We start from the raw sequence: 56,232 nt of genomic DNA on the forward strand, positions 1-56,232 counted from the left end.
CCAGCGCCTGCTGCTCGCCGGGCTACAAGCGACCACCGCGGCAAGCCCGGGGTAAGCCTGCCGCTCCGTCTGAAACCGCCATCGCCGGCAAGCCGGCTCCTACCGGTGTGGGGCGTGCGGGTTTTTTGTAGGCGCTGGCTTGCCAGCGATAAGGCCCTCAAGCCTGTCGCTCCATCCGAAATCGCTATCGCCGGCAAGCCGGCTCCTACAGGTGCGCGGCGTGCGGTTTTTTGTAGGCGCTGGCTTGCCAACGATAAGGCCTGCAAGCCTGCCGCTCCATCCGAAACCGCTATCGCCGGCAAGCCGGCTCCTACAGGTGCGGGGCGTGCGGGTTTCTTGTAGGAGCTGGCTTGCCAGCGATAAGGCCCGCAAACCCGCCGCTCCATCTGAAACCGCCATCGCCGGCAAGCCGGTTCCTACAGGCTTGATACAGGGCATCGATTACTCGATGAAGGTGACCACGCCGCCAGCCAGGGATTTGACCCGGGCCAGGGATTCCACGCGGTAACCCTGGGCGTCCAGTTCGGCGCGGCCGCCCTGGAACGACTTCTCGATCACGATGCCCAGGCCCGCCACGGTGGCGCCAGCTTGCTTGATGATCGAGATCAGCGCCTGGGACGCCTTGCCATTGGCCAGGAAGTCGTCGATGACCAACACCCGGTCGCTGCTGGTCAGGTGCCGTGGGGAAATGGCCACGGTGCTTTCCACTTGCTTGGTGAAGGAGTACACGCTGGCCGATAGCAGGTTCTCGGTCAGGGTCAGGGACTGGTGCTTGCGGGCGAAGATCACCGGCACGCCCAGGTTCAGGCCGGTCATGATCGCCGGCGCAATGCCCGAGGCTTCGATGGTGACGATCTTGGTAACCCCGGAATCCTTGAACAGCGTGGCGAATTCGTCGCCGATCAGCTTCATCAACTGCGGGTCGATCTGATGGTTCAGAAAGGCATCGACCTTCAGGACTTGATCGGAAAGCACGATGCCTTCTTCGCGAATTTTCTTGTGCAGTGCTTCCACGGAACATCCTCAAGTAGCTATGGCCTCCTGTAGAAGCGGGCTTGCCCACGATGCGTTTGGCGGCCTTGGCGCCTCATCGCGGGTTTGCCCGCTCCCACAGGGGTGATTGTTTAAAAAGTAGTCAATTCTAGCGTTTTAACATGGCGCGTATATCTGCCAGCGCGGTGTTGCCGCGAACGGCTTTGACCTCGGTCGGCGTGTCGTCGGTGCCTTCCCACGCCAAATCGTCGGGCGGCAACTCATCGAGAAAGCGGCTGGGCGCGCAGTCGATGATTTCCCCGTACTGCTTGCGCTTGGCCGCAAAGGTAAAGGCCAGGGTCTGACGCGCACGGGTAATACCCACGTAAGCCAGGCGCCGTTCTTCCTCGATGGTGTCGGCTTCGATGCTGGAGCGGTGCGGGAGGATTTCCTCTTCCATGCCCATGATGAACACATAGGGGAACTCCAGGCCCTTGGACGCATGCAAGGTCATCATCTGCACGCCTTCGGCACCGTCTTCCTCTTCCTGCTGGCGCTCCAGCATGTCGCGCAGCACCAGCTTGCCGATCGCGTCTTCGACGGTCATCTCGCCGTCTTCGTCTTTTTCCAGGGTGTTCTTCAGCGCTTCGATCAGGAACCAGACGTTGCCCATGCGGTAATCCGCGGCCTTGTCGCTGGAGCTATTGGTGCGCAGCCAGTTTTCATAGTCGATGTCCATGACCATGCTGCGCAGGGCGCTGATCGGGTCTTCTCCGGCGCACTGCTCGCGCACCTTGTCCATAAAGCGCTTGAAGCGCGCCAGGCGATCGGTGAAGCGCGTATCGAGGTGTTCGCCCAGGCCGATTTCGTCGGTGGCGGCGTACATCGAAATCTTGCGCTCGGTGGCGTAGTTGCCGAGTTTTTCCAGGGTCGTGGAGCCGATTTCCCGGCGCGGCACGTTGATCACCCGGAGGAAGGCGTTGTCGTCGTCCGGGTTCACGATCAGGCGGAAGTAGGCCATCAGGTCTTTCACTTCCTGACGTCCGAAGAAGCTGTTGCCCCCCGACAGGCGATAGGGAATCTGATGATGCTGCAGCTTCAGCTCGATCAGCTTGGCCTGGTAGTTGCCGCGATAGAGGATCGCGAAATCGCTGTAGGGGCGGTCGGTGCGCAAGTGCAGGCTGAGGATTTCCATGGCCACGCGCTCGGCTTCGGCGTCTTCGTTGCGGCAGCGGATTACCCGGATCTCGTCACCGTGGCCCATCTCGCTCCACAGTTGTTTTTCGAATTCGTGGGGGTTGTTGGAAATCAGCACGTTGGCGCAGCGCAGGATGCGGCTGGTAGAGCGGTAGTTCTGCTCCAGCATCACCACTTTCAGGGACGGGTAGTCGACCTTGAGCAGCATCAGGTTTTCCGGCCGGGCACCGCGCCAGGCGTAGATCGACTGGTCGTCGTCGCCCACCACGGTGAACTGGTTGCGCTTGCCGATCAGCAACTTCACCAGCAGGTACTGGCTGGCGTTGGTGTCCTGGTATTCGTCCACCAGCAGGTAGCGCACCTTGTTCTGCCACTTTTCCAGGATGTCGGCGTGGTCCTGGAACAGCTTCACCGGCAGCAGGATCAGGTCGTCGAAGTCCACCGCGTTGAACGCCTTGAGCGTGCGCTGGTAGTGGGTGTAGACGATGGCGGCGGTCTGTTCCTTGGGGTTGCGCGCGGCTTCCAGGGCTTCGGCGGGCAGGATCAGGTCGTTTTTCCAGGCGCCGATCATGTTCTTGATCTCGTCGACGCCATCGTCGCCTGCATACTCCTTCTGCATGATGTCGGTCATCAAGGCCTTGACGTCGGTCTCGTCGAAGATCGAGAAGCCCGGCTTGTAGCCCAGCCGCACATGCTCCTTGCGGATGATGTTCAGGCCCAGATTGTGGAAGGTGCACACGGTCAGGCCACGGCCTTCTCCACCCTTGAGCAGGGTGCCGACCCGTTCCTTCATCTCCCGCGCGGCCTTGTTGGTAAACGTCATAGCGACGATGTACTGGGCGCGGATACCGCAGTTCTGGATCAGGTGGGCAATCTTGCGGGTAATCACGCTGGTCTTGCCGGAGCCAGCACCGGCGAGCACCAAAAGAGGGCCGCCGACATAGTTCACGGCTTCTTGCTGCCGGGGATTGAGTCGGGACATGACGGTCAGGGGAGTCGGTTACGAAATGGGCGGGCATTTTAACAGGCTGGGCGGATTCTGCTGCCTCTCTCCGACTTGTGACGCAAGACGCTATCTAAATTTGCCGGTTTTGATACTTTCCCGCAGGATGCGCGCTGAATATGCGTCTAATGTTCGAGTTAGAGCGTCGGAAGAAACTGCGTTTGATAATCAATATCATCTGTTATTGTTTATTCGCATCCCCACTAATGCCCACCGCCACCTTCTTTTGCAGAGTCTAGGGAGCTAGCTTGTCCAAGCCTGTCGAACCCTTGCGTTTGCTGCTACTGGCCGAAGAGCCAGCGTGGGCAGCGTTGTTGCGTGAGTGTCTCGCTCCATTGGGAGACTCGGTTGTACTGATCAGCGCCCCCACCTGGGACTCTGTCAGCCGTCTGTTCGATGACGACCGCAATGCGGTGCTGTTGAGCGTTCCCCACCTGCAACCGCAGCCGGGTCGTTGCAGCCTGCCCACCGTGTTGCTGCTGGATCAGGAGCCGCCGGCGGCCCCTGTGGGTGCGAGCGACTGGCTGGTGCGCGATGTATTGAATGTGGATACCTTGCGCCGTTGCCTGCGCCATGTGCGCGAGCGCGGCGTGCTGGAAAACACCCTGCAGCGCCTGGCCGAACAGGACCCGTTGACCGGCATCGCCAACCGCCAGGGCTTCCAGACCCTGCTGGCAGCGCGCCTGGCGGAAAACGAGGGGCGCGGCCTGGCCCTGGGTCACCTGGACCTGGATAACTTTCGCCACGCCAACGATGCCCTCGGCCACCAGGCCGGCGACCGGCTGATCCTGCAAGTGGTGTCGCGGCTCAAGAGCCAGCTCGAGGCCGGCGACCAGTTGGCGCGGCTGGGCAGCGATGAGTTCGCCTTGCTGATCGACACCCGCCGAGCCCCGCAGCGGGCCGAGTGGATGGCCGAGCGCATCACCGAAGTCATGGCCGAGCCCTACTGGGTCGATGGCGAGAGCCTGTTGATCGGTTGCAGCCTGGGCGTGGCTCACGCCCGGGCCAATGCCGGTGCGGACCCGCTGATGTGGCACGCCCACATCGCCATGCAGCAAGCCAAGAGCACCCAGGGCTGCACCTTTCATATCTTCAACGAGCGCATCAACCGCAATGCCCGCAGTCTTGCCGACCTGGAAAGCGAGCTGCGCCGGGCCCTGCGGCGTGATGAGCTGGAGCTGCATTACCAGCCGCGCCTGAACCTGCACGACGGGCAGATCGTCGGCCTCGAGGCCCTGGTGCGCTGGCGCCATGGCGAGCGGGGGCTGTTGCCGCCCAGCGAGTTCGTGCCCCTAGCCGAGCAGAGCGGGTTGATCGTGCCCTTGGGCTACTGGGTGATATCGCGTGCCCTGCGGGATATGCAGGCCCTGCGTGAGCGCGGCCTGCCGCCCCTGCACATGGCGGTCAACCTGTCGTTTCGCCAGTTCCAGGACAGCCAGCTGCTCTCCACCCTGAGCCGGCTGATTGCCGAGCGTGGGGTCGAGGCGCAGTGGCTGGAATTCGAACTGACCGAGACCGCCGTGATGCGTCGCAGCGACCTGGTGAAACAGACCATGGATGCGCTGGGACGCCTGGGCGTGCGCTTCTCCCTGGATGATTTCGGCACCGGCTTCTCGTCCTTCGTTCACCTCAACAGCCTGCCGATCGCCTTGCTCAAGGTCGACAAAAGCTTTGTCGGCGGCATGGAGCAACGCGAAGAGAACCGCAAACTGGTGCACGCAATGATCAACCTGGCCCACAACCTCAACCTGGAGGTGGTGGCCGAGGGCGTGGAAACCCCTGAGCAACTGGCGCTGCTGCGCGGCTTTGGGTGTGACCAGGCCCAGGGCTACCTGATCAGCAAACCCTTGCCCCTCGCCGAACTGGTGGATTACCTGACCTTCGGCGCCCAGCAGCAAACCGTTTTGGGTGCGGTCTAGGCCGACAGGTCAGCCACGCCTTGAGCGTTGGCCCGGAGGGACTCGGGCTGGCGTTTGACCATGCGCTTCATCCGCCACTCGAAGGCCAGCGTCAGGCTGATGGCGGCACACGCCAACCCCAGCGCCAACCCCCACCACACCCCCGTCGGTCCCCAACCCAGGGTGAACGCCATCAGCCACGCTGCAGGCGCCCCGATCAGCCAATAGCAACCCAGCCCCACCAGGAACGTGGTCTTGGCGTCTTTGAGCCCGCGAATCGCGCCCATGGCGATGGTCTGGGTGCCGTCGAACAGTTCGAACCAAGCCGCCACCGCCAGCAGGCTCACCGCCAGGTTGATCACGTCGCGGAACGCCGGGTCGTCATGGTCGAGAAACAGCCCGATCAACTGCTGGGGCAACAGCCAGAACACCAGGGCGAAGCCGAGCATGGCCACGGCACCGAAGGCGATCCCCACACGCCCGGCCAGGCGCGCCGACAGTAATTGTCCGGCGCCGTAGTGCTGGCCGATGCGCATGGTGATGGCGTAGGAAATGCCGGCGGGCACCATAAACGCCACCGAGACGATCTGCAGGGCGATCTGGTGCGCGGCCAACTGGGTGCTGCCCATGGTGCCCATGCACAGGGCGGCGAAGGCGAACAGCCCGACTTCCACCGCGTAGGTGCCGCCAATCGGCAGGCCCAGGCGCCACAGTTCCTTCAAGTACTGCCGGTTGAGTCGCAGCAGCCCCTGGCGCAGCGGGTAGGCGGCGTAGGCCGGGTGCCGGTGGATGTGCCAGGCCAGGGCCAGGGCCATGCAGTTGGCCACGATGGCGGTGACCAGGCCGATGCCCATCAGCCCCAGTTTCGGTAGGCCGAACATGCCGGTGATCAAGGCGTAGTTGAGCAGGAAGTTGGCCACGGTGCCCGCCAGGCTGATGACCATCACCGGCGTGGCGCGGCCAATGGCGCTGGTGAAACCGCGCAAGGCCATAAAGCTCAGGTAGCCGGGCAGGGCGAAGGGCAGGATCAGCAGGAACTCGCCCGCGGCGTCGACGTTGTCGGGCGTTTGGCCGAACAGCAGCAAGACCGGCTTGAGGTTCCACAGTAACAACCCGGCCACCAGGGCCATCAGCCACGCCAGCCAGAGCCCGGCCTGGGTCAGGCGGGCCGCGCCCGGGATGTCCCCGGCGCCTTGGCGGATGGCAACCAGGGTGCCGACCGCGGCGATCACGCCGATGCAGAAAATCGATACGAAGGAGTAGCTGGCCGCCCCCAGGCCGCCGCCGGCCAGGGCTTGCGGACTGAGCCGGGCCATCATCAGGGTGTCGGTGAGGACCATCAGCATGTGCGCCAACTGCGAGGCGATCAACGGCCCGGCCAGCCGCAGGATGGCCCCGAGTTCAATACGTGCTGGATGCTGCTTGGTCATCAGGCTTGGTAGCTCGAAGAGGGGGGAGAGCGCTGATTTTCGGCGCTCTGGGGTGGATGCACAAAGGGATAAAAACGATTGCTCGCATGATTAAAACTCATGCAAAGCGCTTTCTGGTAGGTTAGCCCTCTCGCGTTATCGGAGTGCCGTGATGTCCCGCCGTCTTCCCCCGCTCTACGCCTTGCGTGCCTTTGAAGCCGCGTCCCGACACAGCTCGTTCACCCGGGCGGCCGAGGAGTTGTCGATCACCCAGAGCGCGGTCAGCCGGCATATCCGCACCCTGGAGGAGCACTTCGCCTGCCGGCTGTTCCTGCGCAGCGGGCGCAACCTGCAACTCACCGAGGCCGCGCGCCTGCTGCTGCCGGGGATTCGTGAGGGCTTCGGCGCCCTGGAACGCGCCTGCAATACCTTGCGCGCTGAAGATGACATCTTGCGCATGAAGGCCCCTTCGACCCTGACCATGCGTTGGTTGCTGGCGCGCCTGAGCCGCTTCCGCCACTTGCAGCCTGGCAATGAGGTGCAGTTGACCAGCGCCTGGATGGACGTGGACGCCGTGGACTTCAACCAAGAGCCGTTCGATTGCGCGGTGCTGCTGAGCAATGGTCATTTCCCCCCGGATTGGGAGGCCAGTTACCTGTTCCCGGAGTTACTGATCCCGGTGGGCGCACCGAATCTGCTCAACGATCAGCCCTGGGACGTGGAGCGCTTGGCCGCCACCGAGTTGTTGCACCCCACCCCCGACCGTCGCGACTGGCGCAGTTGGCTGGAGCGCATGGGTTTGTCCGAGCGGGTTTCCCTCAAAGGCGGGCAGGTGTTCGACACCCTGGAGCTGGGGATGATTGCCGCCGCGCGGGGGTACGGCGTGTCCATGGGGGATTTGCTCATGGTGGCCGAGGACGTGGCCCAGGGTCGCCTCAGCCTGCCTTGGCCCACCGCGGTGGCCAGCGGCGAGAATTATTACCTGGTTTGGCCGAAAACCCGGCCTGGAGGTGAACGTTTGCGCCGCCTCAGCGATTTTCTCCAGAACGAGGTAAAAGCCATGCAATTGCCCGTTGTAGAGCGGTTGGGCTGAATCGATGAAGCGTCCGTGTGCTCGGCGTTGCAAGATACCTGTCCAGATTGCTCAAGTATTCAAGCTTGCCGCCGAACTCTAGGGAAAGTGGAACCTCCGTTCTGGAAGGTTCGAGCCTTTCTTCCTACTAAAAAATGTTGCCGAGCCGATGACGCGATCAGGACGATCCGGTTGCTTGGCCAGGAGCCGTCATGCCTCAACCTCGTGCCCGGATCGCCTCGCAGCTGGGTCTTGCCCTTGCTGTGATACTGGCGGTCGTGATCAGCGGCAGCGCCCTGTTTGCCCTGCGCTCCCTGGATTCCGCCAACCTCGATACCCGGGAAGAACACCTGGCCAGTGAGGCCCGTTTGCTGGCCGACCAGCTCAACACCTTTCACGGCACCCTGCGCGAAAGCACCCAGCGCCTCAGCGGCCTGTTTGAAAAGCGTTTCAGCGGTGGCTTGAGCGTGCACCCGGATGAACCCGTGACTGTGGCCGGCACCCCGACCCCAGGGTTGCACTTGGGCAACGAAGTGTTGAACAACAACTTCAAGGAAGTTGACGAGTTCAAACAGATGACTGCCGGCGTGGCGACCCTGTTTGTGCGCAGCGGCGAGGACTTCATCCGGGTCAGCACTTCCCTGAGCAAGCAGGACGGCACCCGTGCCATCGGCACGTTGCTGGACCATGCCCACCCGGCTTATCAGAAACTCATGGCGGGCCAGAGTTATGTCGGCCGCGCCTTGCTGTTCGAACGGTCCTACATGACCCAGTACACACCGGTGCGCGACAGCAGCGGGCGAGTGATTGCGGTGCTGTTCGTGGGGTTCGACTATACCGACGCGCAAAACGCCCAGTTCGCCAACCTCAAGCGCTTCCGTATCGGTCACACCGGCTCCCTGGCGCTGCTGGACGAGCAAAAGAAATGGCTGGTGCCGCCCGCGGGCGTGCAGGACCTGGAACAGGCGCTGCCGACCATGCTTGAGCTGGCGCAGACGCCAGGCCAGGGCCGCTTCTGGAGCGACAAGTCCGAGGACTTCTACAGCCTTGCAGTGCCGTTCGAAGGCGGCCCGTGGTCGGTCGTGGCGAGCATGCCCAAGGCGGAAATCCGTGCCGTGACCTGGAGCGTCGGCATTCGCCTGGTCATTGGCAGCCTGTTGGCGATGTTGCTGGCAGTGGGGGCAACGGTCTGGCTGTTGCGCAGCAAGCTGGCGCCCCTGGGTGACCTGGTGCGCCAGGCCGAGGCGTTGGGCGCGGGAGACCTGAGCGTGCGCCTGAAAGTCGCCAGCCACGACGAGATCGGTCAGTTGGCCCGCAGCTTCAACCAGATGGGCGAAGCGCTGTCGACCATGGTCGAGCACATTCGCCAGGCGGCCCAGGACGTCAATGGTCGGGCCCAGGCGTTGTCCGGCTTGTCCGGCGGGGCCTACGAAGGCATGGAACAGCAGTCCGGGGAAATCACCAGCATGGCGGGCGCGGTCGAGGAGTTCAGCGCCACGTCGCTGAACATCGCCGACAACATGGGCAACACCGAGCGCCTGGCCCAGGAGAATGCGCAGCAAACCCGCATTGGCCGGACCTCCATGGAAGAGGCGTCGGCCTCCCTGGAACAGATCGCCGGGGCCCTGAACAGCACCGCGACGGTGATCAATACTCTGGGGCAACGTTCCCAGGAAATCGGCGGCATTGTTGGGGTGATTACCGCGATTGCCGACCAAACCAACCTGCTGGCCCTCAACGCCGCCATTGAAGCCGCCCGTGCCGGCGAGCAAGGTCGGGGTTTTGCGGTGGTGGCCGATGAGGTGCGCAACCTGGCCTCGCGGACCCGCGAGGCGACCGATGAAATCTCGCAGATGATCAACAGCATCCAGCAGGAAACCGGTAACGCCATCAGCACCATGGAGCAGGGCAAGCGGTTGATGCAGGAAGGCCTGTCGCGCAACGCCGACGTGGCTTCGGCGCTGGCACAGATCGACGAGCAAAGCCGTTCCGCGGGCCAGCAGTTCGCTGCCATCACCACGGCCACCCAGGAGCAGAGCAGCACCGCCACCTTGCTCAGCAGCAACCTGCAGAGCATCGCCCTGGCCAACAGCGAGCAGCGCGAAGTGGTGTCGAACCTGGCCGTCACCGCCAAAGAGCTGGAGAAGCTCGCGGCGGACCTGCGCCACGAAGTCGATCGCTTTCGCTGAGCCCCCAGTCTGACCGTCCACCCCACGCCTGCACCGAGAGGGACAGGCGTCGGCGGTGCGGCGGTCAGCGCCTCCCCGTGTCGTGCTGGTCTTGGAGTGCTGTTCTTTTAGCTTGCTGAAACGTTTCATCAGCGCTATAAAAATTGCACAACTCCAAGAAAGGCACCCGTTCATGACTCCGCTCAAACTGCTTGTCACCCTTGGCGCCCTGAGCGCTGCTTCCCATGCCATGGCCTGGGACTACGTGCTGCTGGACAGCGACAAGGCCCCGCAAAACCTGCACATCACCAGCGAACAACTGGGGGTCAAGACCGCCCAGCCGTTCTCCGTGACCCTGCGCACCCTCCACGGCGGCCGCAGGAAGGGGTGAGCATTGTCGACATCGACAATGGCGCCATGAAGCTGTCTGTGGTCCCAACCCGGGGTATGAACGTGCTCCAGGCGTCGGTTGGCGATATCCGCCTGGGCTGGGATTCGCCGGTCAAGGAAGTGGTCAACCCGGCTTTTATCGAGCTCAACGGCCGGGGCGGCCTGGGTTGGCTGGAAGGTTTCAACGAACTGGTGACCCGTTGCGGTTACGAGTGGGTCGGCCACCCGGGCATGGACAACGGCGAGCTGCTGACCCTGCATGGTCGGGCGGCGAACATTCCGGCCAGCAAGGTCACCCTGCACATCGATGAAAAGCCGCCCTATGCCATCACCCTGCGCGGCGAGCTCAAGGAGCAGGCGTTCAAGAAGGTGGACTTCTCGGTGGCCACCGAACTGGTCACCGAGCCGGGCAGCGTCAGTTTCAGCCTCAACGACACCCTGACCAACAACGGCGACTACCCCAAGGAATACCAGGCGCTTTACCACAGCAACTTCAGCACCCCGTTCCTCGAACAAGGGGCGAAGTTTGCCGCGCCGGTGAAGCAGGTCTCGCCATTCAACGACAAGGCCAAGGCTGACCTGGGAGATTGGCAGACCTACCGCGGGCCGACCCGTGACTACGACGAAACCGTCTACAACGTGGTGCCGTACGCCGATGCCAAGGGTCAGACCCTGGCCGTGCTGCACAACAAGGCGGGCAGCCTGGGCGTGTCCCTGGGTTTCAACACCCTGCAGTTGCCGGTGTTCTCCCTGTGGAAAAACACCGACACCCAAGGCCAGGGCTACGTCACGGGGCTGGAGCCGGGCACCAGCTTTTCCTACAACCGCCGTTATCAGCGGCCGCTGAACCTGGTGCCGACCATTGGTGCCAAGGAGCAGCGCCAGTTCCAGATCCGCTACAGCCTGCTGGCGGACAAAGGGGCTGTGGATAAGGCACTCAGCCAAGTCAGCCAGATCCAGGATGGTCGTCAGACTGAAGTCCGTCCTACGCCTCTGGTCGACTTGACCCAGGAGTGATCGCCGCGCTCAAGAGCCCGGGCGGTATTGCAGGGCTTCGGCCAAGTGCTGGCGGCTGATCGCCTCGGCTTGCTCCAGGTCCGCCAGGGTTCGGGCGACCTTGAGCAAGCGATGGGCAGCACGCAGCGACAGGGCCAGGCGCTCGCAGGCGCTTTCCAGCCAGTGCTCGTCAGTGCGGGATAACCGGCAGTGGCACCTGAGTTGGTGCAGGTCGAGAAAGGCATTGGCGCAGCCCTGGCGTTGCAGTTGTGTGTTCCGTGCCCGGGCCACCTGGGCGGCGGCCTCGGCACTGTCGGCGCCGGGCCGGTCAGGTGGGTTGAGCGCAGTGGCTTCCCGGGCCACGGTCAGGTGCAGGTCGATGCGATCCAGCAGGGGCCCGGAAAGCTTGTTGCGATAACGCTGGACCTGTTCCGGGGTGCAGCGACAGCGCCCGCTGGGTTCACCCAGGTAGCCGCAAGGGCAGGGGTTCATCGCGGCCACCAATTGAAAGCGTGCAGGAAACTGCACCCGATCGCGGGCGCGGGCAATGACAATCTGCCCCGATTCCATGGGCTCCCGTAAAACCTCCAGCACCTTACGATCGAACTCGGGCAACTCATCGAGAAACAGCACACCGTTGTGGGCCAGGGTGATTTCACCGGGCTGGGGTTTTGAGCCGCTGTCGCTTTTCGAAATAGATGCGAAAGCGTTAATCTAGAGCCAGCGAAACACCGTTCACAGCTGCTCCAATAGATGCGAAAAAATTTCAAAATAGCTGCGACAGGATTGAGAATGAATGGAAATAGATGCGACCGGCCTAGACAGGTCCGAAAGATCAAATCGACTTGGCGCAGTGTTTCAGGTTTTCTGCCGTTCCGAGGCGTTGGAGGCATTCCGTTTGAGTCGCTGTTGGAGCGAGATTTCCTCAAGCGCATGAGGTTCAACTACCGGGTGGAGACGGTGATCGCGCAGCCGGTGACAGTCGATTTCATCGATCCATCGGGGCGTGCTAATACCTACACACCAGATTTTCTCGTCTATTACCACCAAGGTAATGTCGTTCCTGAGCAATACATCAGACCGATGCTCGTCGAGGTGAAGCCCGCTTACGAGTGGCGAAACAATTGGCGTGCCTGGCGTGGGAAATGGAAGGCTGCACGTCGATATGCGCAGCAGGAAGGTTGGACGTTCAGCATCTATGACGAGTCCAGGATCCGGGGTCAGGCTCTGGAGAACATCGTGTTCCTCGAGCGTTTTGAGCGATATACCTTCGATCAGGAAGACATCGACATGGTGCTCAACACCATCAGAGGCATGGAAGTGGCCCCGGTCCACTACCTGCTCGCCCGTCACTTCAATGGCATCTACAGAGGGCGTGGGGTTTCATTGCTCTGGCACTTGATTGCTGTTGGCTTGGTCCAGTGCGACATCAACGAGCCGCTGAACGAATACCTTGAACTGTGGGTGGTCACGCCATGAACATTTACGAGGTTGATTCCGAGGAACATCTCCAGCCGTTCGAGCCGTCCAGAGCACGGGTACCGATCGAGGTCGGTGCAATGGTTCGTCGGGAAAAGGAAGCATTCCGCATCGTTCAGATTCTGGATTTCCAGACCGTGATTGGTCTTGAGGTCGAAACTGGCAAGTGCGCATCACTGCGAGTGCCCGATCTCAAGGCTATCGAGCCAGACAAACTTGAGGGCCTGTACGTCAACTACGATGTCTCGACGATCAGTTCTGACGACTGGGCAATCGCTCAGCAGCGTTTCTCCGCGATCAAACCTTTCATCAATGACTCGATCATCAAGCGTGACAGCGTGGAAACGCGCGCGAAGGAAGTTGGCGTCGACACTGCAACGCTTTATCGGTGGTTGGAGCGCTATCGCAACTGGCATGAGGTGCTGGCGCTGGTGCCCCGCAAAAGAGGTTGGAAAGCAGGCAGTAGCCGCTTGACGATTCAGGCCGATAAGCTCATCAGCAATGTGATTGATGAGTTCTATCTGACCCCCAATCGCAAGTCTGTCCAGTCCACCATCAAAGAGATTGAGGAGCGCGCAAAAAGTATGGGGATTGAGCCCCCTGGCGCGTCGGCTGTCCGGGCAAGGATCAAAAACATCCCGGAGAAAATTGTTTTGCGCCGGCGTGGGTATGCAGATAGGGCTCGTAACCGTCACACGCCTTCGGTAGGGCAGTTTCCTGGTGCGGACTATCCGCTGGCGATCGTGCAGATCGACCATACCCCGATTGACCTGATCATTGTGGATGATTGTCATCGCAAACCTATCGGTCGACTGTGGCTGACGCTGGCGATCGATGTGTACTCCCGGATGATTACCGGATACTACCTGGCCTTGGAGGACCCTTCGGCGATATCCGTAGGTATGTGTTTGGCGCACTCTTTCCTGCCGAAAGAGAATTGGCTTTTACTACATAGAGTAGAGGGTGACTGGCCTGTCTGGGGGTTCCCGCGCGTAGTTCATTCTGACAACGGAGCCGACTTCAAAGCTGAAGACATCCGGCGCTCATGCTCGAACTACAATATCGAGAACAATTTCCGCCCCAAGAAAAATCCGAAATATGGCGGCCATATCGAGCGACTGCTCGGTACCTTCATGAAGATGCTGCATGAGCTGCCTGGCACTACGTTCGGCAATATCACTGATCGTGATGGATACGACTCAGACAAGCATTCCGCTTTGACAATGGATGAATTCGAGCGTTGGTTGGTGATGACCATCATCCTATACCACAACGAAAACCATTCTGCGCTGTACATGAGTCCATCTCGGAAATGGCATCTCGGCTTCTTCGGTAACCGTGAGTTGGACCCTTTGGTGTGCATTCCGCCGAGACCTAACGATCCGCATACACTGCAGTTGGATTTCATGCCGCACTACGAACGGACCGTGCAGACCTATGGGGTGCAGATCGACGTCTTTTATTACTCTGATGCGCTGCGGCATTGGATCAATACCAAAGATCCAGAGACCGGGCTGGCGCGGAAATTTGTCTTCAGGCGCGATCCGAGAGATATCAGCGTGATCTGGTTCTATGACCCGGTGCTCAAGCAATATTTCCGGGTGCCTGTGGCCAACCAGGCGTTCCCTGCTGCTACTGTCTGGGAATATCGCGCAGCTAAGCAGCAGGCGGTTGAAGAGGGGCGTAAGCACATCGACGACGCCCTCATTAGCAGGATTATTATTGAACGCCGGGCGCTGGTAGACGAGGCGGTCTCAACCACTAAAAAAGACCCGGCGTGCTGCTCAGAAATATAAAGTGCACAGCAAAAACAAAACGCCTGCACAGCCCAACAAACCGTTCTCGAATCCTGTACCCGCTCCAGTCATCCCTGCTGCCGAAGGGCTGCTACTCGGTGATGTTGAATTTGATGGTGATATCCAATGACGGACTACGCACACCTGCATGAGGATTTTCGACCGGTTCTGGGCCTATCAGATCGGGAGCGCATCCTCTTCATGGGGGAGCCGCGGTGGATTGGCTATAAGTCGGCAACCAAGATCTTGCAGACGTTGGATTCGCTTCTCGATGCTCACAAACGTCCTCGGATGCCGAACCTGCTCTTGGTCGGAGATTCGAGCAACGGGAAAACAACGTTGATCCGTCAGTTCGTGAAAACCCATGGAGAGGGTTACGTGAATGAAGACAGTGAACCCGTAAGGCCGGTCATTCTGGCTGAGTCGCCTACCTCTGCGGACGAAAAAGAGTTGTATGTCGCGATCCTGGAGCAGATGTGGATGCCCTACCGGGCGACTGACACCAAGGTCAAACTCAGATACCAGGTAATTCACGCACTGCGCGAGTTGAAGGTCAGGATGTTGATCATCGATGAGATCCATTCGATGCTGACGGGCTCCGCGATCAAGCAACGCGAAGTCATGAACGCCCTCAAGCTGTTGTGCAACACGTTGATGATTCCGATCGTGGGCGTGGGCACTCCGGACGCCGTTCAGATCTTGCACCTCGATCCCCAGCATGCCAGCCGTTTCGATGTCATCAAGCTTGAGACCTGGAAACTGGACGCTGACTTTCAACGTCTGCTGAAAGCCTTCGAGCTGGTACTCCCACTCAAGAAACCTTCAAACCTGTTTCAACCAGAACTGGCCCAGCTCCTCCACTCGATCTCAGGCGGCAACACAGGCGACCTGCACAGCCTCTTGGTAGAATGTGCAACGGAAGCGATTACCTCCGGTAAGGAATGTATTGATCGACCGCTCATCGAGAGTAAGTCGTGGAAGCGTCCTACACGTGGCATCCGGCAGCTCATGGTCTGAATCCTAGATGGCCGTTGACTCCGCAGCTACTGCCTGACGAGCTGTTCTCATCATGGTTGGTGAGAACGGCATTGGCCCACGCTTGCACACCAGAGACACTCACCGATAACGCTTGGCCAAAATCTCGAATCTGGTGCATTGACCTGGATAGGGGCTTGGGTGAATCGCGTCTTGCGGTTTTGGCGCAGCTCACCGGCGTGAGCGTTGCGGATTTGACGGCAAGCACCCTGCTCCTAGTCGCACACGCTTTGCATCCTGATGCCTTCCTGCAGATCAGCAACCTGTGGCCATGGATATTGGTGCTGGGATGTCGAAACCACTTCCATGCCGGCGGTCTCCAGTGCTGCCCTAGATGCATGGATGAACCAGCGCCTCATTATCTGATTCAAGATCGGCTCGCCTGGCATACCTCCTGTCCTTTGCATCGATCACTGCTGGTCGACCGCTGCCCCCGTTGTTTTTCAGCACTGCAGCCCGGCTTGCTCCGGGTGGGGGACAGCCTCGCTCAGTGTCATCATTGCGGAGAGCACTTCAGCATTGCTGCTCCACTTTCTTGTTCGGAAGAGGCACTGGCTTTCCAGAGATTCGCAGATGGGCTGTACGGTAAGAGCACAGCATTTGGTCAGGCTGAGGTGGGCTTTGCCGAGTGGATGTTCGTCGCTCGCGTCATTATCAGTCTGCTTCGAAGCGTCGTTCGTCATCCCACCGCCTCGTCTCGTCTTTTCTGTCAATTGATGGAGGTCGATGTCAGTGCGTGCCCAACGTCGTCGCTGGGTTTGCCGTTCGAATACCTGCAACCCGCTGAGCGTTCTGCCCTGATCGGACCAGCTTGGGTGATAATGCAGGCGGGGCCCGAGCGCTTCATCGAGTGCGCAACGCGAGCCTCGCTTCCGCATTCGCTACTCCCGATACCGGCGCGAGATGCGCCGGAGATTTTGACTCACATGGCTTCGGCTTTAAGCTGTCGGCCACGTTGCTCCCCGGATATGACTGAACACAACCACGCCCGTGATCCTCTTGGCGTCTGGCGAATGTGGTTACGTCTGCAGAGAAGGATTCGTAGAGATGGTTTCCACTGAAGTGGACCGTGTCGCAGGTTGTCACGAATGTGGTCGTGCCATGGTGAAAGCCAAGAAGGTCCATAACCACTGCCGCTATTGCGAGACCTGTTACGCGCGCCTTTTCAAGCGTCGGCTATGTCCAGGGTGTGGCAATTTTGGCCGTCTACCGATTTTTGACCTGGCAGCCCTATGCGGCGCCTGTGAGCGTGCAGGCCCCTGTGTGCGATGTGGCAAAACAGAGTTCGCCATCGGCATGCGGTCCGAGTACGGCCCGGTGTGTAAATCCTGTGTTCCATATTTTCGCGAGCCTGAGCCTTGCCAGGCCTGCGGCAAGCTCTCCCAGCGCTTGGCGGTCAGTACCAAGACAGGGCTGCGCAGTTGCAACAAGTGTCGGGAGGCCACGGGGGCTACCTGTCCAAGTTGTAAGCGGCATCGCGTGCTGATTGCTGACCATGACGGCGTTCTGCGTTGTAAGGCGTGTATCGCCGGAGGCGAGCGTCCATGTGAAAGCTGCGGAGCCGCGATGCCGGCAGGCCGCGGCCGGACGTGTGAAACCTGCTATTGGACGAGCTTGTTCAATAGGCGCGTCGCTGTGAACCTGGCTGGTTTCACGAGTCCACGTATCCGGCAGCTTTACGAGTCATTTTCGCAGTGGCTTTTGATGCGAAATGGGCCACACAAAGCCGCTTTGAATATCAATGATCACTATCGTTTCTTCGCGCAGTTGGATGCCCTTTGGGGAGGAGTACCTACCTACGATCAGCTGCTGAAGACCTTCGGGGCTTCTGGTCTGCGCCAGGCTGAGAACCCGATGCGTTGGCTCCAGGAGATTAGAGCAGTCACCGTCAGTGCTGAGAAGCGTGATGAGCATACAGAGCAACGTCGGGTGTCCGAGATGTTGTCGGAATTACCCGACTTCTGGTCCAACCAGTTGCTGCATGGGTATCACGCAGAGTTGGCACTGCGCATCGAGCGCAGCGAGACGGATTTGCGCTCAGTACGAATAGCCCTGCGCGCGGCGGTGAATTTCCTCAAGCTCGCCGGGTTGGTACCTCAGGCACTTCCCAGAATGAAAGCGCTAGAGGCCTTCTGGCGCCGCTCTCCGGGTCAGGTCGCAGCGGTGACAGGATTCGTCGGGTATCTCAACAAGACCTATAGTGCCGAGCTACAAGCTCGCCCCGAGAAACGGTGGCTCGAAAAAGCCAAATGGGATAAGGCCGAGCGCGAATTGGTCGCTCTGTTGAAAAATGACTCTGGCGAAGCACCTGAATCCACTTGGATCGTAAAAGGGCTGGCCTATTTCCACGATATCCGCAGAGTCAGCCGGAAGGCGCTTGTCTATCGCCCGGAGAGCTTCAATGGGATGGCTGGATTCAGCGTCGAACATGAAGGGAAGGTGCTCTGGATTCCCTCAGCGAGCACCTACACGCGAGACCCTGTTGCCCTCCGGATTACTCCAGAACAACACCCGCCTGGGCGAAGGCGTTGATCAACCTCGTGCGATAACGAACGTCCTGATCCTTGGAGCGGTGTGTGAATACTATGGCGTTCGGGGGAAACGTCTTCATGATGTTTTTGAATATTCCCAGGTTGCTTCTGATGCGCGAAGTCACCGTCTCTACAAACTGCTGAAACTCGACTGGGTCTTCGGTGTGAGCTTTCATCAGCACACCCGAAAACCCACGAGGATTAGGGGTCTTCTCGCTCGACTCTTGGCGCTCGATCTCGAAGCAGTAGAAGGGCTGCTTATCGACCACGAGTCGCAGGATCATCAGGCCTCGGCGCTGAGCGCCCAACGTCTCCAGGTACACCCAGCTCCGCGCTGCAGTCTGTCTCCCGTCGAGGCCGCTCGTGTTGAAAAGAAGGATCCTTGGCGGGGCGGATGTACCGTAGTTTGGAGGTACATACCAGCTCACCTCTGTCACACGCTCAGGGTTGTCGCGCTTGATAGAGAGAAAGGCATTCCAGATATCGAGCAAAAAACCTTGGGATTCCAACACAACATCAGAGACGTGCTCCGACTTGCCGATATTTTTGCCGTCCCCGGCGCCATCGCCGCTGGAGTAAGTGTCTGCCTGCGGCGGTTGAGGTCCGCGCAACCCACGGTTAGTTTCCCTCAACGATTTGATTCTTTTTACCGTGCGTTTGGGGCCCAAGGTTTCGAACGGTGGAGGCCTCAATATCACTTTTTCGCCGCGGGCGTCTGGCAGCACGTATGACTCTTCTGCTAGAAACTCCTCTGCCCGAGCTGTTCTGATGACTTGGGGCAGGACAATGCGACCACCCTGTTCACCACCACTGCTATCGAATGTCTCCCTGAACAATTCGATCTCACGCCCTTCGGGTTGGGTTGAGCCCAGTAAATCCAAGCACAAAAAGGTCTTTCCTTGATTGATCCGTCGACCGCGGCAGAGTAGTTGGCCAGCGCCTTGGAACCACGGAGCAACCTCAGGAAAAACCTTGGTGTTTGGTCCCTTGGAAATGAATGAAGAATTGAGCCGCTTCACCTGGGTTTCGGTGTAGTCGTCATACAGGAGATGTGCGAGGAAGACGGCGTCGGCGTTGCGCATTTGGTCAGTGGGTTTGATGAGCCAGTTGAAGGCGTCGCGTTTGTCGCACTTGAAGAAAACGGACTTCACTTCGCGGAACGTGAGCGTGCTGAGGGCCTTGCAGACCGCCATATTCCTCGCATAGGCGCGCACAAAAAACTCGATACAGGGCACAAGAAGGTTGTTCCCGTCGGGCAAACTGAAGTTCAGCAATGTGCTCAAATCCCGCGTGAATTTCAGTGGGTAGTCATCCTCATGGAAGACGTTGCCCTGTCTGCTATCAATGAGCTCAGCCCTGGAGGTGATGCTCCACTTTTCGGATGAAAAGTCGATATCGAATATCTTTACCTCCATCTCTGTGTCGGAGATGCATTGACCTTCCCGCCAAATGCTCCCTATGCGGTAATGAGGCAGGGCAGTGAGTGGCACCGATGCCCAGGTGGGCACTGAGGAGGGAATGTCGTTATTGAGCTTCTTGAACATCACCTCGACTTCGGGGATGGTTCGTTCTCCTCGGGTATTGACCCGTATAGAGTTGTACCACCAGACGATGTGGTCTTCCGTAAACTTTACAACGCCGCTTTTCAGGTGTCGTAGATCAACGCGAGGGTAGGAAAAATCGATTCGCTTTACTGAGTGGCTCAAAACGCTGCGTTCCATGCGATTGGATGGCTATTAAAACCGAAGTGCACTTCTATGGTCGCAAGCGAGGCGTGATGCTTCGCTTGTGTTCATTTAGCTGGAGCGCCGGCTTCTCACATTTTCGGCTGGTTCTGGGCTACCTCCATGACCTTCCAAGATCAACCGCGCTCCATTTGGACGAAGCTCGGTTCTTGACGCTGAATGCGTACGCTTCTGGGCCCAATACTGTGCATGTCTTTTTCAGGTTTTCTTTCTGGGGGCCCCGTTCTTTCCAGTAGATCCAGGTATCGAAAAACGGACGATCTCGTTCTTCCAGGTCATGACGAAGGGTTAAGATCTGCGATGCTGTGGGTACGCGGTCTTTAGTGGCCTTAGGCGGCACCGCCGCGTCCAGGGATTGAAAGAAGCGGGAGGTACTGAACCCTTGGGTCGACATCTCATGAGTTTTCAGTACGCTCATGAGATTAGCGAAGTGGTCGCCGTTCAAATAGGTCGAAAGCTGAAAATCATCGGAGACGGCGAAGAGAAAAAACTTGGGGTTTTCGCCCCGGGAGGTGAGTGAAAGCTCATAGTCTCCCCGCATGGAAAACAGGCAATCAAAGCTTGCTGCTCCATCTGTGAAAAGAAATTGCTGAATATCGATTTCCTGAGCGCTCATGCTCTGAGCCAGTCGTGCCAATCCATTCATGCGCATAAAATTTGCCTCTCGTTCTACAGAAACCTGCTGCTGTTGAAGGTGTGGTTATTGATCAGCACCAATGAATACGGCCGTTCTTGAGCCAAAAGTGTGAGCGGCAGCCGTTGTTCAGCCATACCGATGGATGAAGCGACGGGTAACCGTCAGCATTGATGCTGTAGTCCCACCTCGGCTTTGCTTCATCAATCACTAGAAGCTCAATCGTTCTGCCGCACCCGCAAGGGCACTGCAGTCCAATACACCAATCCTCGCGCGCATCTTTCGCGAGAACGATCGTGCGTATCGGCATCTTGGAGGGGAGCGAGTCCCCCTCGACGACAACAAGCCGTCGAGGGGGAAGCAGGTGCTCAAACCTGAGAATGAACTTGCGGAATAACTTATTGAGCCCACTCATTGCTTGGCCCCAAGGGGCGGGAGGCCCAACAGAGGTTCCCGCGCTCCTTGAGCCAGAGCAGGGTTCTCGCCCTTTGGAAGGCCCGTTTCCGCTTCGTATTCTTCATAGCAGCCTGAAAGGGAGAACTTGCTGCGCGCGTAGTTCTGGTTGGGGTCTTCACGGAACGGGAAGGCGCGAGCGATGAATTCATTCACGCACGCGCTGGCTGCTCGCATGTTCAATGTGATGACGGAGGGGGCCTCTTCTGGAAGGCCGGAGATGTAGCCCTGTTTCACCTGCTCATTGTGAGCTTTGGAATCTGTGTTTCTCAGCTCTTCAGCACCCAGCGAATCTGCGGTGTAAACTTTGCGGTCAAAAAGCGTTGAACCGCCTGGCCGAACATAGTCGATCCGCCCTTGTACATCATGGATCTGGCGAACGCCTTTATTGGACAGGCGTGTTGGGATGGTCACACCGACATCGAACAACGGGATAAGAAAGCTCGATGCCATCAGGTCGCATATCAGTCTTCCCTGGTGGGAGTCGACACAACAGAAGATGACATCGGCTTCAGCCACGGCCATCACGGCCTCCCTGCTGAACACCGTCTTGTTGATGGCATGGGCGATTTTCGAACCGCGAATCTTTTCTATGGCTTCGGCGAAGACGTCAACCTTGGTGCGAGATTCTTGCGCATCCTTTAGCGTGGAGTTGAGGATCCGGTTGAGGTTTTTGAGCTCGACCTGGTCGTGGTCGATCAGAATCAAGCTACCGAATCCGAGGCGGGTGAGTTGCTCCGAAACAATCGAGCCGGTCCCTGAGACGCCAATCACGGCCGCGGTTAGTCGACCCAGGGTGGCAGTCATTTCAGAGGTGAAGGCCAGAGCTTGTTGCTGCTCATAGGAGTGGGGGAACCAGTAGTGGATGTCATGGCCTGGCACAGTCACCATGGCGATGTCCTCTGGAAAACCGCCCTCCTGGTAGACCCGAGCTCGCATTGCACCATCGGGTGTCATGATGGCCGAGCCGTGGACTGCCTCCACTCCTTGATACAGGGAGACCATGGTGCTCGAGTCGCTGTCATCATCGACACGAGAGAACTGAAACAGTCCCCCGGGGTGAGAATGCACGAGGATGATCGAGTGCGATTGGGGAAGCGCTTCATCAATCGCTTTTTCGAGGTATGCTCCTGGCCAGGTGATGGCGTGTGGTTGCCTGACCGCGCACTCCTCATAAGGCACCAAGATCAGTTCCTTTGACAGGAGCTTGAGCGCGGAGCCAGGTGTGCGGGTACAGATGAGAATAGCTGCGGCCTCTTTACCGTCCCCCGGGAACAGGTGTTCCCGGAGGGTGGTGTAGATCTCGGCCGTCAGTACGAGGCGAGATCCGTTTTTCACAGGCCAACCTCCTTGTGAAGGCAGCCATCAGCCATTGCCAGTTGGGTCATTACGTTATCGGTCGATGGGTTCCAGGAGCGATGGCGAGACCAGCGTTGGAATGGGACCCCGTCGACTTCCACCGTAGCCTCCGTCTGCGGAATCACTGCGCCGTTGGCCAGGTGGACAACTGGATACAGATAGAACATGTCCATGGCGGTGTTGGGATAGGTCGATGGAATGTTCAATGCCAGTTGCACGACCTGCTCGGAATAGCCGGGCGGCAGCTGGTAGTTGTGGATCAACAGCCACCGGCCGGCCCCGCTGGTCAGCCGGGTCTCCCAGTGATGGCCAGCGACATCCAGATGCTGTTCGTCACGATCGAGCAGTTTGAACTCACGACGAAGTGGCAGGGTTGCCTCGCCGTTGCTCACATCTTTTTGCGTCAAGCGCAGCTTTTCGATCCCATCTGGACGCAGATCGATTTCGTCGTTGATGGTCAGCTCACGCTTGGGCTGATCACGAACGATCAGGTAAATCTGCCAGTCCCGGTTGGGGTCCAGGCTAGCGGCCGAGATTGCCTCTCGTACCGAAACGATCGGCTTCGGGAACTCGTACACTTCCCCTTGAATATTGAGCTTCCAGACGGCCTTGCGTGTGATGAAGCGCTCAATACCGGCAGCATCCAGGTTGATGAATGTGGTGTCTTCGACTTCCAGATCTGCCTCATCCTCCCGCTCCAGCAACAGGCGCTTGCCTGGGCCAACTTCGGCGAGTTTGCGGACGGTATGACCAGAGATCTGCTTACAAGGCCACTCCAGGCGAAGGCCGTCAACGGTCAGGAGGTACTTGCGATCAGACTCGATCACGATGAAGCGGTTTACTCCATCATGCAGCGTAACCGACTCCTCTGGCCGGATATCTTCTTGAGCACCAGAGTCCAGAAGCTGCAGTACGATCGGCAGTTGGTCGGGTTTGAAATGAGCTGCCGCCGCAATTTGGGCGCCCGTTGGGGTGCGGTCATCAAGGCGGACCTGGCGGAACTCCAGATCATCTCCTGCCACTTCTACGGTGAAATTGAGTGGCTGACACGATTGTTCAGTTTGCATCGGTAAATCTCCAAGTATTTTCCGCACACAGGCGGCTATTAGCTTCCTGGATGGAAGCAGATTTAGCCGTAGAGGAGGAGAGTCCCAATCAGTTCTTGACTGGTGCGGAACACGCGGAGATACTCTTGCTTCGTTTAGAGGTATCTCGACTCAGACTTCGCGCAATTGGCGTTGCGCTAGGTTTCTCACCTACGTTGTATGGTCCTTCTCTAAGGGCACTCTCTGTTTCTTCACTATCTCCTTGTTGCTGTCTGTGATTTGAGCCGATGAAGCGTACCGCTTCACTGTGCTTATAATTTTTTCCCTTTCCTCAGCAGAAGCGCATCTCAGCCCCTGGCTGATGGCCCTATTGTTCGAAGCCCTCAGGTGAAACGTGAAGCCCGTGGCGTCGTCCGATCGGCTGTAGAACCTGTCGTAAGGCGAGTGCTCTCGGCATGACTCGACCCCTTTGATGCAGCTAGCGAAGGTTTTATGGGCTTCGCTTCGCAATATCACCTGATTCTTTGCCGTCACGAACTGGTAGAACCAGTCTTCTCCCTGTGGTCTGTGAACCTCGAACCTCGCTTTCATCTCTGAACTCCTCGCTTCCCTGATCTCGTTCAATGATTCTGTTTATCGCAGGCCAAAAAAATGGAGGCATGCGCAGAGCATACCTCCATTTCTCGATAAAGCAACCCCTTTAAGCAGGTTCGCCGATCACCTTGTAAACGAACTCCTTGCCGCCGCTGTCGGCAGACATCTCCACGCGAGTGATGAAGCCTTCTTCGGATAGTCGTTTGAGGCGCGTGCTGGCGTTCTGAACACTCATTTCAAGCGCTTGAGCAACCTGTGTGGTGGTCACGGAGTGATTAGATAGGACTACGTTAAGGAGTGGAAGGCTCGATGGCGAGGGTTCGGGGCCCACGAATCGGCATATGCCATTCACCCAGCATGTAACTCGAAAATCTCCGGATATCGCCGCACCTTCTAGGTTGGCGATAATATCTTCATCAACTAAGTCGAGGATATAGAAAGAGATTTTCTTTGCGTAGAGTTTAAAAGTGAAAATGAGTGACTCACGGAGAAAAGAAACATCGGCCCCATCAATATTCTTGAGGGATATGCCAATTGTTTTAGTGCCAGTTAATTTGGCAATATGTTCCAACAATTTGGCATGAGCCTTTCTACCCCTAATTGTACCATAAGGGTTGCTGCTTCCGTCCGTGAAGTCGCGAAGGGCGATTATGTAAGTTTTCTCGTTCATGGCTTTAGTTTAACCAGAATCTATTTATCTGTCAAGTTGAATTCAAATACGATGTGTGTGCCAAAAAGTTTAGGCAAGCCTAAACTCCAGCTATGTTTGTACAAGTCTTGGTTCTGATAAGTCAGAGTAACTGAGAAGTCTTCTTGTCTAATGCTAACTGTAGCATCGAGGCTCTCAGCTTGCCCTGAACTTCTATTTAATCCGGCGCCACCAGCACCCTTTCCGCGTTGGCTCAATCCACCTTTACGCATGGCATGTATGATTAGTTTTGCGTTAGATGCCTCAAGTGTTTCTGGAAATTGTGCTGCGACCTCTGGATAGTGCTCGGTTAGTGCTGGCCTAAGTGTCGAGCAGATACCTCTTCCAGAATCAGAAACCACGGCGACAATAGACGTTGAGCCTTTCCGGTTGTAGCTCTGAAGCCCTGCAAATCCGGGGATAGTGGTCTCAGAGTGCTCCTCCACATTGCCAATCAGCTCACCAAGTACGGTATGCAACTTGTTGGCGTGAAGATCACCAAAAGCCGCTGCGAAGCTGAACTTGAACCGTTCAGGCACATTTTCTTCGCCCCCTGCAACGATAGGAAGAAGCTCTACAAGCTTCTCGTTATTTGCTTTCAGTTCAACGGCCTTGAGGCTGGCGGGACGACGCGGTAATACCTTGATACTTTTATCGAGCCGTTCAAAGAAATAGGCGCGCTTCAAATAGGAAAGTGTTTCAGGGCTCTCGCTAAAATCGAGTTCAACTATCCTTTTCACTTTGGCTAGCTGATTGGCTAAAGCAAGAATTCTAGCCGCAGCGCAAAAAAGCACCTTACGCTCTTTTGGGATTTTCAGAATAATGTGACCGTGGCCACACTCTAGAGGCGAACCGTGCTTGGCGAGGGAACGTTCAAAATGATCTTGTGTGATCCAAGTACTGCTTGCGGAAAACTCAATTTGAAGACAAGCATCTTTCTTCAGCAACCACGCAGAATGTTCATTCTGTACGAACTCCTCAAGATTATCGTAAAGAAATCTTGTGACGTCCCTGCGCTCAAAACCTAAAAGCTTTGCGATCTCCCTAGCCTTAAGCGCTTGGTTATCACTCAACAACTGGACAATCCTTTTCCGCATGGGGTGTTCGCTTAGCTCAGTGGTAGTCGATTTTTTCGAAGGTTCCAATCCCATTTGGCCCTTCCCCCCACTTGGCGGGTGGCCAGGTGGGGGCAAAATTATACAGGCAGACTGGTGAGGTCGAAACGCCATCAGTCGCTTTTGCCATTATCTATATCCCGCTGCGGGCCTGAGATAGAGCCTGCTTGGGGTATTCGGCACTGGGCAGCAGCTCGGGTTTCACGACTCTGCTAAGAGGCACATTTTTAAAGAGCGTAGAGGCCGAAGCCTCAGCTTGCACAGGTAGTGACGGTACAAGCGATTAACAAGTTCAATTTTCATGGCTGTATGGATGTACAGTACATGAGGCGGCTTGGGGATCGCAAGCCCTTTTCTGTAGCCGAGGAGAAGCACTGTCGACATGACCGAATCCACAGGTTCTACTAGTGGTGGACGACTCCCTGCATCCTTGCTGAGACCTGCGTCCACTATGGTTCACCTGCTGATTTTGGTGTCGATATTTGTAAGAGTTGAAGGGGAACGGGATACTCTGATGGGCGATTCGATCAGCTCGAGATGGTTCGCTTAGCCGCAGCATCGTGTCGATGATGCAGGAAGACGACGAGCAAATCGGGTGGTTCAAGGTGCGTGGCCTGATGCGGGAACTCGCGTTAGTCAGCAAACAACGTGGATCGCATGCCTACAAACAAGCGACGGTCGAGCGACCTGATATTCCGAACATCTTGAATCGAGAGTTTGAAGTGCTGGCACTCAATCAGGTCTGGTGTGGCGATATCACCTACATCTGGGCTCAGGGGACATGGCATTACCTGGCAGTCGTTCTGGATCTCTACGTGCACCGAATTGTGGGCTGGGCGCTGTCGAACCAGCCAGATACGCATCTGGTGACCAAGGCGCTGGATATGGCTTATGAGTAGCGTGGGAGGCCTCAAGGGCTGCTGTTTCACTCGGATCAGGGGTCGCGATATGGCAGCCTTCAGTTTCGTCAACGCTCTGGCGTTACCGCATGCGCCAGAGCCGTTGTGGATACTGCTGGGACAATCGGCGCAGCTTGCGCGACCTGGGCCCGCCGCCACAGGTACCATCCCCATACCAGTGCTGCGTCCTCGCGGAACGCGCTGGCGGTCTCAAGCTTCTCCGGATCATGGTGAGCCCAGATACCAGTCAGCGGATCGCGGAAGGTAGGTATACCGCTTTCTGTCGAGATGCCAGCCGGTGAACATCACGATTCGCTTCGTATCACCGACCAGTGCGGCTACTGCTTCGATCGTACTGGTCATCTCCCCCTCCGCCAGTTACAGCGCTTACCTGAGCCGATAACGAAAAGCTTCCGGCGTTGTTCAATACACGCCATATTCGATGCGACCCAAATAGCCTCTGACCAGCTGATAGCCATGGTCATCAGTAATAACACTGCAGGGCGGTCGGTAATCCAGGCCACGGGCGGGTTTGTTGAACCATTGCTCGGCAAGATCACGGCTGCCAAGCACCTCTGCCGCCTTGGTCAGAATCATGTCTCGCCGTTCCAGATAAGCCTGGTAGTGTCTGCTCAGGCAGTCGGCGGTGGGAGAGACTCTTGTGCTGATTGACCAGTGGCCAGGCTTGGGTTGTGCGCTTGAGTGCATCGTTGCCACCTGCGAGTTGCGACGTTCAGCAGGTTCAGCATACAACGGTGCTTGGCATCTGAGCAGTGCACCCGGTCGTTCGGGGAAGATCTTTGCGACAGAACCTCCCCTCCTGTCGAGCTTACTCAGCTAGGAAACTTTGCTGGACGGCATCCGCAATCAACAGGTCCGACAGATCTCCCAGTCGAAGAGATGTTGATGCAACTGAGTGAAGGATTGGTGTTCTAGTTCGCGGGCGATAGCAGAAGCCTGCTTCAACTTTGACTATTGCAGACTTATGCTTACGTTGAGTCTTTAAGCAAGTCTAGGATATGGAGAACCGCAGTACGCTCTTTCAAGCCCCAAGATGATCTATTCCAAGATCCTACACTCGCGATTAAAAATCGAGAGCGCCGTGCTAGGGCTCGATGAGTTTTTCGCGGCCCAGTCTGTGTGCCGCTTCAGAATAGGCCTTCATGAATTCAGCGATTTCTATCGAATCCTCGGATCTTCCTTCGGCTTTCCTTCCGTACACTTTAAGGACAATGATCTGATTATCGATTTTCTCGTCCAACGATTTTGCACCAGACATGCTTGTCTTACGCATCAAGGTCATGAGCGTAGTGGTCTAATATCGCCATCACCGGCGAAGGCGATCGGGGATTGACTGCCCTGCAGACCTGTCAGGCCTACGTACGAGAAGTTTCACGGTTAAAGTAATAGGGCACGCTAAAAATTGTTTAATGACTGTTTAGTATAAGGAGCTGTAATGCTTAGGAAGTTGATTGAAAACGATAATGCCGTCAAAACTATATTCGACCATTACAAGAACTTCGCTGTTGCCGCAGTCATACTAGCCATAGGAGTGCACTTGTTGGCAGAGGAGCAGGAGCAGGGATTCTGGGACGTTATGCGGATTCTCAGTGGTATCTGCATTGTCATTCTCGGAGGGTTTTTGGTACTCATAAATGAGCGTCACGGTATACGTAAGCTATACGAAGCAAAATTGAATTTCTTTGTTCATGTTATAGTATTGCTGGTGTATGGGTTTAGCATGATTAGCATTGTTTTTAGATTGGTTTTGCACAACTATAAGTAATAACCTGTTACCTGATCCTTAGAGGGTTGATCTAATTAGACCCGACCCTTGATTTCGGGCGTTTCCAACGGCCCGGTCTACCTAGGACCACTTGAAGGCCCACTGACGGTTTGCCTTGTTGCAGCACCATCCGCTCAGCGCGATCCTTCTGCGTGACCAGATCCAGCCATTCCCGGGCCAGCTCAGGCGATAACGACACTGGCGATCGGTTATGAATGTCGACCATGCCGCCAGCGCTGTCTGCGTAGATGATCCAAGAGAGTGCCTTCCTCGCTCTCACTACGCTGTTCGGATATCGTCATGGCGAGACTTGTCTTGCAATGGCTGAGATTTTTCCCGATATGCCCGCCATATTTCCCAACACGGTTGATAGACGTCAATGGGTAAACGCACGTGAGGCACTCGCAAATGTCTGTATCGTTGCTGCTCGGGGGCGATAATCCTGTACTTGCCAGCAAACTCGAAAGTACCAGGGGGCCTTCGTAGATGAGTTGGTAGGCACCTCAGGAGGCGCCCCATACGTCGCCCAGGTTCTCGCGAAGACGTTTCTAGCCATCGGTGATCCGACGGCGGCAGTAGAAGCCGCCAAAAAGATCGTCGACGACGTGAAGTATCACTGGCTGCTATATCAGCAAGCGAAGACAGAGCTCGCACTTGATCAAGACGCTGCGGCATCGACGACGGCCAAGTGCGCACTTGATGCTGTTGAGAAGGATCCCAAGGGGAACGCTTGGCTGGCGATCTACCAGGATCTGATGAGCCAGTACCACGAGGCAACGGGCTCGGTATCTGAAGCATTGGGGAGCGTAGAGGGTGCGCGAAACTCGGCCAGCGACGACAAACACGAACGCCAGTTGGCTACACGTGTAGAAGCGTTGAAAGCGCGGGCCCGAATTACCCAATAGGTCTACCTGCTTGGGAGGACCTATGGCTTTTTCCTGAGTAGACCCGCTACGCCTTGTGAGGGCGGTTGGCTTTCGAGGATGACTTTGCTGTTGTGCATCAACTACGGCCAAAAGCAGCAGTTCAGGAGGGACTGCAAACGTCCTGTTGCCAATTGCTGGTAATAGGAACTGTTTCCGGAGTGGGCATCAGCATCCGAGAAAACCCAGTCCGCCTATCGGTATTACACCTCACGATAGCTTCTTATACTCTTCAGCCTTACGCACCAAGTCCAGTTCGCTATATTTACCACTTGATATTACGGGGTACGTAGAGTAAACAAGCTTTATAAAGTCCGTGTAGTTTTTGTCTTTGGTCGCATTAATAACAAAATCCAGGATCTGAGAAGATTCTGCGTCGATATCTATCGCCTGTCCTTTGTCATGTAATTCTATATGGGTTTTTTTACCGCCAAACATGTTGCTCTTTATCGTGATGCTTATATTTTTATCTTTTTTCGCTTCTTGCAGAATTTCATCATTATATGGGCCATGATGATTAAAAAACCAAGCTATATTAGAAATCTGCCTCCCATTGCTAATGGCTTCTTTCCAGTCTGCAAGATATACCATTTTTGTTAATCTAGAGGCTGATAGTTCATCTGGATATGGATAATTGGTTAGAATGTATTTAATTATGTTCAATAGTTTATTTGTCATATTAAAATCCTTCCCGCTTAGCAAGCTCAAGATTAACCATGTGCGGCTTAAGGGCGTCTACAAGATTGGCGATCGTTCTAATTTCATTTTTGCCAAATTCATCCTTGATCGTTGAACCATTGGGGAGTATTTCGCTTGTCGACTCGAATACCATTATAGCAATAGAAGTGCTTTTGCTATTTTTAATGCGAATGCAATGAAAGGCTCTACTTTTCATGCCAATGAGTTTCAAAGTGTCTCGAGGGATTTTTGTGTCCGCAAGATTTGACGAAATCCATTGATTTAAATCGCGTTCTGGGTCTGGAAGTTTAGAAATAGAAAACTCGCCTCCTCTCCAAGCTTTGCCTATGAAGCCTGCTTCCTTCGGGTACATTCTTTTTGGGCGTTCTCTGTATTTTTCATCATCGGAGTGCCTACCAATACATCTAAAGTGCTCTAGTTCAAGCACGTACAAACTTATTCTCTCTGTATTTCCATAACGGTATTTTCTAAATGTGGAATAGAGATACTTGCTAAACATATCATAGCAATCTATCGACATCCCAGAGTTTCTGTCTTGCAGGTTACTATTTTCAGCCCGTAACTGCCTGTTTTGTCTTTTCAGGATAATGTCGCTAACTGAATTTGAGCAGAGGAGCCAAGCACCAAGAATGAACCCCGCAGCGGCAACTAAAAAAAGTTATAGTCTCAAGGCTGAACTGACCAAGTGCTGCTTCCCTCATAAACAGAGGGATCTTTCTCCTGACTAGTATTTTTACGTCATCACTCAAAGCTATGTAGCTAAAAATGAATGAAACCAGAATAGACGGTATGATATTGTAAGATGTCGCTTTGATTACTACTCTTGCGATCCAGTCACCAAGGTTTGTTCCAAAACGGTTTAATAACTTCTTGAAAAGCAGGAGTGTTTTTTCTATTTTTTTATCTGCCTCGGCTTCTATCTTTTGTCTTGATCCTTGGTTTTTTATTTTTCGGCTAATATCCGTTGACATTAACAAATTCCATTTGGTTTGCTTGAGGCAGTGGTGTAAATATTCCAACTCTAGTTGATTTTTCTTCTGGAGGAAATATCTTTGTCGGGATTTCAGCGTCTTTCCTGAGAAAACATGCGCATTTCGCCACAGGAAAACGTTGATAGACATATGATCGGCGCACTCAACCACCGAATGGATATAAGAATGTCGGCGCCCACCAGAGTGCAGCAAGGTGTGAAGTTAATTATCGCACGTCGAAGTCGAGAAGGGGGATCCTGTGAGCAATAGCTTTTACGTGTAATCACTTGTAGATCCGTGCAGCCTGTTGGTTGCATTTACTTCCAACTAGTTGCATTTATTGCGAAATGTCACACTAACAATCGTGACGGCCATAGCGTTCATGTATTTATCATGTCGATGTGCAGCGCCTGCTCAGCGCTGACCCTATCGGGCAGTGCGATCAGCGTGGGAGCATCTGCCACAACAAGCGATTTTGCACGGGAGTTGAAAATTCGGGGAGCTTCGAGATATTTTGGACAGGCTGTAAATGAACATCAGCATTTTTCCAGGTAGCTCAAAAATGAATCGCCCTGAAACCAACAATCCAGCTTTAGAGGAAGACACCGACAGTGTCAGCCCGGCTGCGTCGTGGGGTGAGAAGGAGGAAGCCCGCCAGATAGCGCTGCTCGAGGCAGTAGTACGCTTAGACCACATTCACCATGTTATTGACGAAATTACCGCCCCAAAGGAAGGCGATGACGACAGTACCCTAGTAAAGGGCCAAATACTTCCATTTAACCTTGAAAGCGAGTTGCGCTTTAGCTACCTCGATTACGCAATGACCGTAATCTGTGGTAGGGCGCTCGACCCCGGAAAGGCGGCAGGAACTCTAAGGAGAATCTCTCGCCGTGTATCTATGGAGCCTTGTGGGCTCATAGGCTGCTTGGAGTACGAACGCCGCTGTCCTACCCTGACTCTTCGCCAACTCCAGAAACAAGCGCTTACGGCAGCGCTCGCCATACTACGTCTCGACCAAGCAGCTAGGAACGCCAGGATCTCCGCACTGCTACTCAAAATGCTCACATCTGCAAATGCCGCCCGCTATGGCTTTCCCCTATTCGCCTATGGAGCCGAGCTCAGCGAGTATCGACACCGCCTCCGGTAATCCCTGCCTCTACATTGGGCACTGAAAAAGACTTGCTCTAAACAGACTTTCTTTTCAAAAGGGATACCCCTATGCACATTTATGTAATCGATCCTGAGCATGCCTCGGGTAAAACCATTCGTTGTGGCCACTGCTGGGATTGCGACGCAACGCATATTGAGCTTTCTCACACTGGTGAACATGACCCCAATGAGCATTTGGTGCTCTGTTACCACTGCGCATACCTCGCAGGCCTCAAGTTATGCCCAAGGTGCAATATCGACTCCACAGTAACTGTCGTGGCACACCATCTAGTCGTTGAGCTCATACCTATCCACGCCCCGTGGGAACTGGAAGTACATCCCCAGCCTCAGGTAATGAGCGCCGGCTAACCCACCCATGGACCTTGCGGGTCGGCCCAAGGCCGATCCGCAATATCAGGCGGACAACTGCACAGACTTGCCCGCCCATATGTAGCTGCCACTGACGGCGGGTATGCCAACCATGGTGGGGCCGCGGTGTACTCAGGTTCATCGCCAACCACAGCTGCACCCTGTTTGCTTGATACCGAATAGGATTCGGCGCACTGATTCTCACAAACCGGCAATTGGGATAGATCAATTGGGCTGTGGTATCCAGTTGATCCCATGGCGTTTATGGCTGCACCTGACGGGGGACGCTATCCGGGCACATAAATGCTTGGGCGCAGTTCGCAGCTTGCGGGAAGCGCCCTAGGATCAATCGATTAGTTTTTCAGTCGTATTAATTTCGAAAGCCGACAAGTTTTCGCTGTTTCGGGGCAAACTCACGGGGTGCAAAAATAAGCACCCGACCGGCTCCAGATGTCACGCGAGGATTGCCCACCAGCGCAAATTCGCCTTTCTACTGGTTCATCTTTTCCATCGCCTCATGGTGCTTTTGAATGAACTCAGCCGCTGGTGCTAGTGCGGGGTTTTTGGGAAGGAGCATCTGTTTCCCGTGTAAATCGACTGATACGACCTTATCAAAGTGGCTGTATGGTTCGTAGAGCATCTCCGGATCCACGAACTGGATTCGATGCGCCAGGTCTATCGTCATCCAGCCTTTATCGAATAGAGAGTGGTGAAGGCTATTCAGCAGGATGCCGTTGCGCACATCCAGGCGCTGTTCAGGTAAGCAGGACGACCACGGAACGATATGGCAAGCCTCCAGCGCCTCAGTGAAAGACATCCCGGTAAAAGCGCACCGGCGTCCGTAGCATTCGAGCAAGGCGTCGCGGAACATAACCTGAGCCATTCCCCTTGATTTGACCAAGCGCATCACATCGCCTGCGCTGCTAGGCGTGGTCGCCAGCTCGGTCACTATTTTTTCGTAGAGCTGCCCGTCAGCCGCAAAGGAGAACGGATTCTCAATCGACTGCCATTGGTGGTCGTAGACTGAAACGAGTCCTTCGGCTCGCCGGTCCAAATCGAAAGCAAAAAATCCGCGACCGATTCTTCCATTGCGGTCTGTAGCGAGAATGGTGATCGGTGGCAACCCTTCAGAAATGCAGTGCTCTTGTATAAGTTCAAGGACGTATTTGATTGGACGATGATGAATGCCGATCGCTGCACCTAACGCGCCATAGGTAATGGTGGTTCGCTGCGTTGCACAACTGATCAGAGTATTCCATGCGTGATAAGCGCGTTGTGCTTGGTTAACCATGGCACTGCTCCTTAAGGGTGAATGGAGATTTTTCATGGGTGAGGGAGCAATGGTGTACCTTGCCGGTCGCATTAATTTCAATTTTTTCGCATCTATTTCCAAAACCTACAGCCGCCACCCACCAGGGCTGCGGCAGAAGCCGAGTGGTGGGGCTGGCGAAACGGCCGTTGCGGCCAATGGCTCAAGGGCACGTGGCTGGTCACGGACTGGATGGCCGCAACCTCCAGGGCTTCCTGTTCTTCCAGGGGCGGCAGCAAACCGGGCAGGCGGCTGGCGAGCAGGGTCTTGCCGGTGCCTGGCGGGCCGCTGAACAGCAGGTTGTGAATGCCGGCGGCAGCCACCAGCAAGGCACGTTTGGCGGCTTCCTGACCCTGGACATCCTTCAGGTCGGGATAGGGCGCCTGAGCGCGCAGCAAACCGTTGGCGACAAAGGGCTCGATGGGGTTGTGGCCGTTGAGGTGGGCGGCGGCTTGCAGCAAGTGGTCGACGGCAATCACCCGCAGCCCCGAAGCCAGGCAGGCCTCCTCAGCGTTGGCTTGGGGCACCAGCAAGGTACGCCCGGCGTTGCGCGCGGCCAGGGCCGCGGGTAGCACGCCGCGCACCGGCCGCACCGCCCCGGACAACGCCAGCTCGCCGAGGCACTCGATATTCTCAAGGGCCAGGGTGGGCACCTGGACGCTGGCCGCGAGAATGCCCAGGGCAATGGCCAGGTCGAAACGCCCGCCGTCCTTGGGCAAGTCGGCCGGGGCCAGGTTGAGGGTGATGCGTCGTGCGGGGAAGTCGAAGCCTGAATTGAGGATCGCGCTGCGCACCCGGTCCTTGCTTTCCTTGACGGCAGTTTCGGGTAGCCCTACCAGGGTCAGGCTGGGCAGGCCGTTGGCCAGGTGGACTTCCACCGAGACGGCCGGTGCTTGCACGCCGACCTGGGCACGGCTGTGGACAATGGCCAGAGACATACTCGTTCCTTGAGGCTGTAAAACCGCGTCCTGCGGTTGCTCAAGCGTAGCCCTGGCAACGGGCCCTTGGGCCCGCTGACGCCTGGCAAATGTGCGCAGGATGTTGCGGGGCTATCAGCCTCGCCAGTCGTGGGACCAGCCGGGTTGGGCGATTCGCTGCTCGTAGAGAGCGATGTCCGAGGGGTTGTCCACTTCCACCCAGCCACCACGGATGGCTACGGTGGCGATGGCGATGCCGGCCTTGAGCAGGGCGCGCAGCAGGCTGGTCATGTCGAGCTTGTCGATCTGCGCGTCAGACAGGCCCGACAGCAACCTTTGGACCTGTTGCCAGCCCTGCGGGGTGAACTTCAGCAGGCCCATGTATTGCCCCTGGATGTCATCGCGGCTGGCCGCGGACTCACCGATGCCGAGCAGTTGCCCATGCGCCTGGCGAAAGGTTTCGGCATCGCTCAAGGGGTCGTCGAAGCGCGCCGACCACAGGTCCCACCAGGCCAGGTCATAGGTGATGCTCAGGTCGGCGGGCGAGCGCATCAGGTCCTGGATGATGTCCGGGCGGTAGACGATGTCGCCGTAGCACACCAGGGTCGGGGCGCTGGACAGCAAGGCGTCGGCCCGCATTAGGCTGCGCACCATGTTGCTGCTGGCCCAATGGGGGTTGTACAGCCGGCTGCTGCCGTAGCCTTCGAGGGCTTCGCTGCAATAGCCGCTGACCAGGTGCACCTCGTCGACACCGGCGCTGGCCAGGGCTTGCAGCTGCCACTCCAGCAACGGCTGGCCTGCCAGGCGGGTCAGGGGCTTGGGTTGCTCGGCGGTCAGGTCTTTCAGGCGGGAACCGCGGCCGGCGGCAAGAATTACGGCTCTCATGTCATTTCACTCAAATAGCCAGTGGCACAGTTGTCGATCGGATTCGTGCAGCACCGTGTCGCGCTCGGGGTGCCACATGATCCCGGCCAGCTTCAGGTGCCGATGCACCAGGGCTTCGCAGTGGCCCGCCGCGTCCACGGCCCAGGGGCGCAGGACCTCGGGTACGGGGGCGAGCAATTGCTGGCCATGAAAGGAATTGACCGAGCGCGACGGGGGCTGACCCTGCAGCCAGGGTAGCTCTTGCAGGGCGGCGGGCAGCAAGCTGATGGGATGCCGCTGGGCCACATGCACGGCGCGTTCGGCAGGGGCCAGTTGGCCGCCGAAGAAGCGTTGGATCAATTGCAGCCCGCGACACACCCCCAGCACCGGCAAACCCTCTGCCACGCAGTGGGCCAGCAGCGCGTACTCGCTTTGATCCCGCAGCGGGTCGCTGCCGATGTCGTCGCCGCCACTGAGGATCAGCGCTTCCACACCCTGGTCCCGGGCGTAGCTCACGCTGTCATCGCCCAGGCTGGGCAGCAGCAGCCACTGATTGGCGCAGCCCAGCTCGGCCAGCAACCGATACCAGTCCCGCGCCAGACCATCCCGGGGCTCGTGATAAGCCTCGGGGTTGCAGGTGCGCAGGGTGATGCCGATGCGTTTCATGGCTGCACCGGGTTCAGGGTTTTGTCGCGGCAATTGAGGGCGATGCGCGGGCTGCGCAGGATGCGGTTGAACAGTTGTTCGCCGCAGCCAATGGCCGCCGGAATACCGAACTCGGCGCAACGGATGGCCATGTGGGAGTTGGCCCCGCCGTATTGGGTGACCAGCCCGGCGATGCCCCGGGTGAACACCCAGTCATAGCCGGGGTCGGCATTTTCGATGCAGATGATCTTGCCCTTGAGCGGTGCCGATGCCGGCGTGTCCTGCCGTAGCTCCAGGCCCATGGCTTCGACATTCTGCCGGGTGATGAAATTGGGCAGGCTGCGATGCAAAGGCGCCACGAACACGTCGTCGACCGCGCTGATCAGGTGCCCGAGCTTCAGCGAAATGCCCTGTTCGTAGCTACGCCGAGCTTGGTTGGCGGACTCCAGCAGCACCCGGTCGATGTCATCCATCAGTGGCGCGGTCAGGCTGTCGAGCAGGCTGTGGATATCCAGGAACGACAGGTCTTCCCGGGCCAGGCCGACGTCGGCACCCCACTGCACCAGCAGTTGCAGGGCATCGGACAGGTCACGGGTGAACACCAGCTTGGCGTACTCCCGGGCCTGGATCGCCTGGCTGGCGTAACTCAGCAGTTGCTCGCTCGACAGCGGCCAGTGCTGCTCGTCCACCAGTTGTTGCAAGGCCTGTTGTTCCGTCGACGACAGCTGGAAGGGCGCCTGTTGCTCCGGGCTGGGGTGCAGTTCCACTGCCGCGGCGGCGAACAGGTCGTGACGTTCGTCATAGCGCAGGGAGGTGATGTCGTAAGTGCCGGGGCGCAGGTGGCCGAACTTGGCCACAAAGGCCGGCAGCGCCCGGGCGTCGGCGCAGACCTGGGCATAGTCGCGGGTCAGTTCGGTGGTCACGGTATGAATCGACTGCTTCCAGGCCAGCAGGCGCTCCTGGCTCAGGGCGCCACGGCGACAGGCCGAGCGCATCAGGGCCTCGGCGATGAAGGCGTGACGGGCGAGCATGGCAAACGGCACGGTGCCCTGTTCGCGGCAGTCCAGCAGCAGGCGCTGGATGCTGTCCAGGTCGGCGGGCAGGGCTTCCAGGCGTCGCTGTTGCTGGTGCCGTTCGTGAGCCCGCACCTGCTCCAGCAGGGGGCCAAGGGCGCCGTCACCGCTGCCGCTCAGGGCCTGCCGCGTCAGTTGCTCCAGGGCGCGGCGATAAGTCAGTTGCTCGGCGGGCGTCAGGAGGTTGCCGTAGCGCTCGGCGAAGTCGCTGTCGAAGGTGAAGTCCAGGCAGGTCGGGACGATCTCGAACTCGACCTTGTCGTGCCACTGCGGGTGCGCTTGCAGGCGTTGCAGCCAGGCGTTGACCAACGTGTTGCACAGCGCCGGCTCAAGGCCGGCCGGCAGGAACGAGTTGAAGCTGCAACGCACGTCGATGTACGGGTGGTGGCCGAGCATCACCATCAGCGCTTGATGTCGCGGATGGTGATAGCCCATCAGGGCTCGGGCCTCACGCCAGCTAGCGTCCGTCACCAGCCAGCGATACAGCGACGCCGCCAGGGGGCGCGGGGTGGTGCCGATGATCTCTGCGGGGTTCCAGTCGGGCATGACCCCGAGCAAGGTGCTGTCGCCGTACAGACCCGCCCGCGGGCCCAGGCGTTTGCCCAGGAAGTGCCGGATGTGTTCCAGCTGGCGCGCGACCCGGCGTTCGGTGACCGGGTGCCAGGTGTTGCACAGGGTGATACGCCGCACCTGCAGCACATACACCTGCTGGTGAAGGTCCACGGCGAATTCGATGTCCAGGGGCACGGCGCCGCACAGGGCTTCGAGTTCCCGGCAGGCCTCGAGCACGGCCTGCAGGCGCGGCGAACGCAATTGCTCGCCCTCGGTGTCGCGGTAGATCAGTACGGTTTTCTGGATGCCCAGCCCGCCAGTGATGGTATCGGTGAGCCCGCTCTCATCGTCGTAGTTGATGACGTAGTAGGGCGCGCCGTGCTCCAGGTCGTGGGTCATCACCACGCCACTCATCTGGATCGAGGTCAGCATCGGCTGGATCAGCACCTGATTGTCTTCGCTGGGGTGCTCGGCGAAGGACGCCATCACCTGTTCGATGGCCGCGCTGAGGGCTTGGGGATCGCTGGCGCACACATTCAGGCAACTGGCGAACAGGCCCGCCATGGAGCTGTTGAAGCCGTCCTCATTTTGCGCGCTGCTGCGCACGATCACACAGCCGCCATGCTCCATGCCGGCGATGTTTTGCAGCACCTCGGCAGGCCGGTCTCGCCACTGCCCGGCGGTAAAGAAATACAGCGGCAGGATCTGCGAGCGGGTGACTCGCGGTAGCAGGCGCTCCAGGGTTTCGGATTTAGTCCCGAAACGGATGCTCTGTGCGGTGCCGCTCATGGCGTCTCCTCGGCGCGATCCACCGCCAGCAGTGCCAGGTGTTTGAGCAGCGGGTGAATGATGAAGTAGGGCGGCTGTTCGGCCTCGGCCGGCAGGGCCTGCAGGGCTTCGGGGTCGTGGCGCCAGCGGGCCAGGACCCGCACCAGCAAATCGGCGCGGATGGCGTTGTCGTACAGGTAGTCGATGTCCATGCCCGCCGGTGGCAAGGGGTATTGCTGGCGAGCCACCACCGGCCCGGTGTCGATCTGTTCGTCGAGAAGCAAGGCGCTGGCGGCGCATTGGCGTTGTTCGAGCACCTGGTAATACAGGGTGGTGCTGCCACGGTAGTCCGGCAGCCAGCCGGAGTGGATGTGCAGCACCGGCTGGCGTCGCAGCAGGGCCGGCGGTACCAGTTGGCCGCCGTAGCCGGAATACACCAGCAAGTCCGGCGCCTGGCGCTCCACGCAGGCCAGCAGCTCGGCGTCGTCCAGGGCCTGGGCGGCGCAGACTTCGTGGGGCCACTGTAGGGCGTTCAGGCAGGCGTCGAGGTCCTGGCTCAGGTCAGGGCAGAACAGCCCCGGCAGCGGCCGGACTTGCAGGTCGCGGGTGGTCTGCAACGGGCCGCCGCCTGCGCCATAGACAATCACCGACGCCGGTTGGATGCCCGCCGCCGCCAAGCCCTGCAGATAAGCCACAGAGCGTGCGGTGTAGGCACATAAAATGACCAGACGGGGGGGGCTCATAGGCCGACCTCCGCAGCGAGGGTGCCGAGCACGTGCTGTTCTTCTGCCAGCAGCCAGGCCAGGTAGGCGCCCTGATCCGCTGTCAGGCGCGCCTGCTGCGAGACCAGGGTATCCGTCAGTTTGAGCAGGGCGCTGAGGTAGTACGCCGCGCCGCTTGCGGCCCAGCCATGCAGCATGCATTCGGCCAGCAACAGGTAAGGCAGCAGGTCTGAATAGGGGCTGTGGGGCTGCGGGCGATGGGGGGCGGCGGTTTCATAGCACTCGTGCAGGCGCTTGCTGACTTCGAATTTTTTCAGCAGGCGAGGCAGCCAGTAGGCGACCCGGGGGCTGAAGGTGCTGCGGTCGGCCCGCAAGTCCAGGCACAGTTGGCTGAGCAGTGTGGCGCTGTCGGTCGTGGCTTCCGGCCCCGGGTCTGCCAGCAGCAGCGGTACCGGCGCGGGAAGTTGTCCACAGGCTTGCAGGCGCGAGGCGCGCCAGGCCTCGACAAAGGGTGCGCCCTGGTACGTGCTGTAGCGATAGGTCTGCGGCGTGGCCAGCAGGTCGCCGGTGCTGTAGGGGTAGTTCAGCATGACGACGGATACCCGCACAGAAGACGAAGGCATTCCACGTAACCCGGAAGGTCATCGGGGTTGTGGCGATTATGCAGGACCAGGTCCGGGCGTTGCGGCGGTGGGTAGGCGATGTCCATGCCCACCACATTGCTTTGTTCGCCGCGCAGGGCGGACTGGTACAGGCCTTTGTTGTCACGGCTGACCAGGGTGCTTAAAGGCACATCGACAAAGACTTCCTTGTAACTGGAGAAGCGCTGCCGGTTGTCGTCGCTGATGTCCTGGAAGATCGACAGGATGCAGCACACCACATCGATGCCCTGGCTATCGAGCCAGCCGCACAGGGCCTGGATGCGCTCGGCATTCACCCGCCGCCCGGCGATGCTGTAGGCGTCGGCCCGCTGGTCATGGCGGAACAGCGCGCGGATTTCGTCGCCGTCGACAAACACGGTTTGCGGCCGCTGCGCCTTCAGGCTGGCATACAGGGCCCGGCCAATGGTGGTTTTGCCTGCACCCGACAGGCCGACCAGCCAGATCACCATGACGTCATCCTTGTTTGATTAAGGTTTCGATGTTGCGCAGCGCCAGTACTGCCAACTCTGCAGAGAAACCATAGCTGGGCGCAAAGTAATGGCGGCGCAGGCGTTGGCGCACGGCAGCCTGTTGTTGCCAGAGCTGGTCGTCGGCCAGGCGTTCCGCCAATTGCCAGCGGGTATCCGGGTCGAGGCTGAAAATGTCGTTGCGCAGCAGGATGTCGGGCGAAGCGTCCCCCGTCAGCTCATCCTGTTCGGCGCCAGGAACATTCAACAACAGCAGGTTCTTGTCCAGGTACAAGGCGCCGAAAGCGGTTCCACCGTAGTCGCACACCACAAAGTCGGCGCAACGGAACAGCTTGAGGTTGTCGTAGACCCACGTGATCACCGCAGTGAACGGGTACTGCTTGAGCTGCTCCATGGCCCCGGCGTCGGCTGGTGCCTCGGCGGACAGCGGATGGGTTTTGACGATCACGTTGTAGCGTTCGCACAGCCCGGCCATGGCGTCGGCGTAACGGCTGATGGACGACAGCTCCAGCCAGGTGGGCAGCCACAGCACGGTTTTCTTGGTCGGGTCCAGGTTCAGGTCGACCGGCACCGTGCCTTGCAAGGAGGTGTCGCGGAAGTAGGCGTCGTAGCGCGGATAGCCCATCTGGAACGGCACCGCGTCGCAGCACTCGCGCAAGCGCTCGGCCTGCCAGGGGCCGAAGCACAGGATCAGGTCGTAATGGGCGTTCCAACTGGCGAAGTTGTGCTTGGCCTTGCCCAGGGCATACATGAACCGCACCTGGCGGTGGCCCAGGGCTTTGGTCAGCGGCTGGGAGCGGTGGGTGTACATGCTGTGGTTGGACACCACGATGTCATAACGATGGGCGGCGTCCAGCACCTGCTCGCTGTCATGGCAGTGGTAGCCGAGGCCGCCGATCAGCTCGCGGCTTTTGGCCCGTTCTTGCGGGCTGCCGTGCAGCACCACGTCGAAGCCGTCGGCACCGAGCAACTCCCAGACCGCCTGGTAATGGTTGAGCATCTCGGCGGCATGGACGAAGAACGCCAATCGGCTGAAGGGTTTCGGCGAGGTCATAGGGCTACCTGTTGCACAACGGAAAGTCGGTCGGGGTCAGCGGCGCGTTGCAGCGGCCAGCGCATTCTAAGCGGATGTCGGCCAGGTGTGTTCCGGCAGGCGACGGTGCTGTTGAACGGTGGCGGCGAGTGCTGAGCAGGTTATCGGCGGGGGCGAAGGGAAATGAACGGATCGGGCGGAAAATCTTCGCCCGGGGGCAAGGCTCAAGCGGCGGTTACTCTGCACCGCTCTCAAGCCTGCCCCTGGAGCGCGGGGCCTGGCGGGTTACTGCTCGCTGGGATTGAGCTTCGCTTCCAGCTCGGCGACCTTGGCTTCCAGGCTTTCCAGGCGGGCGCGGGTGCGGGCCAGGACCACCATCTGGCTGTCGAATTCTTCCCGGCTGACCAGGTCCAGTTTGCTGAAGCCGCTCTGCAGGAGGGCCTTGAACTGGCTTTCGATTTCATTGCGGGGCAACGGGCTGTCATTGCTGAACAGGCGGGAGGCGTGGCCGCTCAGGGCGTCGAGAAGGTCTTTGGGCGCGAGCATGGGAAGGTCCTGAAATCAGATGGGCCGCAGTGTATCACGCAGTGTCTATAGTCATTCCTGTCGGCACGGCTGCACGCTTTTCGAGCATCCGGCCGGGCGGCTGCGCACCGTTGTTGTGCGTATCCGCGGCAGTGATGGCAAACAAGTAGCGATGCAGCCGGGCAAGGGACTGAAATCATGGGTTTTTCCCGAGCTGGCAAGGTTTCTGCTTAGTGCCTAGTGACCCATGCACTGATGCAGTCGCTGTGACGAATGCAGTGCAGCAGGCGGAGCGGGGAAGTGTTTCGTCAGGAGTGGTTTGCTGGCGTCGGTCTGGCTGAGTAGGGCCGACGATGCGTTACAAAGCCAGGCACTGCGCTTAGACTTGAGTCGGGTTTGTTTTCCTGGGGCAAGTCCACCAATTCGGGAGAGAGTTTTCATGAAGCTAGTCACTGCCATCATCAAGCCGTTCAAATTGGACGATGTGCGCGAGTCGCTGTCCGAGATCGGCGTGCAGGGCATTACCGTCACTGAAGTCAAAGGCTTCGGCCGGCAGAAGGGTCACACCGAGCTGTATCGCGGCGCGGAATACGTGGTCGATTTCCTGCCCAAGGTGAAGATCGACGTCGCCATTGACGACAAGGACCTTGATCGGGTTATCGAGGCGATAACCAAGGCAGCCAACACCGGCAAGATCGGTGACGGCAAGATCTTCGTGGTCAATCTGGAACAGGCTATTCGCATCCGTACCGGCGAAACCGATACCGACGCAATCTAAGCCGCCAAACCCAACGCCCCAGGAGAAAACAATATGACTCTGCGTAAAACCGCAGGGCTAGGAGCCCTTTTGTCCCTCGTAATGCCTGGCCTGGCCATGGCGGCAGACGAAGTGGCGGCCCCAGTCCTCAATTCCGGCGACACTGCCTGGATGCTGACCTCCACAGCCCTGGTGCTGTTCATGACCATTCCCGGCCTGGCGCTGTTCTACGGCGGCATGGTGCGCTCGAAAAACATTCTTTCCGTGCTGATGCAGTGCTTCGCCATCACCGGCCTGATCAGCATCCTGTGGGTCATTTATGGCTACAGCATTGCGTTCGACACCACCGGCATGGAACAGGGCGTCGTCAACTTCAACTCGTTCTTCGGCGGCATGGGCAAGGCATTCCTAGCCGGTGTCACCCCGGCCAGCATCACCGGCCCAGCGGCGCTGTTCCCTGAGGCGGTGTTCATCACCTTCCAGATGACCTTCGCCATCATCACCCCTGCGCTGATCGTCGGTGCCTTCGCCGAGCGCATGAAGTTCTCCGCCATGCTGATCTTCATGGGCGTGTGGTTCACCCTGGTGTATGCGCCGATCGCACACATGGTCTGGTCCGGCAACGGCGGCCTGATGTGGGACTGGGGCGTCCTGGACTTCGCGGGCGGCACCGTGGTGCACATCAACGCCGGTATTGCTGGCCTGGTGGCGTGCATCGTGCTCGGCAAGCGTAAAGGCTTCCCAACCACGCCGATGGCTCCGCACAACCTGGGTTACACCCTGATGGGCGCAGCAATGCTGTGGGTGGGCTGGTTCGGCTTCAACGCCGGTTCCGCCGCTGCGGCCAACGGCACTGCCGGCATGGCGATGCTGGTGACTCAGATCGCTACCGCTGCTGCCGCACTGGGCTGGATGTTCGCCGAGTGGCTGACCCACGGTAAACCAAGCGCTCTGGGCATTGCTTCGGGTGTGGTAGCCGGCCTGGTGGCCATTACTCCGGCAGCCGGCACCGTGGGCCCGATGGGCGCTCTGGTGATCGGCCTGGCCGCTGGCGTGGTGTGCTTCTTCTGCGCCACCAGCCTGAAACGCAAACTGGGCTACGACGACTCCCTGGACGCCTTCGGCGTGCACGGTATCGGCGGTATCCTCGGCGCGATCCTCACGGGCGTCTTCGCTGCACCTTCCCTGGGCGGCTTCGGCACCGTGACCGACATCGCGGCCCAAGTGTGGATTCAGTGCAAAGGCGTAGGCTTCACGGTGATCTACACCGCGATCGTGACCTTCATCATTCTCAAGGTGCTGGATGCCGTCATGGGCCTGCGTGTCACCGAGGAAGAAGAAGCGGTCGGCCTCGACTTGGCGCAACACAACGAGCGCGGTTACAACCTGTAACCCCCGCCCGTCAAAAAATGCCCGGCTTGCCGGGCATTTTTTTGCCTGGTGTTTGTCATTCCAGGAGTGGCTGAAAGGTTTTTTCTACGACGCTATCCAGTGTTTGTCGTAGGGATTTTCCCCAGGCCAATTGCTTACAGCAAAGCGGGAATATTAGGCTCTTTGTTTTTTCCCTGAGCGCGCTAGAATGCGCGCCGAAGCGCGGAGAACTCTATGTGGCAACAGACTCTGATTACCCTGCGGGCAAGGCCCCGGGGCTTTCACCTGGTGACCGACGAGTTGCTCGCCGGCCTGCCCGAACTGAAGGCATGCCGAGTGGGTTTGTTGCACTTGTGGCTGCAACATACCTCGGCCTCGTTGACCGTCAACGAGAATGCCGATCCGGCGGTTCGGCGCGATTTCGAACGTTTTTTCAATACCCTGGTGCCGCAAGGCGTGGCAGGGTTTGAACATGACGACGAAGGCGCGGATGACCTCCCGGCGCACTTCAAGGCCAGTTTGCTAGGCTGTCAAATCAGCCTGCCGGTGTCGGCGGGTCGCTTGGCGTTAGGCAGCTGGCAAGGTGTTTATCTGGGCGAGCATCGTGATCATGGCGGTGCTCGTAAAGTCCTTGCCACCTTGCACGGTGACAAGGCTTAAGCCGCTGCCTGGCAGCGGATGTTGATTTTTTTCCAGCAGCCTTCGACAGTCGGCTCAGCTGGGCTATAACTAATCTGCTTTTCGCAAGTCATGAGGTAGAACATGAGCGACGATGATCTGGAAAACGACGACCTCGAAGTAGGCGACGAAGAAGAAACCGAAGAAGGTCTTGAAGCGGCCGCCGAGGATGTAGCGGAAGACGACGGCAGTGATGTTCCTGCCCCGACCGCCAAAGGCAAGGCCAAGGCTGCGGTCTCGGTAGACGAGCTGCCAAGCGTCGAGGCCAAGAACAAAGAGCGTGATGCACTGGCGCGTGCCATGGAAGAGTTCCTGGCCCGTGGCGGTAAAGTGCAGGAAGTCGAGGCCAACGTGGTCGCCGATCCGCCCAAGAAGCCTGACAACAAGTACGGCAGCCGGCCTATCTGAGCCTGCCTACCTGCTTGCTGAAAAAACCCGCCGTCGCTGCGGGTTTTTTCATGGGCGCGTGCGGAGTAAATGGCGCCGCGTGGCGGCGATCACGAGCAAGCTCGCTCCTACAGAACGAGCTGCATCAGGTGCCGCTGTGCCAGCGACCCAGGAGTGCTGGCAGTTCTTTGAGGCTGCGAATCTCGGCATCAGGGGCGCGTTCGGCTTCCCAGGTCTTGCCCGCAGGATTGAACCAGATGGCACGCAAGCCCGCTTGCTGGGCGCCGGCAATGTCGTCACCGGGGTGGTCGCCGATATGCACCGCGGTATCCGCCGTGGCCTGGCCCCGCTGCAGGGCTTCGTGGAACAGCCGCGAATCCGGCTTGGCGATGCCGATGTCTTCGGCACACAAGGCAAACTTGAAGTAATCCGCCAGGCCCAGGCGGCGCACGTCGGCGTTGCCGTTGGTGACCACACCCAGGGCGTAGTCATTGGCCAGGGCTTCGAGGGTCGGGTGTACCTCGGGAAAGATTTCCAGCTGGTGCCGGGCATGCAGGAAGACTTCGAAACTCTGGTCGGCCAGTTGATTGGCCTGAGCATGGTCATAGCCGGCCTCTTCCAGGGCGTGGAACAGCACCCGGCGACGCAAGGCACTGATCCGGTGCTTGAGGCTCGGCTCCAGGCCCAGCACCCGTTCGCGAATCGCCCACAGGTGTTCCACCGGCACGCCGCCCAGGTTTGGCGCGTGATCGGTCAGCCATTGGCGCAGCGTGGCTTCGGCGCTGACGATCACGGGCGCGGTGTCCCACAGGGTGTCATCGAGGTCGAAGGTGATCAGTTTGATCGTCATTACTCACCGCCTTTGGTGCGTTTGGCCCGTGGATGGGCGCTGTCGTAGACCGCCGCCAGGTGCTGGAAGTCCAGGTGGGTGTAGATCTGCGTGGTCTTGATGTCCGAGTGGCCCAGCAACTCCTGCACGGCGCGCAGGTCCTGGGAGGATTCCAGCAGGTGGCTGGCAAAGGAGTGCCGCAGCATGTGGGGGTGCAGGTTCTGCCCCAGCTCGCGAGCCCCCGCCGCCTTGACCCGCAGTTGGATGGCCCTTGAGCCCAGGCGCCGGCCTTGCTGGCTGACGAACACCGCCCCGTCTGGCGGGTTGCTCAAGTCCCGCAGTGGCAACCACTGTTCCAGGGCCTCGCGGGCTTTGCGGCCCACTGGCAGGACCCGGGTCTTGCTGCCTTTGCCATGCACCTGCACCAAGCCGCCGGCCAAGTCCAACTGATCCAGGTTGAGGCCGGTCAGCTCGGAAAGACGCAGACCGCAGGAGTAGAACAGCTCCAGCATCGCTTGGTCTCGGTGGGCCAGAAAGTCATCTTCCACGGCGCCGTCGAGCAGTTGCAGGGTGCGGTCGGTGTCCAGGGTCTTGGGCAGGCGCCGTTCGCCCTTGGGTGGCGCCAGGCCATTGGCTGGGTCGTGATCGCACAGGCCTTCACGGTTCAGGTAGTGGTACAGGCCGCGCACGGCAGACAGCAGGCGCGCCAGGCTGCGTGAGGACTGGCCTTGCTGATGGAGGCGGGCGATCAGGCTGCGCAGGCTTTGGATATCCAGCTGGCCAGCTGCCGACCTGCTGCTTTTGGCAGTAGGCCAGGACCTTGTTCAGGTCGCGGCGATAGGCTTCCAGGGTATGGGGCGACACCTGGCGCTCACTGCGCAGGTGCTCGCAGTAGGCGTCCAGTTGCCGTTCCATGGTCAGCGTACCGAGCGCAGCGAGTGGGTGAACCGCGGCAGTACGCGGCCCAGGACTTCGGCGATGTAGCTGAGGAACAGGGTGCCCACCGAGCTTTTGTAGTGCTGCGGGTCGCGGCTGGCGATGGCCAGGACGCCATGGACGCCTTGATGGGCCAGGGCGACCACCGCGGTAGAGCCGATTTGCTTGCGTTGTTCTTCGCCAAAGAGGAAGTCCAACTCATGTTCGCGCAGGGTGCCGCAGATGCTTTTGCCCTCCGAAAGCAGGCCGCCGATGGCTTCCTGGGCCTGGGCCGCGGTGACCCAGCGACCCACCGGCATGGCGCTGTCGTTGAACAGGATCAGGCTGACGAAGGGCACCTGGAAGTCCTGGCGCAGGCTGTCTTCGACGCTGATCACCAGGTCTTCGAGGCTGGTGGCGTCCATCAGCGCAAGAATCAGCCGGCGGGTCTTGTCGAACAGCCGATCGTTGTCCCGGGCCACATCCATCAGTTGCGAGAGGCGGTGACGCATTTCGATGTTGCGCTCGCGCAGGATTTTCATCTGGCGCTCCACCAACGAGACGGTGTCACCGCGCTGGTGGGGAATACGCAAGGCCGGGAGCAGATCGTCGTGTTCGACGAAGAAGTCCGGATGAGCCTCCAGGTACGCGGCAACGGCCGCCGCCTCCAGGCTGTCGGAAGGTGATTCGTCGGGCTGTTCGGCTGGCACCTGAGGCTTATCGGTCATGGGGTTCGCTCACTCATAGACGGACCTGTCCTTCGTATACGCGGACTGCCGGGCCGGTCATCATCACCGGTTGGCCGGGGCCTGCCCATTCAATGGACAGGCGCCCGCCTGGCAGGTCGATCAATAGTGGCGAATCCATCCACCCCTGGCTGATCGCGGCCACTGCTGCAGCGCAGGCCCCGGTGCCGCAGGCCTGGGTTTCCCCGGCACCGCGTTCCCAGACTCGCAGCTGTGCGCGCTGACGGTCGATGACCTGGAGAAAACCGACGTTGACCCGGGCCGGAAAGCGCGGGTGATGCTCGATTTTCGGGCCCAGCTCATGCACCGGTGCGTTGTTGATGTCATTCACCCGCAGCACCGCATGGGGGTTGCCCATGGACACGGCTGCCAGCTCGACGCTCTTACCGTCCACGTCCACTGCGTAGCTCTGGGCCTGGGCCGGGGCTTCGAAGGGGATGTCGGCCGGTACCAGGCGCGGGGCGCCCATGTTGACGCTGATCTGGCCGTCATTACGCACGTCCAGCTCAATGATGCCGCTCTTGGTCTCGACGCGGATCTGGCGCTTGGCGGTCAAGCGCTTGTCCAGCACGAAACGGGCGAAACAGCGGGCGCCGTTACCGCATTGCTCCACTTCCGAACCATCGGAGTTGAAGATCCGGTAGCGGAAATCCACCTCCGGGTTGCTCGGTGCCTCAACGATCAGCAACTGGTCGAAGCCGATACCGGTGTGGCGGTCGCCCCATTGCTTGGCGTGCTTGGGCAGGATGTGCGCGTGCTGGCTGACCAGGTCGAGAACCATGAAGTCATTGCCCAGGCCGTGCATCTTGGTAAAACGCAGCAGCATGGTTTTACTCCGGCAGCAGGCTTTCGCCAGCGAACAACTCGGCTACCGTCTCGCGGCGACGCACTTCAACAGCCTGGTCACCATCTACCAGCACTTCAGCGGCACGGCCGCGGGTGTTGTAGTTCGAGCTCATGACAAAACCGTAGGCACCGGCGGAATGCACGGCCAGCAGGTCGCCTTCCTCCAGGGCCAATGGACGTTCCTTGGCCAGGAAGTCGCCGGTTTCGCAGATCGGGCCGACGATGTCGTAAGTGCGCGGCTGGCTGTCGCGCGGGCGTACGGCACTGACGTCCATCCAGGCCTGGTACAGCGCCGGGCGGATCAGGTCGTTCATAGCCGCATCGACGATGGCGAAGTCTTTGTGTTCGGTGTGCTTGAGGTACTCGACCTGAGTCAGCAGTACCCCGGCGTTGGCCACGATAAAGCGGCCCGGTTCGAAAACCAGGGCCAGGTCGCGACCGTCCAGGCGCTCACGCACGGCCTTGATGTAGTCGCCGGCCAGAGGCGGCTCTTCGTCGCGATAGCGCACGCCCAGGCCGCCGCCCAGATCGATGTGGCGCAGGTAGATGCCGCACTCACCGAGACGATCCACCAGGCCCAGCAGGCGATCCAGGGCATCGATGAACGGGTCGAGGGTGGTCAGCTGTGAACCGATATGGCAGTCGACACCGACCACTTCCAGGTTGGGCAGTTGGGCGGCGCGGATGTACACGTCTTCGGCGTCGGCAATGGCGATGCCGAACTTGTTTTCTTTCAAACCGGTGGAAATGTACGGGTGGGTGCCGGCATCCACGTCCGGGTTGACGCGCAAGGAGATCGGCGCGCGAACACCCAGCTCGGCCGCCACCACTTGCAGGCGCTCGAGTTCGTCGGTGGATTCGATATTGAAGCAGTGCACGCCGACTTCCAGGGCACGACGCATGTCGTCACGGGTCTTGCCGACACCGGAGAAGACGATTTTGTCGGCGCTGCCGCCAGCGGCCAGGACACGTTCCAGTTCGCCACGCGAGACAATGTCGAAACCGGCGCCCAGGCGCGCCAGGACATTCAGCACTCCAAGGTTGGAGTTGGCCTTGACCGCGAAGCAGACCAGGTGAGGCATACCGGCCAGTGCATCGGCGTAAGCCAGGTACTGGGCTTCGATGTGCGCACGGGAGTAGACGTAGGTCGGGGTGCCGAAGCGCTCGGCAATGGCGGACAGCGCTACGCCTTCCGCGAACAGCTCGCCGTCGCGGTAGTTAAAAGCATCCATGGTGTTCCCTTAGTAGGAGTCGTGCTTATGCGATTGCGATTGCGACTTCGCCTGCTCTTCAGGGGATTTGCTGTCATCAGGCAGATACAGCGGGCCTTTCTGGCCGCAGGCAGTAACAAGGCAGGCAACCGCGACGAGCGCAGCAAGGGAAGAGATCAGGCGCTTCATGGCGAAATCCTTGAGAATGCGTAAATTGCGCCCGAGTATACCGGCCACCCGGCAGCTTGCCTATGCGACTCAACTCCCGTCCGGCGGGCCTTTGCCTACGGGGCGTGGGCCGCTTGGGCGGGGTGCGGGAGGAGGGGGTGCCCCAGTTGCCCCTGTGGTCGGTATCCTTTGCATTCGCCGGGATGCGCCCGTATCTTGCGGCGCTTGAGCGTGAGTAGACACTTTTTGAGGTTCCCGCAATGAGTTTGACTGAAGCCCGTTTTCACGACCTGGTCGATGCCACCCAGCAGACGCTGGAAGACATTTTTGAAGACTGCGACCTGGACATCGATCTGGAGAGTTCGGCCGGTGTGCTCACCGTCAAGTTCGAGAACGGCAGCCAGGTGATCTTCAGCCGCCAGGAACCCCTGCGTCAGCTGTGGCTGGCCGCGCGCTCCGGTGGTTTCCACTTTGACTACGACGAAGAGAGCGAGCGCTGGATGTGCGACAAGAGCGAAGAGCAACTGGGCGAAATGCTCGAGCGCATCGTTCTGCAGCAGGCCGACATCAAGCTTGAGTTCGAAGGGCTCTGAGCATGAGCCAGGCCGCCCCGGTTCGTCCTCCAAAGCCGCTCTACAGCAATGTCAGCCCGGCTGTGGGGTCGCCCTGCATCAGCCTCTGCCGACTGGATGAAGAGAAGGTCTGCCGCGGCTGTTTTCGCCATGTGGAAGACATCCGCGAGTGGCGCTCGGCCGATGATGAGCGTCGCCGAGCGATTTGTGCCCAGGCACTCACGCGCAAGCAGGCCGCCACATCCAGCCCCGGCTAGCGGAACGGCCGTGCGGTTTGTTTATTGATGGTGCTGTGGTAGTGTCCGGAAACGCCTCGCCACACCGAGGATGTCGAGAACCCCGTCTTATTTGGCGGGGTTTTGCTTTTTTGTGCAGAAAAAAGGAGTCAGCCTGGATCATGAGCACTGCCCCTTCAATCATTCTTACCCGCCTTGACGTGCAGCGTCTGGAGCGCCTGATCGACAGCCTGGATGACACGCTGCCGGGCGTTATCGCGCTGCAAACCGAACTGGACCGCGCCGAGACCCTGGTGGGTCACGATGAAGTCCCGGCGGGTGTCGTTACCATGAACTCCCGGGTGCACTGCCGCGAAGAAGGCAGTGGCAAGGATTACCACCTGACCTTGGTCTACCCCCAGGATGCCAATGCCGACGAAGGCAAGATTTCGATCCTGGCCCCGGTCGGCAGCGCCTTGCTCGGCCTGCAGGTTGGCCAGCACATCGACTGGCCGGCTCCGGGTGGCAAGACCCTGAAGCTGGCCTTGCTCGAAGTGGAATACCAGCCGGAAGCCGCAGGCGACTTCCACCTCTGATTGACGGCTAGACCTGCTCGAGGGCGTCGTTCAGGGCGCGCTCCAGGCTGGCCTTGTATCGCAGATACACAATGCTGGGGCTTTGCACATCACCGATCAGACCGGACAGGTCCAGGTCGGTGATATAGCAGCGATAGCGCTGTGGCTCACGGCGTTGCGAGACGATTTCCTGAGCGACCACGGCAAACAGCTGGTCGGCATATTCCAGTTCGGAAAACTCCCGTTGATTGCAGTACAGCGAGACCTGCACCTGCCCGGGTGCAGCCTTGCCGATGATCGCCTGCACGTCATAAAAGGCCTTGCTGACCTGGGTCGGTGGGGCCGGGCGCGGTTCCACACGCCGGGCGCGGCCGCTGCCTGACGGCAGGATCTGGTAGTAGAGCGTCTCCAGGGGTATCACGTTGGGTGCCGCGTCCAAAGGCAGCAAGGCTTCGCGGCGATACAGGATTGACTGCAGGAAACGCTGCAGCGGCACCAGCAGGCTTTGCTCGTCGTGATACGGCAGGCGCTGCAGCCACAGGGCGTTGGTTTCATCGAGCACATACAGCTCGGCTTCTTCTTCCACGATCCGGTAGAACACCTGGATGCAGTCCGGCTGGCCCATGGGCAGGATCAGTGCCAGGTCGTGGTCTTCCAGGGCCATCGGGTCCAAGTGCAGCGGGCTGTAGCGGGCCTGCTCCGCGCCAAGATAATCGAGCAGCGCCGGCAAGGTGGCCAGGGCCACATGCTTGACCTGCCCGGGTACCAATTCCAGTACGTGGTAGTGCTGCTGGACCTGCACCAGGTAGCGATGGTTGAGCTGGCTGAGCAGCAGGTTCTGTGCGGTATCGAAGACTTCCTCGACCCGCTGCGCGATGAACTGCGCGCGGTTGTGGCAGAAACAGCGCACCCGCAGTCGCGGCTGTGGCCCGCTGGGCAGGTTGTTGAGGTAGTCGCGCAGGCAGTCCAGCAAGGCATGTTCGCCGTCGTAACGGCCCACCATGACTTCGTTCCAGCTGTTGAGGGTGACTTGGTCCAGGGTCAGGACCAGGTTCTCGCGAACACCGGCGTAACTCAGGGAGTCGGTGCGCTCGGTGGTCATCAGGATGTTCAGTTCCCGGTGATGTTTGAGCGGGTCGACGCCGACGTTGACCAGTAGCAGCACTTCGCTGGGGACGCTGGCGTGCAGCAGTTGTTCTTCGCTGACGGTGGCCAGGGGCAGGGCGACCGTCTGTTGCAGGCTGCCCAGCAGGTTGAACAGCTCGAACTCGCTCAAATCACTGCTGCCGGGGTGCAGGGCCAGGCGCGTGCTGCTGTCGATCACGCCGTTGCGGTGGCACCAGGTCAACAGTTCCAGCAGCTCGCGGCAGCGCTTGATCGGGGCGAAATGCTCCCATTCCAGGGCGTTCAGGTTGCCGTTGTACAGGCCCCAATGGGTTTGCCCCGGCTCCCGCTTGCTGGGCGACTGCACCAGGGTCAGGGTGTCTTCGGCCAGGTCGGGCGCGATCCCTGGGTTGATGAACTCGACCTTTCCGGCTTTGCGCTCGAACGCTGCATACAGGCGCCGGCCCAGCACATTGAGGTCGCGCTTGTTGATCAGGCTGACGGTCTGTTCGTTGCGGGCGAACTGGGTCAGGAAGCGATAGCTGTAGTTCAGTTCATTGACCAGGGCTCGGCGTTCGGCGCTGACCTGGCGCACTTTCCACTGGCTGCGGCTGTCGAGCATGGCCAACTGCCGTGGCTCCCAGCCCCATTCGTTGGCCAGGCGCTCCAGCAACGAGCGCTGCCAACTGGCGCTGCGGGCTCCGTTATTGCCGGTGAGCTTGCGATTGACCTTCAGGTACAGGCTGCGGCGCACCAGTTCCAGGCGCTCAGGTTCGCCCCGGGCCAGGAGGTACTCCTCGATGCGCCGGTACACCACGATGTACGGGTCCAGCTCATCGAGGTCGAGGCGGTTGGCAAACACCGCTTGCTTGAAGCGCAGGCTCAGGCACTGCACCTGCGGGTGTTCGCTGGCGTAGACCTCGGTCAGTAGCAGCTTGAGCACCGATTTGTAGGGCGACTCGATGCCCTTGAACAACTGCCAGAGCCCGGCACCTATAAACTCGCCGGGAGGGATATGGGCCAGGTGCCCCAGGTCGAGGTTTTCGTCGGCGGGAATAAAGCGCTTGGACAGCAACGTGTGGGTGTACTGCTCGTAGCGCGCCTCTTCGTAGACCGGCACCAACCACCAGAGTGGAGTGCGGCCGGCCAGCCAGATGGCGGTGCGGTAAAACTCGTCCAGCAACAGGTAATGCTGGGTGGTGCCGCAGTTTTCCGAGCTTAATTGGGTGTCACGTTCGCCTTGGGCAAAGCGGCGCGGGTCGATCAGAAAGAAGTGCGCTTCGGCGCCCTGGCTGTCGGCCCAGGCTTCCAGCAGTTGGCATTTCTTCTGTAACTCCGCCAGCTCGTTTTCCCCGAGGTTTGGGGCGTGGCACACCCACAGGTCCATGTCGCTCTGATCGGCCTGGGCCAGGGTCCCCAGGCTGCCCATCAGGAACAGGCCATGAATCGGCCGTGGCACGCTACCGGGCCGGCTCTTGTAGGAAAACGAACGAGTCAGGCGCTGGGCTTCGGCCAATGCCTGGGCGTCAGGTTCGTAATTCGATAGCCCGGCCGGCGTGCTGCCGGACACATAACCGGGCAGCAGCGGGTGATTGACGTGAAAAAACAGCGGCAGCAGGTTGAGCACCAGTTGCTGGCGCGACGACAGGCCTTCCATCGCCCGGCCCAGGCGGCCCTCATTGAGTTTCAGAAAGCGCCCACGCAGCTGGCTGAGTACCTTGCGGTCGATTCCCTCGTCCAGGTCGGGGCGGATTTCATGGGTGCGGGTCATTTCAAGCACTGCTCGAAGATAGGAGGCCTCAGGGCGCTGAGCAGTTTACCGCCAGTCGCCGGTGACCTTTAAGCTGATTTTTGTTTTTTGACGCCAGATTTTTAGCGCTAGGAAGAGGTGTGCCCGCGGAATCCGACAGACGGGGATCCCGTGGGCCATACAGGAGCGTGGCGTTTAAGCGGCTTCGGCGACGGACAGGATGGTCAGCAACCCTTGTGCATGCTCGGCGGCATCCCGACCCAGGCTGGTCAGGTAACCCCCGTCGGGCTGGGTAATCAGTTCTTTATCAAATAGGCGTTGCGCGGCAGAGATGGCAGAAGGCGTAGCGGTCTGATGGATTTTCAAACCTTCCTGGGAGTTGTCCAGGTTGAAGAGTGCAAGGATTTCCAGTTCGGCAACCAACTCAGGGGTATACGACATAAGGACTCCAGACTTTCTAGGAATTAGACGACAGCGTCCTTAAGGTGAACGCAGTTGTGCGGCCTGTCCAGTATTCGCTACGGACTTTTATGCCCTTGGCGGGCGGCGTTTGGCCGCAGTCGGGTTCCCAGTGTAGTCAGGGTTGAACGATCTGTCGGTGCAGATTGCCGGGCGCGGCGACTGGCGTGGTATTGCAAGGGTTTGCAGCACCTGCCCGCCGCGCTCCGGCGACGCCTCAGGACTTTTCTGGCGGCAACTCTGGCAGGGCCCGCAAGGCCGCTTCATACCATTGGGTATTGAAGGCGCGGTCTTCTTCGAGAATGGCGTCGATTTCCACGGCCAGCACATGGGCCATGAGGCTGAGGATTTCTTCCCGTTCGTAGCCGACCAGGGTCAACTTGTTGAACGTGGCCTTGGCCGCTGGTGGGTTGTCGCTTTCGATCTGGTTTTCGATGGCTTCAATCAGGGTGGTTTCGGCGAACGCTTCTTCGTCGTTGTCGATATCGGTTGGCTCGCTCATGGCAGGCTCCTCAAGGAAAGGCCGCCAGTTTACCTGTATTCATTGACCTGATGCTGCTGGTCACAGGGCCGTTCACCCTCTATAAGAATCCCTGCCAACCCCTGCGCGGCCTGGAGGCTATGTGATGCTCAAGCTTTATGGATTCTCCGTCAGCAACTACTACAACATGGTGAAGCTGGCACTGTTGGAAAAAGGACTGCCCTTCGAAGAGGTGCCCTTTTATGCCGGTCAGAGCCCTGAGGCGCTGGCCATCAGCCCTCGGGGCAAAGTCCCGGTACTGGGTGTGGAGCAGGGCTTTATCAACGAGACCAGCGTGATTCTCGACTACCTGGAGCGCACTCAGCCTGGCCCGGCGCTGCTGCCGAGCGACCCGTTCCAGCGGGCCCAGGTGCTGGCCCTGGCCAAGGAAATCGAGCTGTACATCGAGTTGCCGGCGCGGGCTTGTTATGCCGAGGCGTTTTTTGGCATTTCGGTGGCGGAGGCCATCAAGGAAAAAGCCAAGGCTGAGTTGCTGTTGGGGTTTGCCTCGCTGGAACGGCATGGCAAGTTCGCGCCCTATGTGGCGGGCGACAGTATGAGCGTGGCGGACCTGTACTTTATGTACAGCGTAAGCCTGGCCTGCGCGGTGGGGCATAAACTCTTCGGGGTGGACTTTCTGGCGTCGATGCCGGCGGCGAAAGCTTTGTTGGAGCGCTTGGAGCAGATGCCTAATGCTCAGCGCATCGCAGCAGACAAGGACGCGGCCATGCCGCAGTTCCTGGCGATGATCGCCAGCAAGAAGTAGTTTCGCTACCTGCCATGCGCAAGCCCGCTTCCGGTTGGAGCGGGCTTGCTGGCAATGGGATCAGCGACTGGCCAGCAGCGCCTGGCCACGTACCACGGCAGCCTTGACCTGTGCCGGCGCGGTGCCGCCGATATGGTCACGGGCGTTCACCGAGCCTTCCAGGGTCAGCACGGCAAACACGTCTTGCTCGATCTGGTCGCTGAAGGTGCGCAGTTCTTCCAGGCTCATTTCCGCCAGGTCCTTGCCCTTTTCCACGCCGTATTTCACTGCATGGCCAACGATTTCGTGGCAGTCACGGAATGGCAGGCCGCGGCGCACCAAGTAGTCGGCCAGGTCGGTGGCAGTGGAGAAACCGCGCAGCGCCGCCTCACGCATGATCGCGTGCTTGGGCTTGATGGCCGGGATCATGTCGGCGAAGGCACGCAGCGAGTCGCGCAGGGTGTCGGCGGC

At 59.0% G+C, this 56,232-nt stretch carries 52 protein-coding genes and 7 pseudogenes (2 of these 59 running past the window's edge); 21 read left to right on the top strand and 38 right to left on the bottom strand.

All coding sequences use genetic code 11. The features are described from left to right. On the top strand, positions 1-55 hold the 3' portion of the coding sequence (locus tag M1B34_RS06650; protein ID WP_268264708.1) for an acetyl-CoA hydrolase/transferase C-terminal domain-containing protein. Its footprint begins 1,880 nt before the window's first position; 55 of the gene's 1,935 nt are visible here — the last part of the coding sequence; the start codon falls outside the window, past its left edge; its stop codon occupies positions 53-55. A gap of 386 nt (positions 56-441) precedes the next feature. Here M1B34_RS06650 and M1B34_RS06655 read toward each other — a convergent pair whose 3' ends face one another. Then, positions 442-1,014 carry a xanthine phosphoribosyltransferase gene (locus M1B34_RS06655; RefSeq protein WP_123327812.1) on the bottom strand — a complete coding sequence of 191 codons (573 nt, stop codon included), beginning with the start codon at positions 1,012-1,014 and terminating at the stop codon, positions 442-444. 127 nt (positions 1,015-1,141) lie between these two features. Further along, positions 1,142-3,151 carry a DNA helicase Rep gene (rep, locus tag M1B34_RS06660; protein ID WP_123327811.1) on the bottom strand — a complete coding sequence of 670 codons (2,010 nt, stop codon included), beginning with the start codon at positions 3,149-3,151 and terminating at the stop codon, positions 1,142-1,144. 269 nt (positions 3,152-3,420) lie between these two features. Here rep and M1B34_RS06665 point away from each other — a divergent pair, with 269 nt between their 5' ends. After that, on the top strand, positions 3,421-5,091 hold the full coding sequence (locus M1B34_RS06665) for a putative bifunctional diguanylate cyclase/phosphodiesterase (protein ID WP_268264709.1): 1,671 nt from the start codon (positions 3,421-3,423) through the stop codon (positions 5,089-5,091). Here the strand turns inward: M1B34_RS06665 and M1B34_RS06670 are convergent. Further along, a complete protein-coding gene (locus M1B34_RS06670) occupies positions 5,088-6,500 on the bottom strand; it encodes a NorM family multidrug efflux MATE transporter (RefSeq protein ID WP_268264710.1) in 1,413 nt (470 codons plus the stop codon). The two genes, M1B34_RS06665 and M1B34_RS06670, sit on opposite strands and share 4 nt — an antisense overlap. Positions 6,501-6,651: 151 nt before the next feature. On the opposite strand from M1B34_RS06670, the gene M1B34_RS06675 reads away from it, so the two are divergent. The 3 genes and pseudogenes from M1B34_RS06675 (at position 6,652) to M1B34_RS06685 (ending at position 11,126) form a co-directional block, all read left to right on the top strand. After that, positions 6,652-7,572 carry a LysR substrate-binding domain-containing protein gene (locus M1B34_RS06675; protein WP_123327808.1) on the top strand — a complete coding sequence of 307 codons (921 nt, stop codon included), beginning with the start codon at positions 6,652-6,654 and terminating at the stop codon, positions 7,570-7,572. Positions 7,573-7,763: 191 nt separating this feature from the next. Next, positions 7,764-9,740, top strand: coding sequence for a methyl-accepting chemotaxis protein (locus tag M1B34_RS06680; RefSeq protein WP_123327807.1), 1,977 nt, complete (start codon positions 7,764-7,766; stop codon positions 9,738-9,740). Positions 9,741-9,912: 172 nt separating this feature from the next. Continuing rightward, positions 9,913-11,126: pseudogene (locus M1B34_RS06685) on the top strand (aldose 1-epimerase family protein). 9 nt (positions 11,127-11,135) lie between these two features. Here M1B34_RS06685 and M1B34_RS06690 read toward each other — a convergent pair. Then, positions 11,136-11,783 (bottom strand): annotated as a pseudogene (locus M1B34_RS06690) (ATP-binding protein); the annotation flags it as partial. A 255-nt stretch (positions 11,784-12,038) separates the two neighbouring features. Here M1B34_RS06690 and M1B34_RS06695 point away from each other — a divergent pair. From M1B34_RS06695 to M1B34_RS06715, 5 genes are all read left to right on the top strand, one after another. Continuing rightward, on the top strand, positions 12,039-12,584 hold the full coding sequence (locus M1B34_RS06695; RefSeq protein ID WP_145713560.1) for a TnsA endonuclease N-terminal domain-containing protein: 546 nt from the start codon (positions 12,039-12,041) through the stop codon (positions 12,582-12,584). Next, complete coding sequence (locus tag M1B34_RS06700) at positions 12,581-14,380, top strand: Mu transposase C-terminal domain-containing protein (RefSeq protein ID WP_341870540.1); 1,800 nt, start codon at positions 12,581-12,583, stop codon at positions 14,378-14,380. The genes M1B34_RS06695 and M1B34_RS06700 overlap by 4 nt, the downstream gene beginning before the upstream one ends. Positions 14,381-14,506: 126 nt before the next feature. Continuing rightward, positions 14,507-15,397, top strand: a complete 891-nt coding sequence (locus M1B34_RS06705) for a TniB family NTP-binding protein (protein ID WP_145713428.1) — start codon at positions 14,507-14,509, stop codon at positions 15,395-15,397. Continuing rightward, the gene (locus M1B34_RS06710; protein WP_145713424.1) at positions 15,355-16,476 is read left to right on the top strand and encodes a TniQ family protein; all 1,122 of its coding nucleotides are present in this window, start codon (positions 15,355-15,357) and stop codon (positions 16,474-16,476) included. The genes M1B34_RS06705 and M1B34_RS06710 overlap by 43 nt, the downstream gene beginning before the upstream one ends. 574 nt (positions 16,477-17,050) lie before the next feature. Then, complete coding sequence (locus M1B34_RS06715) at positions 17,051-17,947, top strand: hypothetical protein (protein WP_186452729.1); 897 nt, start codon at positions 17,051-17,053, stop codon at positions 17,945-17,947. Here M1B34_RS06715 and M1B34_RS06720 read toward each other — a convergent pair. From M1B34_RS06720 to M1B34_RS06750, 8 genes are all read right to left on the bottom strand, one after another. Further along, positions 17,910-19,667 (bottom strand): hypothetical protein, encoded by a 1,758-nt coding sequence (locus M1B34_RS06720; protein ID WP_268264712.1) that lies wholly within the window; start codon positions 19,665-19,667, stop codon positions 17,910-17,912. The genes M1B34_RS06715 and M1B34_RS06720 overlap by 38 nt on opposite strands. Positions 19,668-19,785: 118 nt before the next feature. Next, positions 19,786-20,343: a DUF6037 family protein gene (locus M1B34_RS06725; RefSeq protein ID WP_341870541.1), complete on the bottom strand. Its 558-nt coding sequence runs from the start codon at positions 20,341-20,343 to the stop codon at positions 19,786-19,788. A gap of 55 nt (positions 20,344-20,398) precedes the next feature. Next, a complete protein-coding gene (locus tag M1B34_RS06730; RefSeq protein WP_145713418.1) occupies positions 20,399-20,740 on the bottom strand; it encodes a ubiquitination-like system serine protease family protein in 342 nt (113 codons plus the stop codon). Further along, on the bottom strand, positions 20,737-22,116 hold the full coding sequence (locus M1B34_RS06735; protein ID WP_145713416.1) for a ThiF family adenylyltransferase: 1,380 nt from the start codon (positions 22,114-22,116) through the stop codon (positions 20,737-20,739). Before M1B34_RS06735 ends, M1B34_RS06730 begins: the two co-directional genes overlap by 4 nt. Continuing rightward, complete coding sequence (locus M1B34_RS06740; protein ID WP_145713413.1) at positions 22,113-23,204, bottom strand: multiubiquitin domain-containing protein; 1,092 nt, start codon at positions 23,202-23,204, stop codon at positions 22,113-22,115. Before M1B34_RS06740 ends, M1B34_RS06735 begins: the two co-directional genes overlap by 4 nt. Before the next feature lie 189 nt (positions 23,205-23,393). Further along, a complete protein-coding gene (locus M1B34_RS34005) occupies positions 23,394-23,774 on the bottom strand; it encodes a DUF1508 domain-containing protein (protein ID WP_145713410.1) in 381 nt (126 codons plus the stop codon). Positions 23,775-23,883: 109 nt separating this feature from the next. After that, positions 23,884-24,447, bottom strand: coding sequence for a MarR family transcriptional regulator (locus tag M1B34_RS06745; RefSeq protein WP_145713406.1), 564 nt, complete (start codon positions 24,445-24,447; stop codon positions 23,884-23,886). 20 nt (positions 24,448-24,467) lie between these two features. Beyond that, entirely contained in the window at positions 24,468-25,538 is a 1,071-nt protein-coding gene (locus M1B34_RS06750) for an ATPase (protein WP_268264713.1), read from the bottom strand. A gap of 584 nt (positions 25,539-26,122) precedes the next feature. On the opposite strand from M1B34_RS06750, the pseudogene M1B34_RS06755 reads away from it, so the two are divergent. Further along, positions 26,123-26,604: pseudogene (locus tag M1B34_RS06755) on the top strand (DDE-type integrase/transposase/recombinase); the annotation flags it as partial. Here the strand turns inward: M1B34_RS06755 and M1B34_RS06760 are convergent. The 3 genes and pseudogenes from M1B34_RS06760 to M1B34_RS06770 all read right to left on the bottom strand — a co-directional run. After that, positions 26,572-26,842: pseudogene (locus M1B34_RS06760) on the bottom strand (Sir2 family NAD-dependent protein deacetylase); the annotation flags it as partial. The pseudogenes M1B34_RS06755 and M1B34_RS06760 sit on opposite strands and share 33 nt — an antisense overlap. Positions 26,843-26,902: 60 nt before the next feature. Next, a complete protein-coding gene (locus M1B34_RS06765) occupies positions 26,903-27,076 on the bottom strand; it encodes an antitoxin Xre/MbcA/ParS toxin-binding domain-containing protein (RefSeq protein ID WP_268264714.1) in 174 nt (57 codons plus the stop codon). 1,273 nt (positions 27,077-28,349) lie between these two features. After that, a pseudogene (locus M1B34_RS06770) lies at positions 28,350-28,518 on the bottom strand (SOS response-associated peptidase family protein); the annotation flags it as partial. Between the two features lie 238 nt (positions 28,519-28,756). On the opposite strand from M1B34_RS06770, the gene M1B34_RS06775 reads away from it, so the two are divergent. Continuing rightward, on the top strand, positions 28,757-29,170 hold the full coding sequence (locus M1B34_RS06775) for a hypothetical protein (RefSeq protein ID WP_268264715.1): 414 nt from the start codon (positions 28,757-28,759) through the stop codon (positions 29,168-29,170). 228 nt (positions 29,171-29,398) lie between these two features. Here M1B34_RS06775 and M1B34_RS06780 read toward each other — a convergent pair whose 3' ends face one another. The 3 genes from M1B34_RS06780 to M1B34_RS06790 form a co-directional block, all read right to left on the bottom strand. Continuing rightward, the gene (locus M1B34_RS06780) at positions 29,399-29,866 is read right to left on the bottom strand and encodes a Panacea domain-containing protein (protein ID WP_145713397.1); all 468 of its coding nucleotides are present in this window, start codon (positions 29,864-29,866) and stop codon (positions 29,399-29,401) included. A 1-nt stretch (position 29,867) separates the two neighbouring features. Beyond that, positions 29,868-30,314: a hypothetical protein gene (locus tag M1B34_RS06785; RefSeq protein WP_268264716.1), complete on the bottom strand. Its 447-nt coding sequence runs from the start codon at positions 30,312-30,314 to the stop codon at positions 29,868-29,870. A gap of 166 nt (positions 30,315-30,480) precedes the next feature. After that, a complete protein-coding gene (locus tag M1B34_RS06790) occupies positions 30,481-31,008 on the bottom strand; it encodes a hypothetical protein (protein WP_268264717.1) in 528 nt (175 codons plus the stop codon). A 379-nt stretch (positions 31,009-31,387) separates the two neighbouring features. Between M1B34_RS06790 and M1B34_RS06795 the strand changes: the two genes are divergently transcribed. Then, on the top strand, positions 31,388-32,005 hold the full coding sequence (locus M1B34_RS06795) for a hypothetical protein (protein WP_145713392.1): 618 nt from the start codon (positions 31,388-31,390) through the stop codon (positions 32,003-32,005). 861 nt (positions 32,006-32,866) lie between these two features. Here M1B34_RS06795 and M1B34_RS06800 read toward each other — a convergent pair. From M1B34_RS06800 to M1B34_RS06845, 10 genes and pseudogenes are all read right to left on the bottom strand, one after another. Continuing rightward, positions 32,867-33,667: an HNH endonuclease gene (locus M1B34_RS06800; RefSeq protein WP_186452727.1), complete on the bottom strand. Its 801-nt coding sequence runs from the start codon at positions 33,665-33,667 to the stop codon at positions 32,867-32,869. A gap of 104 nt (positions 33,668-33,771) precedes the next feature. Beyond that, a pseudogene (locus M1B34_RS06805) lies at positions 33,772-34,623 on the bottom strand (YifB family Mg chelatase-like AAA ATPase); the annotation flags it as partial. Positions 34,624-34,737: 114 nt separating this feature from the next. Next, entirely contained in the window at positions 34,738-35,487 is a 750-nt protein-coding gene (locus M1B34_RS06810; RefSeq protein ID WP_268262646.1) for a phosphocholine cytidylyltransferase family protein, read from the bottom strand. A 6-nt stretch (positions 35,488-35,493) separates the two neighbouring features. After that, complete coding sequence (locus M1B34_RS06815; protein WP_268264718.1) at positions 35,494-36,132, bottom strand: gamma-glutamyl-gamma-aminobutyrate hydrolase family protein; 639 nt, start codon at positions 36,130-36,132, stop codon at positions 35,494-35,496. Continuing rightward, positions 36,129-38,525 (bottom strand): PEP/pyruvate-binding domain-containing protein, encoded by a 2,397-nt coding sequence (locus M1B34_RS06820; RefSeq protein ID WP_268264719.1) that lies wholly within the window; start codon positions 38,523-38,525, stop codon positions 36,129-36,131. Before M1B34_RS06820 ends, M1B34_RS06815 begins: the two co-directional genes overlap by 4 nt. Next, positions 38,522-39,247, bottom strand: a complete 726-nt coding sequence (locus tag M1B34_RS06825; RefSeq protein WP_268264720.1) for a formyltransferase family protein — start codon at positions 39,245-39,247, stop codon at positions 38,522-38,524. Before M1B34_RS06825 ends, M1B34_RS06820 begins: the two co-directional genes overlap by 4 nt. After that, positions 39,244-39,849 carry a hypothetical protein gene (locus M1B34_RS06830; protein ID WP_268264721.1) on the bottom strand — a complete coding sequence of 202 codons (606 nt, stop codon included), beginning with the start codon at positions 39,847-39,849 and terminating at the stop codon, positions 39,244-39,246. The genes M1B34_RS06825 and M1B34_RS06830 overlap by 4 nt, the downstream gene beginning before the upstream one ends. Beyond that, positions 39,810-40,337: an adenylyl-sulfate kinase gene (locus tag M1B34_RS06835; protein WP_268264722.1), complete on the bottom strand. Its 528-nt coding sequence runs from the start codon at positions 40,335-40,337 to the stop codon at positions 39,810-39,812. The genes M1B34_RS06830 and M1B34_RS06835 overlap by 40 nt, the downstream gene beginning before the upstream one ends. A 4-nt stretch (positions 40,338-40,341) precedes the next feature. After that, complete coding sequence (locus M1B34_RS06840) at positions 40,342-41,409, bottom strand: CDP-glycerol glycerophosphotransferase family protein (RefSeq protein ID WP_268264723.1); 1,068 nt, start codon at positions 41,407-41,409, stop codon at positions 40,342-40,344. Between the two features lie 264 nt (positions 41,410-41,673). Further along, positions 41,674-41,934 (bottom strand): accessory factor UbiK family protein, encoded by a 261-nt coding sequence (locus tag M1B34_RS06845; protein WP_123327797.1) that lies wholly within the window; start codon positions 41,932-41,934, stop codon positions 41,674-41,676. Between the two features lie 418 nt (positions 41,935-42,352). Between M1B34_RS06845 and glnK the strand changes: the two genes are divergently transcribed. The 4 genes from glnK (at position 42,353) to sutA (ending at position 45,127) form a co-directional block, all read left to right on the top strand. Continuing rightward, entirely contained in the window at positions 42,353-42,691 is a 339-nt protein-coding gene (glnK, locus tag M1B34_RS06850) for a P-II family nitrogen regulator (RefSeq protein WP_002555808.1), read from the top strand. A 33-nt stretch (positions 42,692-42,724) separates the two neighbouring features. Then, positions 42,725-44,062 carry an ammonium transporter gene (locus tag M1B34_RS06855; RefSeq protein WP_123327796.1) on the top strand — a complete coding sequence of 446 codons (1,338 nt, stop codon included), beginning with the start codon at positions 42,725-42,727 and terminating at the stop codon, positions 44,060-44,062. A gap of 213 nt (positions 44,063-44,275) precedes the next feature. After that, positions 44,276-44,701 (top strand): secondary thiamine-phosphate synthase enzyme YjbQ, encoded by a 426-nt coding sequence (locus M1B34_RS06860; RefSeq protein WP_268264724.1) that lies wholly within the window; start codon positions 44,276-44,278, stop codon positions 44,699-44,701. A 102-nt stretch (positions 44,702-44,803) separates the two neighbouring features. Beyond that, the gene (sutA, locus tag M1B34_RS06865) at positions 44,804-45,127 is read left to right on the top strand and encodes a transcriptional regulator SutA (RefSeq protein ID WP_123327794.1); all 324 of its coding nucleotides are present in this window, start codon (positions 44,804-44,806) and stop codon (positions 45,125-45,127) included. A 124-nt stretch (positions 45,128-45,251) separates the two neighbouring features. Here sutA and M1B34_RS06870 read toward each other — a convergent pair whose 3' ends face one another. From M1B34_RS06870 to lptM, 6 genes and pseudogenes are all read right to left on the bottom strand, one after another. Then, the gene (locus M1B34_RS06870; RefSeq protein ID WP_268264725.1) at positions 45,252-45,956 is read right to left on the bottom strand and encodes an HAD family hydrolase; all 705 of its coding nucleotides are present in this window, start codon (positions 45,954-45,956) and stop codon (positions 45,252-45,254) included. Beyond that, a pseudogene (xerC, locus tag M1B34_RS06875) lies at positions 45,956-46,850 on the bottom strand (tyrosine recombinase XerC). The gene M1B34_RS06870 and the pseudogene xerC overlap by 1 nt, the downstream one beginning before the upstream one ends. Positions 46,851-46,852: 2 nt before the next feature. Continuing rightward, positions 46,853-47,578 carry a DUF484 family protein gene (locus tag M1B34_RS06880; RefSeq protein ID WP_123327791.1) on the bottom strand — a complete coding sequence of 242 codons (726 nt, stop codon included), beginning with the start codon at positions 47,576-47,578 and terminating at the stop codon, positions 46,853-46,855. A gap of 13 nt (positions 47,579-47,591) precedes the next feature. Then, positions 47,592-48,422 carry a diaminopimelate epimerase gene (gene dapF / locus M1B34_RS06885; protein ID WP_268262654.1) on the bottom strand — a complete coding sequence of 277 codons (831 nt, stop codon included), beginning with the start codon at positions 48,420-48,422 and terminating at the stop codon, positions 47,592-47,594. 4 nt (positions 48,423-48,426) lie between these two features. Beyond that, complete coding sequence (gene lysA / locus M1B34_RS06890; RefSeq protein ID WP_123327789.1) at positions 48,427-49,674, bottom strand: diaminopimelate decarboxylase; 1,248 nt, start codon at positions 49,672-49,674, stop codon at positions 48,427-48,429. A gap of 9 nt (positions 49,675-49,683) precedes the next feature. Continuing rightward, positions 49,684-49,842 (bottom strand): LPS translocon maturation chaperone LptM, encoded by a 159-nt coding sequence (lptM, locus tag M1B34_RS06895; protein WP_020295979.1) that lies wholly within the window; start codon positions 49,840-49,842, stop codon positions 49,684-49,686. Between the two features lie 239 nt (positions 49,843-50,081). On the opposite strand from lptM, the gene cyaY reads away from it, so the two are divergent. The 3 genes from cyaY to rnk all read left to right on the top strand — a co-directional run bounded on the left by cyaY (position 50,082) and on the right by rnk (position 51,204). Next, the gene (gene cyaY / locus M1B34_RS06900) at positions 50,082-50,414 is read left to right on the top strand and encodes an iron donor protein CyaY (RefSeq protein ID WP_123327788.1); all 333 of its coding nucleotides are present in this window, start codon (positions 50,082-50,084) and stop codon (positions 50,412-50,414) included. 2 nt (positions 50,415-50,416) lie between these two features. Then, positions 50,417-50,650, top strand: a complete 234-nt coding sequence (locus tag M1B34_RS06905) for a DUF1289 domain-containing protein (RefSeq protein WP_123327787.1) — start codon at positions 50,417-50,419, stop codon at positions 50,648-50,650. Positions 50,651-50,790: 140 nt separating this feature from the next. Next, complete coding sequence (gene rnk / locus M1B34_RS06910) at positions 50,791-51,204, top strand: nucleoside diphosphate kinase regulator (RefSeq protein WP_123327786.1); 414 nt, start codon at positions 50,791-50,793, stop codon at positions 51,202-51,204. A gap of 7 nt (positions 51,205-51,211) precedes the next feature. Here the strand turns inward: rnk and M1B34_RS06915 are convergent, their stop codons facing one another. The 3 genes from M1B34_RS06915 to M1B34_RS06925 all read right to left on the bottom strand — a co-directional run bounded on the left by M1B34_RS06915 (position 51,212) and on the right by M1B34_RS06925 (position 54,998). Further along, positions 51,212-54,058, bottom strand: a complete 2,847-nt coding sequence (locus M1B34_RS06915) for a class I adenylate cyclase (protein ID WP_268264726.1) — start codon at positions 54,056-54,058, stop codon at positions 51,212-51,214. Between the two features lie 174 nt (positions 54,059-54,232). Continuing rightward, positions 54,233-54,478 (bottom strand): TIGR02647 family protein, encoded by a 246-nt coding sequence (locus M1B34_RS06920; protein WP_123327784.1) that lies wholly within the window; start codon positions 54,476-54,478, stop codon positions 54,233-54,235. A gap of 235 nt (positions 54,479-54,713) precedes the next feature. Continuing rightward, positions 54,714-54,998 (bottom strand): hypothetical protein, encoded by a 285-nt coding sequence (locus M1B34_RS06925; protein ID WP_123327783.1) that lies wholly within the window; start codon positions 54,996-54,998, stop codon positions 54,714-54,716. Positions 54,999-55,122: 124 nt separating this feature from the next. On the opposite strand from M1B34_RS06925, the gene M1B34_RS06930 reads away from it, so the two are divergent. Next, positions 55,123-55,782 (top strand): glutathione S-transferase family protein, encoded by a 660-nt coding sequence (locus tag M1B34_RS06930; RefSeq protein WP_268264727.1) that lies wholly within the window; start codon positions 55,123-55,125, stop codon positions 55,780-55,782. A 60-nt stretch (positions 55,783-55,842) separates the two neighbouring features. Here the strand turns inward: M1B34_RS06930 and argH are convergent, their stop codons facing one another. Continuing rightward, positions 55,843-56,232 carry the end of an argininosuccinate lyase gene (gene argH / locus M1B34_RS06935; protein ID WP_123327781.1) on the bottom strand. 1,005 nt of this gene lie beyond the right edge of the window, so 390 of the gene's 1,395 nt are visible here — the last part of the coding sequence; its start codon lies off the right edge, out of view; its stop codon occupies positions 55,843-55,845.

Origin of the sequence: Pseudomonas morbosilactucae (assembly GCF_023241715.1) — a bacterium.
GTDB lineage: Bacteria > Pseudomonadota > Gammaproteobacteria > Pseudomonadales > Pseudomonadaceae > Aquipseudomonas > Aquipseudomonas morbosilactucae.

Excerpts from the sequence above, each read along its gene's own strand:
- rep (WP_123327811.1), bottom strand. The coding sequence starts at position 3,151 with ATGTCCCGACTCAATCCCCGGCAGCAAGAAGCCGTGAACTATGTCGGC.
- M1B34_RS06670 (WP_268264710.1), bottom strand. The coding sequence starts at position 6,500 with ATGACCAAGCAGCATCCAGCACGTATTGAACTCGGGGCCATCCTGCGG.
- M1B34_RS06675 (WP_123327808.1), top strand. The coding sequence starts at position 6,652 with ATGTCCCGCCGTCTTCCCCCGCTCTACGCCTTGCGTGCCTTTGAAGCC.
- M1B34_RS06680 (WP_123327807.1), top strand. The coding sequence starts at position 7,764 with ATGCCTCAACCTCGTGCCCGGATCGCCTCGCAGCTGGGTCTTGCCCTT.
- M1B34_RS06695 (WP_145713560.1), top strand. The coding sequence starts at position 12,039 with ATGAGGTTCAACTACCGGGTGGAGACGGTGATCGCGCAGCCGGTGACA.
- M1B34_RS06700 (WP_341870540.1), top strand. The coding sequence starts at position 12,581 with ATGAACATTTACGAGGTTGATTCCGAGGAACATCTCCAGCCGTTCGAG.
- M1B34_RS06705 (WP_145713428.1), top strand. The coding sequence starts at position 14,507 with ATGACGGACTACGCACACCTGCATGAGGATTTTCGACCGGTTCTGGGC.
- M1B34_RS06720 (WP_268264712.1), bottom strand. The coding sequence starts at position 19,667 with ATGGAACGCAGCGTTTTGAGCCACTCAGTAAAGCGAATCGATTTTTCC.
- M1B34_RS06725 (WP_341870541.1), bottom strand. The coding sequence starts at position 20,343 with ATGCGCATGAATGGATTGGCACGACTGGCTCAGAGCATGAGCGCTCAG.
- M1B34_RS06730 (WP_145713418.1), bottom strand. The coding sequence starts at position 20,740 with ATGAGTGGGCTCAATAAGTTATTCCGCAAGTTCATTCTCAGGTTTGAG.
- M1B34_RS06740 (WP_145713413.1), bottom strand. The coding sequence starts at position 23,204 with ATGCAAACTGAACAATCGTGTCAGCCACTCAATTTCACCGTAGAAGTG.
- M1B34_RS34005 (WP_145713410.1), bottom strand. The coding sequence starts at position 23,774 with ATGAAAGCGAGGTTCGAGGTTCACAGACCACAGGGAGAAGACTGGTTC.
- M1B34_RS06745 (WP_145713406.1), bottom strand. The coding sequence starts at position 24,447 with ATGAACGAGAAAACTTACATAATCGCCCTTCGCGACTTCACGGACGGA.
- M1B34_RS06765 (WP_268264714.1), bottom strand. The coding sequence starts at position 27,076 with ATGATTCTGACCAAGGCGGCAGAGGTGCTTGGCAGCCGTGATCTTGCC.
- M1B34_RS06780 (WP_145713397.1), bottom strand. The coding sequence starts at position 29,866 with ATGACAAATAAACTATTGAACATAATTAAATACATTCTAACCAATTAT.
- M1B34_RS06790 (WP_268264717.1), bottom strand. The coding sequence starts at position 31,008 with ATGTCTATCAACGTTTTCCTGTGGCGAAATGCGCATGTTTTCTCAGGA.
- M1B34_RS06795 (WP_145713392.1), top strand. The coding sequence starts at position 31,388 with ATGAACATCAGCATTTTTCCAGGTAGCTCAAAAATGAATCGCCCTGAA.
- M1B34_RS06800 (WP_186452727.1), bottom strand. The coding sequence starts at position 33,667 with ATGGTTAACCAAGCACAACGCGCTTATCACGCATGGAATACTCTGATC.
- M1B34_RS06810 (WP_268262646.1), bottom strand. The coding sequence starts at position 35,487 with ATGAGAGCCGTAATTCTTGCCGCCGGCCGCGGTTCCCGCCTGAAAGAC.
- M1B34_RS06815 (WP_268264718.1), bottom strand. The coding sequence starts at position 36,132 with ATGAAACGCATCGGCATCACCCTGCGCACCTGCAACCCCGAGGCTTAT.
- M1B34_RS06820 (WP_268264719.1), bottom strand. The coding sequence starts at position 38,525 with ATGAGCGGCACCGCACAGAGCATCCGTTTCGGGACTAAATCCGAAACC.
- M1B34_RS06825 (WP_268264720.1), bottom strand. The coding sequence starts at position 39,247 with ATGAGCCCCCCCCGTCTGGTCATTTTATGTGCCTACACCGCACGCTCT.
- M1B34_RS06830 (WP_268264721.1), bottom strand. The coding sequence starts at position 39,849 with ATGCCTTCGTCTTCTGTGCGGGTATCCGTCGTCATGCTGAACTACCCC.
- M1B34_RS06835 (WP_268264722.1), bottom strand. The coding sequence starts at position 40,337 with ATGGTGATCTGGCTGGTCGGCCTGTCGGGTGCAGGCAAAACCACCATT.
- M1B34_RS06840 (WP_268264723.1), bottom strand. The coding sequence starts at position 41,409 with ATGACCTCGCCGAAACCCTTCAGCCGATTGGCGTTCTTCGTCCATGCC.
- M1B34_RS06845 (WP_123327797.1), bottom strand. The coding sequence starts at position 41,934 with ATGCTCGCGCCCAAAGACCTTCTCGACGCCCTGAGCGGCCACGCCTCC.
- glnK (WP_002555808.1), top strand. The coding sequence starts at position 42,353 with ATGAAGCTAGTCACTGCCATCATCAAGCCGTTCAAATTGGACGATGTG.
- M1B34_RS06855 (WP_123327796.1), top strand. The coding sequence starts at position 42,725 with ATGACTCTGCGTAAAACCGCAGGGCTAGGAGCCCTTTTGTCCCTCGTA.
- M1B34_RS06860 (WP_268264724.1), top strand. The coding sequence starts at position 44,276 with ATGTGGCAACAGACTCTGATTACCCTGCGGGCAAGGCCCCGGGGCTTT.
- sutA (WP_123327794.1), top strand. The coding sequence starts at position 44,804 with ATGAGCGACGATGATCTGGAAAACGACGACCTCGAAGTAGGCGACGAA.
- M1B34_RS06870 (WP_268264725.1), bottom strand. The coding sequence starts at position 45,956 with ATGACGATCAAACTGATCACCTTCGACCTCGATGACACCCTGTGGGAC.
- M1B34_RS06880 (WP_123327791.1), bottom strand. The coding sequence starts at position 47,578 with ATGACCGATAAGCCTCAGGTGCCAGCCGAACAGCCCGACGAATCACCT.
- dapF (WP_268262654.1), bottom strand. The coding sequence starts at position 48,422 with ATGCTGCTGCGTTTTACCAAGATGCACGGCCTGGGCAATGACTTCATG.
- lysA (WP_123327789.1), bottom strand. The coding sequence starts at position 49,674 with ATGGATGCTTTTAACTACCGCGACGGCGAGCTGTTCGCGGAAGGCGTA.
- lptM (WP_020295979.1), bottom strand. The coding sequence starts at position 49,842 with ATGAAGCGCCTGATCTCTTCCCTTGCTGCGCTCGTCGCGGTTGCCTGC.
- cyaY (WP_123327788.1), top strand. The coding sequence starts at position 50,082 with ATGAGTTTGACTGAAGCCCGTTTTCACGACCTGGTCGATGCCACCCAG.
- M1B34_RS06905 (WP_123327787.1), top strand. The coding sequence starts at position 50,417 with ATGAGCCAGGCCGCCCCGGTTCGTCCTCCAAAGCCGCTCTACAGCAAT.
- rnk (WP_123327786.1), top strand. The coding sequence starts at position 50,791 with ATGAGCACTGCCCCTTCAATCATTCTTACCCGCCTTGACGTGCAGCGT.
- M1B34_RS06915 (WP_268264726.1), bottom strand. The coding sequence starts at position 54,058 with ATGACCCGCACCCATGAAATCCGCCCCGACCTGGACGAGGGAATCGAC.
- M1B34_RS06920 (WP_123327784.1), bottom strand. The coding sequence starts at position 54,478 with ATGTCGTATACCCCTGAGTTGGTTGCCGAACTGGAAATCCTTGCACTC.
- M1B34_RS06925 (WP_123327783.1), bottom strand. The coding sequence starts at position 54,998 with ATGAGCGAGCCAACCGATATCGACAACGACGAAGAAGCGTTCGCCGAA.
- M1B34_RS06930 (WP_268264727.1), top strand. The coding sequence starts at position 55,123 with ATGCTCAAGCTTTATGGATTCTCCGTCAGCAACTACTACAACATGGTG.